Below are 54,865 nucleotides of genomic sequence, written 5' to 3' on the forward strand. Positions count from 1 at the left end.
CGCCGAGCAGCGCGCGCAGCGTGCCCTCCGGCACCGCGTGCCGCGTGCCCGATATGTCGTGCCAGGCCGTGTCGATGCCCGCCGCCTGCGCGAGTTCCGCCAGCAGCGCCGGATCGGCGGCGGCGCGCGGACGTGGCGCGGCGGGTTCCTCGCCGAACCATGCGACGCTGCGCGGGGCGAGGGCGTGCGTCGCCCCGGCATCGCCGGCGCGGGCGGGATCGGCGCTGTCGGCCAGCAGCCGCCAGCGATGGCCGGGCCGCGCCGGCGGCAGCGCCAGCGTCGCGGGCGCGTCGCCGCCCTGGATCGCGACCAGCCCGCGGCCGCCCGCCGCGTGCAGCAGCATCGCGAGGCCGCGCGCGGCGGGATCGGACCAGTCCTCGTGCCGCATCGGCGCGCCATCCAGCCGCAGCCAAGCGACGTCGGGCAGGCCGGTGGCGTCGGCGTCGCCGGTCAGCGGGGCCGCGGCGTGCAGCGCGGGATGCGCGCGGCGGGCCGCGACCAGCCGGGCGGTGAAATCCACCAGCGCCTCGTCCGCGCCCGCCCAGTCGAACCAGGATGTGGCGTTGTCCTGGCACCAGGCGTTGTTGTTGCCGCCCTGGCCGCGCCCGGCCTCGTCGCCCATCGACAGCATCGGCGTGCCGCGCGCGGCGAGCAGCGTCGCGAGCAGCGCGCGGACATCGGCGCGGCGGCGGGCGAGGATGGCGGGATCCTCCACAGCGCCTTCCACGCCGTGGTTCCAGGAGAGGTTGTTGTCGGTGCCGTCGCGGTTCTCCTCGCCATTCGCCGCGTTGTGCTTGCGCGCATGGGCGACGAGGTCGGCGAGGGTGAAGCCGTCATGCGCGGTGACGTAGTTCACGCTGTCCGTCGCCGGGCGCGCGGCGAAGACGTCGCGCGAGCCGGCCAGCCGCGTGGCGAATTCCCCGAGGCTGCCCGCATCGCCGCGCCAGAAGCGGCGGACGCCGTCGCGGAAGCGGTCGTTCCATTCCCCCCAGCCCGGCGGGAAGGCGCCGAGGCGATGCCCGCCAGGCCCGACATCCCAGGGCTCGGCGATGATCCAGCGGTCGCGCAGCAGCGGGTCCTGGCGCATCGCCTGTAGCAGCGGCGCGTCGGGGTCGAAGCCCTCCGCCCGCCGGCCGAGCGTGGTGGCGAGGTCGAGCCTGATGCCGGCGAGCCCCGCCTGCCCCGCCCAGTGCCGCAGCGCATCCATGGCAAGGCGCAGCGGCCAGGGCCGGTCGAGGGCGAGCGCGTTGCCGCACCCCGCGTCGTTCGCGTAGCGCCCCGGCGCGCCGGGCTGCGTGCGGTACCAGGCGGCATCGCCGAGGCCGCGCAGCGAGAGGGTCGGCCCTTCCTCCTCCCCTTCCCCCGAATGGTTCAGCACGACGTCGAGGATGGTGCCGATGCCCTCCGCCGCCAGTGCGGTTACGGCGGCGCGCACCTCCGCCATGCCGCCGGACGCAAGGCGCGGATCGGGCGCGAGCCAGCCAACCGGGTTGTAGCCCCAGTAGTTCGCCAGGCCGCGCGGGGCGAGCATGGGTTCATCCGCCCAGGCGGCGGCGGGCATGAGCTCCACATGCGTCACGCCGAGGCGCTTCAGATGCGCGATGGCGGCGGGATGCGCGAGTCCGGCGAAGGTGCCGCGGATCGCCTCCGGGATCGCCGGATGGGTCCGTGTGAAGCCGCGCACATGCAGTTCGTAGACGATGCGCGCCCCGCCGATGGCGGGCGGCGGCAGGTCCGGCAGCGGGCGCGTCAGCACCGCTTTCGGTATTCGCGCTGCGGTGTCCGCACCGAAGGCGCGGAGCGATTCATGCGGCGCGAAGGGCCGGTCGACCTGCCGCGCCCAGGGGTCGAGCAGCAGCTTCGCCGGATCGAAGCGCAGGCCGCGTTCCGGCGAGAAGGGGCCGTGCGCGCGCAGCCCGTAGCGCGCGCCCTCGGCCAGGCCCGGCACGAAGCCGTGGAACACGTCGCCGGTGCGGCCGGGCAGGCGCAGCCGCGCGGTCTCGCGGTCCTCGGCGTCGAACAGGCAGAGGTCGATCGCCTCCGCACCCGGTGCGGGTATGGCGATGTTCACCCCGCCGGGCGCGAGGTGGACGCCGAGCGGCTCGGCCGCGCCCTCATCCATGCCGGGCGGCCAGCCCCTTGAGCAGCGCCGCGTAGCGCGCGGCGGAGGGCCCCCAGGAGACGTCCGTCGCCATGCCGCGCGCCTGCATCCCGCGCCAGGTCGCTGTGTCGTGGAACAGCGCGAGGGCGCGGCGCAGCCCGGCCGCGAGCGCATCCGCGCTGCCCGGCGCGACCTGCACGCCCGTCGCGCAGTCCGCGGCGAGTGCCATGGGGCTCGCATCGATGACCGTGTCGGCGAGCCCGCCGGTGCGCGCGACGACCGGCACCGCGCCGTATCGCAGCGCGGCCAGCTGCGCGAGGCCGCAGGGTTCGAAGCGGGACGGCACGACGAGCGCGTCCGCCCCGCCATAGACAAGGCGGGCCAGCCCCTCGTCGAAGCCGATGAAGGCGCCGGCGCGTCCCGGGTTGGCGGCGGCGAAGGCGCGGCAGGCATGTTCGAGTCCGCCTTCGCCCGAGCCGATGATGGCGAGCTGCGCGCCGCCCGCCATCAGCGCATGCGCCGCTTCCAGCAGCAGGTCCGCGCCCTTCTGCCAGGCGAGCCGGCCGATGAAGGCGAACAGGGGCGCGTCCGGATCGGGCGCGAGGCCAAGCCGCTTCTGCAGGGCCGCGCGGTTTGCCGCGCGCGGCGCGACATCCTCGGCGGTGAAGCGCGCGGCGAGATGCGCGTCCGTCGCCGGATTCCAATCCTCGACATCGAGGCCGTTGAGGATGCCGTGCAGGTCGCCCGCGCGGCCGCGCAACAGCCCGTCCAGCCCCATGCCGCCGGATGGCGTCAGGATCTCCTCGGCATAGGAGGGCGAGACGGTGTTGATCGCATCGGCGTACCAGAGCCCCGCCTTAAGGAATCCGACGGCCCCGTAGTACTCCAGGCCATCCCGCCGGAACGCCTCGGGCGGAAGGCCGAGCGCCGGGAAGACGGCGGCCGGGAACTTTCCCTGGTAGGCGAGGTTGTGGATGGTGAAGAGCGAGGGGATGCGGCGCGGCGCGAAGCGCAGATAGGCCGGCGCGAGCCCCGCCTGCCAGTCATGCGCATGCACCGCCGCGAAGCCCTGGGTCTGCGCGATCGTCGCCGCCGCGCGGCCGAGGGCGGCGAAGCGCGCGGCATTGTCGCCCCATTCGGCGGAATCCGGCGCGGTGTAGGGCCCGCCCGGCCGGTCGAACAGATGCGGCGCGTCGAGCACGATCAGGTCGAGCCCCGCGGCGCGCGCCTCCAGCACCCGCGCCACGCCGCCGAACAGGCCGGGCATCTCCAGCACCTTGCGCGGCTGCTCGAGCCGCGCGAGCACCTGGCGGTAGCCGGGGAGCAGCGTGCGCACCGCGACGCCGTGCGGGGCGAGCGCCGCGGGCAGCGCGCCGGCGGCATCGGCCAGCCCGCCGGTCTTGACCAGCGGGTAGAGTTCGGACGCGACGGCGAGGACGGGCAGGGCCACGGCGTCAGTCCAGCCGGTCGATCATCGCCTGGGTGATCAGGCAGATGCCGCCCTCCGTGCGACGGAACCGCTCCGCGTCCAGGTCCGGATCCTCGCCGACCACGAGCCCGTCCGGGATGCGCACGCCGCGATCGACCACGACATTGGTCAGCCGCGCGCCGCGCCCGACATCGACATTGGGCAGCACCACGGCGCCATCCAGCGCGGCGTAGGAATGCAGGTGTGTGCCGGTCGAGAGCAATGAGCGCCGCACCCGCGCGCCGGAGACGATGCACCCGCCGGAGACGAGGGAGGAGATCGCCTCCCCCCGCCGCCCTTCCACGTCGTGCACGAACTTCGCCGGCGGCGTGACTTCCGCATGCGTCCAGATCGGCCAGGCGCGGTCATACAGGTCGAGGTCCGGCACGATGTCGGTGAGGTCGACATTGGCGTGCCAATAGGCATCGACCGTGCCGACGTCGCGCCAGTAGGGCGCGGCCTCGGCGCCCGAGCGCACGCAGGAGCGTTCGAAGCGATGCGCCACCGCGCGCCCCTTGGCGACGATGTGCGGGATCAGGTCCTTGCCGAAATCATGCGTCGAATGCGCGTCGGCCGCGTCGCGGCGCAGTTCCGCGGCCAGGACGCGCGTGTCGAAGACATAGATGCCCATCGAGGCGAGCGCCTTGTCGGGTTCCCCCGGGATGGCGGGCGGGTCGGCGGGCTTTTCCACGAAGGCGGTGATGCGGTCCGCCGCGTCCACATGCATCACGCCGAAGCCGGTCGCTTCCATCCGCGGGACGGTGATGCAGCCCACCGTCACCTCGGCGCCGCTTTCGACGTGCTGGGCGAGCATCTGCTCGTAGTCCATCTTGTAGATGTGGTCGCCGGCGAGGATGACCATGAAGCGCGGCGCGTAGTCCTCGATGATGTCGAGGTTCTGGAACACCGCATCCGCCGTGCCGAGGTACCAGGAGCGTTCGTCGACGCGCTGGCTGGCGGGCAGGATGTCGAAGGTCTCGTTGCGCTCGGGGCGGAGGAAGTTCCAGCCGCGCTGCAGGTGGCGGATCAGGCTGTGCGCCTTGTACTGCGTCGCGACCGCGATGCGCCGGATGCCCGAGTTGAGCGCATTGGACAGGGCGAAGTCGATGATGCGCGACTTGCCGCCGAAATAGACCGCGGGCTTGGCGCGTCGGTCGGTCAGTTCCATCAGCCGCGACCCGCGCCCGCCGGCCAGCACATAGGCCATGGCATGCCGCGCATAGGGCGGGCCGATGGTGGGTCTGTCATCCGCCATGTCGTTGGTCTCCCGGTCGTCGCGGCATCATGCCCGTTCCGGCGGCGGCCAGGAAACCGGCTCGAGGAACAGCGCGCCCAGCGGCGGCAGGTCGAGCGTGGCGCTGGCCGGCAGGTCGCGGTAACCGGATGGTTCGGCCGTGACCTCCCCCGCGCTGCCGGCGCCGCTGCCGCCGAAGCGCGCGGCATCCGTGTTGAGCAGCACCCGCCAGGCGCCGGCGGCGGGCAGGCCGATGACATGGCCCGGCCGCGGCAGCGGGGTGAAGTTCGTCACCACCGCGACCGGCCGCCCGCCCGCCCCGTCGTAGCGCAGCCAGGAGAAGACCGAGCGATCGGCGTCGTCGGCCTCGATCCAGCGGAAGCCTTCGGGCTCGCAATCGCGCGCATGCAGCGCGGGATGGGTGCGGTGCAGGCGGTTCAACTCGCGCACCAGGTCCTGCACGCCGCGATGGGGCGCGTGCTGCAGCAGCCACCAGTCGCATTCGCGCGTCTCGGACCATTCCCGCCAGGGGGCGAATTCCTGGCCCATGAACAGCAGCTTCTTGCCCGGATGGCCCCACATATGCGCGTAGAGGCAGCGCAGCGTCGCGAAGCGCTGCCAGTCGTCGCCCGGCAGGCGGCCGAGCAGCGTGCCCTTGCCGTGCACCACCTCGTCATGGCTGAGCGGCAGGATGAAGGCCTCGTTCCAGGCATACATCAGGCCGAAGGTGACCAGGTCGTGGTGGTGCCGCCGATGCACCGGGTCCTTCGCCACGTAGCGCAGCGTGTCGTTCATCCAGCCCATGTTCCATTTGAGCCGGAAGCCGAGGCCGGTGCCGGCCGGTGGGGCCGTGATGCCCGCCCAGGCGGAGGCTTCCTCGGCGCAGGTGACCGCGCCCGGCGCCTCCCGCGCGATCAGCGCGTTGACCTGCTGGAGGAAGGCGACCGCGTCGCGGTTGACGTTGCTGCCATCCTCGTTCGGCGCCCAGGCATCCGGCGCGCGGTCGTAGTCGAGATAGAGCATGGAGGAGACGGCATCGACGCGCAGCCCGTCGGCGTGGAAGCGCTCGAGCCAGAACAGCGCGTTGGCGGCGAGGAAGGCCGCCACCTCCCGCCGGCCGAAATCGAACACCGCCGTGCCCCAGCCGGGCAGGAAGCCGCGCCGCGGGTCCGGATGCTCGTACAGCGGCCCGCCGTCGAAGCGAGCGAGCCCCGCGGCGTCGAGCGGGAAATGCGCCGGCACCCAGTCGAGGATGACGCCGAGCCCCGCCGCATGCGCGCGGTCGATCAGCCGCGCCAGCCCGTCCGGCGGCCCGTGCCGTGCGGTGGCCGCATGCAGCCCGATCGGCTGGTAGCCCCACGAGGCATCGAGCGGATGCTCGTTGACCGGCATGAATTCCAGATGCGTGAAGCCGAGATCGACCGCGTAGGGGATCAGCGCCTCGGCGATCTCGTCCCATGTGTAAAAGCGCCCATCGGGATGGCGGCGCCAGGACCCGGCATGGACCTCGTAGATCGCCATCGGCTCCCGCCGCGTGTCGCGCGCGGTGCGTGCGGCCATCCAGGCATCGTCGGTCCAGGCGAAGCCGTCGGTGCGCGCGACGATGGAAGCCGTGGCCGGGCGCAGTTCCGCCGCGAAGCCGTAGGGGTCCGCCTTCAGCGGGCAGAGCGCGCCGTCGCGGCCGAGGATCTCGAACTTGTAGCGCGCGCCCTCCGCCACGCCGGGCAGGAAGATCTCCCACAGCCCGGAATCGACGCGCTTGCGCATCGGGTGGCGCCGCCCGTCCCAGTCGTTGAAGTCGCCGACGACCGAGACGCGCAGGGCATTCGGCGCCCAGAGGGCGAAGCGCGTGCCGGCCACGCCCTCATGCACGCAGGGATGCGCGCCGAGGCGTTCGTACAGCCGCGCATGCGTGCCTTCGACCAGCAGGTGGTCGTCGAGCGGGCCGAGCGCCGGGCCGAAGGCGTAGGGGTCGTGGACGTCCCACGACTCGGTCCCGCGCGTCGCGCGCAGGCGGTAGGGCGGCGGGCGGGGCGCGCCGGGCGCGAAGCCTTCGAAGAACCCCGCCGGGTCGCGGCATTCCAGCGCCAGAGCGCCGCCGGGCAGCAGCGCGCGGACGGCCTCCGCGCCGGGGACGAAGGCGCGGACCGCGAGCCCGCCCGCAGCCTCATGCGGCCCGAGCAGCGCGAAGGGGTCGCCATGGCGCGCGGCGAGCAGGTCTGCGATCGCCTGCTCCTCGGCGCGCCAGGATGTCATGACGCTGTCGGCACGCCCCAGATGCCGGCGGCGTACTCGGCGATGGCCCGGTCGGCGGAGAACCAGCCCATGGCGGCCGTGTTCAGCACCGCGGCGCGGCGCCAGGCCTCCGGTTCGCGGTACAGCGCCGCGGCGCGCTGCTGGGCGGCGACGTAGGCGTCGAAATCGGCCGCCACCATGAACCAGTCATTGCCGCGCAGGCTGTCCACCAGTTCGCGGTACCGGCCGTGGTCGTCGGGGGAGAAGACGCCGCTGCCGATCGCCTCCAGCACCTCGGCCAGCGTGTCGGAGGCATCGACGGCCTGCGCGCCGTGCCAGCCGGCGGCGCGCTTCTCCTCCACCTCGCTCGCCGAAAGGCCGAAGAGGAACATATGCTCGGCGCCGATGCGGTCGGCCATCTCGACCGTCGCGCCGTCCAGCGTGCCGATGGTCAGCGCGCCGTTCAGCGCCAGCTTCATGTTGCCGGTGCCGGAGGCCTCCATGCCGGCGGTCGAGATCTGCTCGGACAGGTCGGCCGCGGGCACGATCGTCTCGGCGGCCGTCACGTTGTAGTTCGGCAGGAACACCACCTTCAGCAGCCCGCGAACGGCGGGGTCGCGGTTGACGGTGCGCGCCACGTCGCAGGCCAGCTTGATGATGAGTTTCGCCCGGTGGTAGCCCGGCGCCGCCTTGCCGGAAAAAATCTTCACGACCGGCGTCCAGTCCCGCATCGGCTGGGCGCGGATCGCCTCGTACAGCGCGACCGTCTGCAGCACGTTCAGCAATTGCCGCTTGTATTCGTGGATGCGCTTGATCTGCACGTCGAACAGCGCGGCGGGGTCGATGCGCACGCCGGTCTGTTCCTGCACCAGCACCGCCAGCGCTTCCTTGTTGGCGCGCTTGGCCGCGGCGTAGCGGCCGCGGAAGGCGGCATCGTCGGCGAAGGGACGCAGCGCCTCGAGCCGCATCGAATCGTCCAGCACCGTGGGCCCGAGCGCATCGGTCAGCAGCGAGGTCAGCCCCGGGTTGCACTGCATCAGCCAGCGGCGGAAGGAGATGCCGTTGGTGCGGTTGACGATGCGGTCCGGATGCAGCGCGTGCAGGTCGCGGAACACCGTCTCCCGCATCAGCCCGGTGTGCAGGGCGGAGACGCCGTTCACCTTGTGCGAGCCGACGAAGGCGAGCTGTCCCATGCGCACGCGGCGGCCATGGTCTTCCCCGATCAGCGAGACGGAGGCGAGCAGCGCGTCGTCGCCGGGATGGGCGGCGCGCACGGCGTCCAGGTGCTCCGCGTTGATCGCGTAGATGATCTGCATGTGCCGCGGCAGCAGCCGCTCCATCAGCGGCACGGGCCAGGATTCGAGCGCTTCCGGCAGCAGGGTGTGGTTGGTGTAGGAAATGGCGCCGCGCGTGATGCGCCACGCCTCGGCCCAGGGCAGGTCGTGCTCGTCGATCAGGATGCGCATCAGCTCGGCCACCGCGATGGCCGGATGCGTGTCGTTCAGCTGGATGGAGGCGCGGTCGGCGAGCGTCGTCACCGTGCCTGCCTGGCGCAGCTGCCGCCGCACCAGGTCCTGCAGCGCGGCGGAGGTGAAGAAATACTCCTGCCGCAGCCGCAATTCCTGCCCCGCCGGGCTGTCATCGGCCGGGTAGAGCACCTTGGAGATCGCCTCGGCGCGCACCTGTTCGCCCAGCGCGCCGACATGGTCGCCGCGGTTGAAGGCATCGAGCCGCAGCGGGTCCGGCGCGCGGGCGCGCCACAGCCGCAGCAGGTTCACATGCTTGCCGCGCCAGCCCACCACCGGCGTGTCGTAGGCGACGGCATCGACCCATTCGCCGGGCTGCCAGGTGAGCTTCTCGCTGCCGTCGGGCCTCGCCTCGGCCACCACCTCCCCGCCGAAGCCGATGCGGTGGCGGATCTCGGGGCGGGCGAATTCCCAGGGGTTGCCGAAGGACAGCCAGTCCTCGGGGAATTCCTGCTGCCAGCCATCGCGCAGGATCTGCCGGAACAGCCCGTGGTCGTAGCGGATGCCGTAGCCGAAGGCGGGGATCGAAAGGCTCGACATGCTCTCGAGGAAGCAGGCGGCGAGCCGCCCGAGCCCGCCATTGCCGAGCGCCGCGTCCGGTTCCGCGAGCCGCGCCTGGTCGGGCGTGACGCCGAGATCGGCGAGCGCGGCGCGCAGGTCCTCCGCCATGCCGAGGTTGTGGACGTTCTCCCGCAGCAGCCGCCCGATCAGGAATTCGAGGGAGAGGTAGTAGACATGCTTGCCCTCCCGCCCCCGCGTCTCCTGCATCTGCTTCAGGAACCGCTCGGTGATGTGGTCCCGCACGGCCATGGCGGTGGCGACGAACCAGTCGCGGTCGCGCGCTTCCGAGGGCAGCTTGCCCAGCGTGTAGGTCAGCTTGCGCAGGATCAGGTCGCGCAGCGCGGCGGCGCCGCTCGCGGCGGGAACGGGGGCGGCGTGCGTGTCCAGGGGCTTGTCTCCGGGCCGGGCAGCGGTTGCTGCGCCGCAAACTAACAGATGTGGGCCCGCCGCTGAAAGCGATGTGGCCTGGGGCCATGCGTTAACGGTTCCTGCATGTCAGCGCATCTATTGAAGGTGTGAGAATCATGGAGCCGACATGCGCGTCGCGAAGCTCAGCTGGTCTCCCCAGGCCGGCCTCTCATCGACGGGCGACGAGCCACAGGCGGACCTCGTGCTCTATTTCGGCGCGCGCCCCGTGCTTGCCGAAGGCGGCTGCCACCAGGCGCTGCGTGAGGCCTTCCCGGGCGCGGTCGTCGTCGGCTGCAGCACCGGCGGCCAGTCCCTCGGGCTCGAGGTGGAGGAGGACGGCGCCGTCGGCGCCGCGCTGCGCTTCGCCGGCACCCGGGTGCGGCTCGCGACCGAGAACGCGATCGAGCGCGGCGCCTCCCACGCCTGCGGACGCCGGCTGGGCGCCGCGCTGGCCGCGCCCGATCTCGCCGGGGTGCTCGTGCTCTCGGACGGGCTGCATGTGAACGGCAGCGCGCTCGCCGCCGGCATCACCGAGCGGCTCGGCCCGGGCGTGCCGGTCAGCGGCGGGCTCGCCGGGGATGGCGCCGCCTTCGCCGCGACGCTGGTCGGCGCCGGTGAGGCCGCGCCGGCCGAACGCCGCGTCGCCGCGATCGGCTTCTACGGGCCGTCGGTCCGTTTCGGCCATGGCAGCGCCGGCGGCTGGCGCCGCTTCGGCCCCGAGCGACGGATCACGCAGGCGGACGGCCCGGTCCTGCACGAACTGGATGGCGCACCCGCGCTCGATCTCTATGAGCGCTACCTGGGCGACGAGGCGCAGGGGCTGCCCGGCAGCGCGCTGCTGTTCCCGCTGCGCATCTGGAACCCGGCGCGCCCGGGGCATGAGCTGGTGCGCACCGTGCTCGGCGTGGACAAGGCGGCGCGCAGCATGACCTTCGCCGGCGACATGCCGGCCGGCTGGCGCGCGCAGCTCATGCGCGGGGGCGTCGACGGCCTCGTCTCCGGCGCGGCGGAAGCGGCGCGTGCCGCGGCCCAGCGCTGCGAGGGCGCCGCCGGGGACGGGCTCGCCCTGCTCGTCAGCTGCATCGGCCGGCGCCTGCTGATGGGCCAGCGCACGGCGGAGGAGATCGAGGCGGTGGCGGCGCAGTTCCCGCCGGGCCAGCCGATCCTCGGCTTCTACTCCTATGGCGAGCTGTCGCCCCTGGCCGCCAGCGGCCATTGCGAACTGCACAACCAGACCATGACGGTCACCCTGCTGCGCGAAGCCGCGTGATGGGCGACGTCGAGGCCAAGATGGAACGGCTCTTCGCGCGCCAGCTGGCGCGCGCGACCGGTCCGGATGGCGGCGTCGACATCAGGGCGCTCGCGCGCATGGTCCGTTCCTCCTACGAGGAAGCCGAGCGGGACCGGCTGCGCACGGACCGCGCCATGGACCTCATGGCGGAGGAGCTCGAAGGCGCGAATGTCGAGCTTGAGCGCCTGCTCCAGGATATCAGCGTGCAGAACCTGCGCTTCGAGGCGGCGCTCGGCAACATGCCGCACGGGCTCGCCATGCTCGACGCCGCCGAGCGCGTGCTCGTCGTGAATGCGCGGCTCGGCGAGATGCTCGGCCTGCCGGACGGCGCCGTCGTGCCGGGCACGACGCTCGCGGAAATGGTCGCCGCCGCCTGCGCGCACGGCTTCTGCCCCGGCCAGGAGGCGGAGGAAGCGACGCGCGACATCCGCCGCAGCCTGCTGTCCGGCAGCGCGGCGGAGATCGAGCGCATGGCGGGCAGGCGCATGCTGCTGCTCTCCTCCCGCCGGATGGAGGGATCCGGCTGCGTGCTGCTGGTGCAGGACATCACCGAGCGCCGGGCGCAGGAGGCCCGCATCGCCCATCTCGCGCAGCATGACGTGCTGACAGGCCTGCCCAACCGGGCGAGCTTCCTCGCCCGCATCGACCAGGCCCTGGCGCGGGCCCAGCGCGGCGAGGGCTTCGCGCTGCTGTGCCTCGATCTCGACCGCTTCAAGCAGGTGAACGACACGCTCGGCCATCCGATCGGCGACCTGCTGCTGACGGAGGTGACGGCACGGCTGCGCGCGACGCTGCGCGAGACCGACATGGTCGCGCGCCTGGGCGGCGACGAATTCGCGATCATCCAGGACCTGAGGCGCCAGCCACCCGACACCGTGGCGCTCGCGCGGCGGATCGTCGAAGTCGTCTCCGCGCCCTACCTCATCAACGGCCACCGCATCGTCGTCGGCACCAGCATCGGCATCGCGCTGGCGCCGGCGGACGGTGCCGCGGCCGACACGCTGCTCAAGGCCGCCGACCTCGCGCTCTATCGCGCCAAGGCCGACGGGCGCGGCGCCTGGCGCTTCTTCGAGCCGGCGATGGATGCGCGCATGCAGGAACGTCGCGCGACCGAGATCGCGCTGCGCGACGCGCTGGAACATCGGAACTTCACGCTGCTCTACCAGCCGCTGCTCGATGTCGGCACGCTGCGCGTCAGCGGCTTCGAGGCGCTGCTCCGCTGGCGCCAGCCCGACGGCACGCTGAGCCTGCCGGCCACCTTCATCCCGCTCGCCGAGGAGACCGGCCTCATCGTCCAGATCGGCGACTGGGTGCTGCGGGAGGCCTGCCGCGCGGCGCTGGCATGGCCCGGCCAGATGTCGGTCGCGGTCAACGTCTCCTCCGTCCAGTTCCGCCAGCCGCGCTTCGTCGACCAGGTGCGCGACGCTCTGGCCGAATCGGGGCTCGCGCCCTCCCGGCTCGAGCTGGAGGTTACCGAGACCATCATGCTCCAGGACAGCGCGGTCGTCGTCGCGCAGCTGAACCGGCTGCGGGCGCTCGGCGTGCGGATCGCCATGGACGATTTCGGCACGGGCTATTCCTCGCTCAGCTACCTGCGCAGCTTTCCCTTCGACACGATCAAGATCGACCGGTCCTTCGTGCGCGACCTGGATGCGCGCGGCGATGCGCGGGCGATCGTCGGCGCCATCGTCGGGCTCGGCCAGAGCCTGGGCATGCGCACCACCGCCGAGGGGGTGGAGACGGAGGCGGAACTCGCGGGCCTGCGCCGCGTCGGCTGCACCGACGCGCAGGGCTTCCTGTTCAGCCACCCGATCCCGCCCGAGGACGTGCCCGACTTCCTCGCCTCCACCGCGAGCGCCTTTCCCGCCGCGGCCGAATAGGCCCCGCCCGGAGACGAACTCCGCATGCCGGCCGCGGCACGGCGAGTGCTAGGCTGGCGCACATGCCGATCCCCGACCGCGCCCTGTCCGACGCGCTGCGGCTTGCCGAGGCGCTGTTCGCGCGCCTGCGGGAAGCGAGCCTCGACCCGCCGGGCGTCACCCGCGCCTCCTACGGCGAGGGCGAGGCCGCCGCGCATGCGATCATGGCCGATGCCGCGCGCGAACTGGGGCTTGAGGTCGCCTCCGACGCCATCGGCACCCTGCGCATGGTGCTGCCGGGGACCGATCGCGACCTGCCGGCGATCGCCATCGGCTCGCATCTCGACAGCGTGCCGCATGGCGGGAACTACGACGGCGCCGCGGGGGTGGTGCTCGGCCTCGCCACGGCCGCGGCGCTGATCGCCGCCGGGCGGCGCCCCCGGCGGGACCTGCTGGTCCTCGGCATCCGGGCGGAGGAGATGTGCTGGTTCCCAGCCCATTATCTGGGCAGCCGCGCCCTGTTCGGGCTGCTGCCGAGGCAGGCGCCGGACACGCTGCGCCGCGTCGACACGGGCCGGACGCTGGCCCAGCACATGGCCGAACAGGGCCTCGACCCCGCCCCGATCCGCGAAGGCCGCCCGCTGCTGGACGCCGGGCGCCTCGCCTGCTTCCTCGAACCGCATATCGAGCAGGGTCCGGTGCTGGTCGAGGAAGCGCTGCCGATCGGCATCGTCACCGGCATCCGCGGCAGCCTGCGCTACCCGCAGGCCAGCGCGCACGGCCAGCACGCCCATGCCGGGGCCGTGCCGCGCGCCTTCCGCCGCGACGCGGCGATGGCGGGCGTGGCGCTGATCGCGGCGCTCGACGCGCGCTGGGCGATGCTGGAGGCCGGAGGCGCGGACCTCGTCTGCACCACGGGCATCCTCGCGACCGACCCGGCGCACCATACCTCCACCAAGGTGCCCGGCCTGCTGCGCTTCAGCCTCGACATCCGCAGCATCGACGCCGACCTGCTCGGCGAGATCGACCATTGGCTGAAGACCGAGGCGCTGAGGATCGGCGCCGCGCGCGGCGTGGATTTCGACTTCGGCCCCCCCACCCATGCCGCCCCTGCGCGGATGGATGCCGGGCTGCGGGCGCTGCTGATGCGCGAGGCCGTGACGGCCGGCGTGCCGGCGAAGGAGATGGCCTCCGGCGCCGGGCACGACTGCGCCACCTTCGCCGGCGCCGGCGTGCCGTCCGCGATGCTGTTCCTGCGCAACCGCAACGGCAGCCACAACCCCGACGAGGCGCTCGACATGCCGGACGTGGCGGCGGGGCTCGCCGTGCTGGCGCGCGCGGTCGCCGCCCTGCTCGATCAGGCCTGATCGCCGGTCGAGAGATACCAGGCGGCGATCTCGTCGCCTTGCAGGAAGGCGATGCGCGGATCGGCGGCGAGGTCCTGGAACAGCGCCTCGAGCGCGCCGATGCGATGGGGCACGCCGGTGATGTAGGGGTGGATCGCCACGCACATCACCTTGCAGCCGGCATCCTCCTCCGCCTCCCGCAGCAGGCGGGCGGCCTGCAGCCGGGCGCGGCGGGGCAGTTCCTGCTCGTCATGGTGCTGGATCATCACCACGGGGATGTCGTTCAGCTCCACGCTGTAGGGCATGGCGAGCATGGTGCCGTGCGCCGTCGCGATGCGTGCGGGCAGGTCGTCCACCACGAAGTCGCCGGTCCAGGCTACGCCCGCTTCGGCCAGCAGGTCGGGCGTCTCGGGCGTCTCGGTCAGGCCCGGGCCGAGCCATCCGGTGCAGGGCCGGCCGGTGAAGTCCAGGATCGCCTGCGCCGTGCGCATGATCATGCCGCGCTGGTCCTCGACGCGATGCGTCGGCACCTGGAACCAGCCATGGCCCATGAATTCCCAGGCCGCGTCGCGCGCGGCTGCGGCGACGCGCGGATAGGCGTCGATGACGCTGCCGTTCACCGACAGCGTCGGGCGGATGCCCAGGCGCGAGAACAGCGCGTGGAAGCGCCAGAAGCCCACGCGCATCCCGTATTCGTGCCAGGCCCAGTTCGGCACGTCCGGCTGCAGCGCGGCACCGGTCGGCGCTACCAGCACCTGGCGCGGCATCGGGTTCTCGATCAGCCAGTTCTCGACATTCACCACCGGCCAGACGATCAGCCGCGCCCCGCCGGGCCCTTCGTGGCGCGGGCGGTCGGACGGCGCGGTGTAGCGGAGGCGCTCGACCGGGCGCATCAGCCGGCCTTCCGCGCGATGATCGCGACCGGCCCGCCGCCATCCGGGCCCTGGTGTTCCGCCCCGCCCGAGACGAAAAGATCCGTCCGCCCCACCGCGGCCGCGGCCACGCCGCCGACCAGCGCACGGGCGTGGCGCGTCGCGTTGATGTCGCTGTCGTCGTTCATGATGTGGCGGTTCCCCCGGATGCGTCCGCTCGTCGATGGCTCGGCCTTGCAGAGAAGGGCGACGAGCCGCCCGGCCTCGCTGTCTGCCAACTGCCCCGCGCCGGCATCGAGCCCCGCGCCGCGCAGCGCCGCCTGGATGGCGGGCAGGTCGATGCCGTCGCGCATCACCGCATGCGCGATGGTCAGGTCGCCGGCCCAGGACGCGGCGCGGCCCATCACCACCACCTCGTTGCGCGTCAGCTCGACGCCGGCGGAGCAGGAGGCGCGGCCCGAGAACAGCGACAGGTCCTGCCCGATCGCGCCATCGGACAGCGCCGCGCGCGGCACCTCATCCAGCGCCAGCGCGACGCCGAGCGCGGAGGCGCCGCGCGACAGTCCCATCGAGGCGTAGGTGTCGTGCGTCGCGACCGTGGCGCCGCGCCCCTCGGCCTCGGCGATGCGTTCGCTCGTCAGCAGCGGGCACTTCACCTGCACGTAGTGGACATCCGCCATGTCGGAGATGCCGGCTTCCGCCATGGCGGCGCGCACGGCTTCGGCGGTGGCCTCCACCTGCGCCATGCGCCCGATCTCCTCCGGCGCGAAGTCCCGCGTGAAGGCCGCGCCGAGCGCCAGCGCGCCGGTCGCGGGCGCGTCCGTGTCCTCCACCGCGAAGATCAGGAAATGCGGCGACAGCCCGCCTTCCGTGCCGCCCGACATCACCATGGCGACGCGCGCGGCGACGTCTTCCTCCGTCGTGCCCAGGCGCCGCGCCAGCAGCAGCGACAAGGCCTGCACCGCATAGGCGCGGGTGAAGTCGTTGACGCAGCCATTGCCCTCGGTCTTGCCCAGGATGGCGACGATCGACGCCGCGCGCAGCGTGCCGGCGTCGAGCAGCGCCGCGATTCCGGTCACATCCCCGGGATGGCGCATCGGCACCCGATGCACCGAAGCCATGCGTGCCATGGCGCGGTCAGGCCGCCTTGCGCGCGTGGTGGCTGTGCAGCCGGGCCGAGAGGTCCCGCCGCACCACGTTGAATTCGGGGGAGGCGACGTCGCGCGGCCGCGGCAGGTCGATCATGTGCTCGCTCGCGATGCGCCCGGGGCCGGGTTCCATCACCACCACCCGGTCGGCGAGGAAGATCGCCTCCTCGATCGAATGGGTCACGAACAGCACGGTCAGCTTCGTGCGCTGCCAGATGTCCAGCAGCTCGTCCTGCAGCCTTTCGCGCGTCATGGCGTCCAGCGCGCCGAAGGGCTCGTCCATCAGCACCATCTCGGCGTCGTTGGCCAGCACGCGGGCGATGGCGACGCGCTGCTTCATCCCGCCCGACAATTGGTGCGGATAGGCGTCCGCGAAGCGCGTCAGGCCCACCATGTTCACGAAGCGCTCGACCGTCTCGCGGACCTCGGCCTTGGGCAGGCCGCGGGAGGTCGGGCCGAAGCCGATGTTCTGGCGCACCGTCAGCCAGGGAAACAGGCCGTAGTCCTGGAACACCATGCCGCGGTCCGGCGCGGGGACGGCGACCGGCTTGTCCCACATCAGTGCCTGTCCCGTAGTCGGCGGCTCGAACCCCGCGACGATGCGCAGCAGGGTGGATTTCCCGCAGCCCGAGGCGCCGATCAGGCAGACGAATTCCCCCTTGCGGACGGTCAGGTTCGCGTCGCGCAGCGCCTCGATCTTCTGGCCGTTCAGCTCGTAGATCTTGCCCACGCCGCGGACATCGAGGATCGGCAGCTCAACCATGGTGGGACGGGCTCCAGCGCAGCAGGCGGTTCATCAGCATCACGACGATCCGGTCGGAGACGAAGCCGGCGATCCCGATCACGATCATGCCGCAGATCACGAGTTCCGTCCGGCTCAGCGTGCGCCCGTCCATGATGACGGCACCGAGGCCCTGCGGCACGCCCGTCATCTCCCCAACCACGATGACGAACCAGGCGAGGCCGAGCCCCAGCCGCAGCCCGGTGAAGATGGACGGCAGCGCGCCCGGCAGCACCACGCGCGTGAACTGGGCGGACCCGGTGCAGCCGAGCATGGAGGCGGCCTCGAACAGCCGCTTCTCCACGCTGCGCACGCCGAAGACGGTGTTGAGCAGGATCGGGTAGAAGGCGCCGAGGAAGACCAGGAAGAAGGCCGATTTCGGCCCGAGCCCGAACAGGATCATCGACAGGGGCAGCCAGGCCGTGACCGGGATCGGGCGCATCAGCTGCAGGAAGGGGTCGAGCAGCGCGCGCACCGTCTCGTTCCGCCCGATCAGGATGCCGAGCGGCACGGCGACCAGCGCCGCCAGCGCGAAGCCGCCATAGACGCGGCTCATCGACGCGAGCAGGTGGATGTGCAGCGTCGCCGAGAAGGCATCGTCCCAGATGCCCCCCACCGCGAAGTCCACCATGTATTCGGCGACCTCGGCGGGGGAGGGGATGAGCCGCGTCATCCCCGCCTTGACCGCGTAGTGCCAGAAGGCGAGCAGCAGCAGCGGGACGATGAGCGCGAGCAGCAGTCCGCGCGTGCGCCGCCAGAGCCCCGGGCCGGCACGCACCGGCACGGCCTCGGGGGAAGCGGCGACGGATGTGGTCACGCTCATCGCCGGCCTGCCGTCAGGACGTCGCGACTTCGTTGGAGAAGCGCGGGTTGAGGAACTTCGAGAAGTCGGGCAGCGCGCGGATCTGGCGCATCTCCAGCATCTGCTGGGCATAGAGCCGCGCCTGGGTCAGCACCGTCTCGTCCAGCCGCCAGGCGTACTGGATGTTGTCGTTGGCGAAGGCGTGGTCCACCGCGGCGCGCTGCGCGCCGAGGATGCGCACCGTCGCCTCCGCCACTTCCGGCAGGTTCGCCATCATGTATTCGGTGGCGCGGCGATGGACGCCGAGCATGGTGCGCACCAGCGCCGGGTCCTGCGCGATCAGCGCCTCGCTGGTCGCGAAGATCATGTTCAGCCCGCCCATCGGCGTGCCGTAGGGATATTCCACCAGCGTGCCGACGCCGGAGGTGATGGACAGGCCGGGCCCCGGCTCGGCGCCGACATAGGCGTCGATGTCGCCGCGGGAGAGCATCGCGTGCATCTCGCCGAAGGGCACGCGGACGGAGGTGATGTCGCGGATCGTCATCCCCGACTGGCGCAGCCGCTCGAGGATGAAGACCTCCTGCGTCGAGCCCGGCCAGATGCCGACGCGCTTGCCGCGTAGACCGGCGATGTTGGTGATGCCCGAGCCGGCCTTCGCGACCACGCCCATGCCGCGGTTGGAGAAGGCGCCGATGACGACGACGGGTTCCCCCGCCGCGGCGCCGAGCGTCCCGGCCGCGATGCCGAAGCCGCCGAAATCGACGCTGCGCGTGACGACGGCGTTCTTGCCGTCGGTCGGGCTGTCGAAGGTGGTGATCTCGATCGTCATGCCGGGCGGGGCGAAGCGCTGGTAGAAGTGCGGCGGCATGGAATGAATCAGGCGCAGCGAGCCCATCTTCACCGTGCGCGCGGCCTGCGCGTTGGCGATGTGTGGCGCCGCGATCGGCAGCGCGGCGGCGGCGAACAGGTGGCGGCGGCGGATCATCCGTCTTTCTCCTTGCGTGAAGCGTCAGGCGGGGGTGGGTGCGGCGGTCGCGGCGAGGAAGGCGCGCCAGCCGCCGAAGCGGGTGATGTCCTCGGCCCCTGCGAGCCCTTCGGGCTCCACCAGGAAGCCCTTGGGCGTGGTGCCGTCGTTCAGCAGCACGGTGCCGATGCACAGCGGGGCGGGGATGCCCGCGACGAAATGGCCGAAGCCCTCGGCCGGCAGCGTCCAGACCTCGGCGGCGATGGACGCGCCGTCGCGCGCCGCGACGCGCAGCAGGCCGGGCCGGCGCGGCGGCCCGCCGGCCAGCGCGAACAGCCGGTAGCAGGGGCGCGTGCCGACCGCGCGGGCGAAGACGCCGCCGCGGCCGAGCAGTTCATGGTTCAGCGCGAGCCCTGTAAGGTGCGCGCCGACGACGGCGATCTCGATCATGCGGCGTCCGCCTTTCCTGCCGCCGCGACACGCGCGGCAAACACCTTCCCGAGCGCGGCGAGCGCGGCATCGCTGCCGCGCGGGCCGATCAGCGTGATCCCCGCCGGCAGGCCGTCCGGCCGCGGCGGGCCCGGCACCGCCAGCGCGGCGAGGTCGAGCAGGTTGACGAAGTTCGTATAGGTGCCGAGCCGGGCATTCGGCCCAAAGGGATCCGCCGCCAGCGCCGCGAGCGTCGGGAAGCAGGGCACCGAGGGCACGGCGAGGACATCGAAGCGCGCGAAGAAATCCTCCGCGGCGCGGCGATGCTCGGCTAGGCGGTACATGCCGCGGAAGGCGTCGACGGCGGAAAACCGCGCCGCGCCGGCGACGATCGCCTGCGTCACCGGATGCAGCGCGCCCGGATGCGCGGCGGCGAAGTCGCCGAAGGCGGCGGCGCGTTCCGCGACCCAGGGGCCGTCATAGAGAAGCGCCGCGGTGTCCAGCAGCGCCGTGATGGACGCTTCCTCGGCACCCGGCAGCAGCCCGCGCGCGGCAACCCAGGCGGCGCGCGCCGGGGCTTCGTCCAGGTGCAGGTCGGGCGCGGCGGGGATGGCGATGCGCGCCGGCGCCGTGCCGGGTTCCGCCCAGGCGATCGGGCGGCTGAACGGGTCGGCCCGGTCCTCGCCCGCCAGGACGCGCAAGGCGGTCCAGGCATCCTCGACATCCGCGGCGAAGACCGACACGCAGTCGAGGCTACGGCAGGCCGGCACGACGCCGCGCGTCGAGACCGCGCCCAGCGACGGCTTCAGCCCGACGATCCCGTTCAGCGCCGCGGGCACGCGCCCCGACCCGGCGGTATCCGTGCCGAGCGCGATGGCGACGATCCCCCGCGCCACGGCGACGGCGGAACCGGAGGAGGACCCGCCCGGCACGCGGTCCGGCGCGAGGGCGTTGCGCGGCGCCGGGTATGGCGTGCGCACGCCGACGAGGCCGGTGGCGAACTGGTCCAGATTGGCCTTGCCGAGAACGAGGGCGCCGGCGGCGCGCAGCCTGGCGACGGCGGTGGCGTCCTCCGTCGGCACATGGGCGAAGGCGGGGCAGGCGGCGGTCATGGGCCGGCCGGCGACCGCGATGTTGTCCTTCACCGCGACGGGGATGCCCCAGAGCGGGAAGCGGGCCGGATCGAAGGACGGCAGGGCGGCGATGGCGGCGGCGAGATCGGCCTCGGGCGTCAGGTCGAGGAAGATCCCCGGATCCTCGGCGGCGGTGAGGCGCCGGCGCGCTTCCGCCAGCACGGCGGCGGGCGTCGCGCCGGCGGCATAGGCCGCGTGCAGCGCGGCGATCCGGAAAGGATGGTCGACGAGGTTCATCGCAGTGCGGGATCAGCAAGCGGCGTGCCGACCGGCGGGCCCCGCGCCGAGGCCGTGTGTATGCGCAACTGCATGCAATTTCGGCTGCGATGGGCGCCGGCTGCCGATGAAACGGGCGGCGGCGCAGGATCGCTCGCGCGTCGGGCGCGCGGGCCAGCGGTCGTCAGGCCGGCGCGTGGGTGTCGCCGTTGACCGCCCGGCGCCTCAGCCCATCCGGGCTGGAGGCTGCCCCGCCATCAGCCCCCAGGCGCCCTCGGTCGCCGCCAGGTGCGCCCGCACCGCGGCCGCCGCGGCCGTCGCGTCGCCGGCCAGGATCGCCGTCACGATCGCGCCGTGTTCCGCATGGGACGCCGCGAGCCGGTCCGGCCCGCCCAGCTGCGCCGCCCGGAAGGGGGCGAGCCGCCGCCGCGTCGTCTCGGCCAGTTCGGCGAGATAGCGGTTGCCCGCGCCGGCATAGAGCAATTCATGGAAGCCGACATTGGCGTCGCGATAGGCGTCCACCGCGCCATCCCGCGCCAGCCGGCCCATCGCGGCGTGGCGGGCATAGAGCGCCGCCTTCTCGGCCCGCCCCATGGCCGAGGCGCAAAGGCCGGCGCAGACCGCCTCCAGCTCCGCCATGGCCTGGAACATCTCGGCCAGCCGCGCCGGTTCCGGGCGCGCGACGACGGCGCCGCGCCGCGGGCGCTGCTCGATCAGCCCGGTCGCCGCCAGCAGCCGCAAGGCTTCGCGCACCGGGGTGCGGGAGACGCCGTGCAGCGCGGCGAGCCGTTCTTCCTCAAGCGCCATGCCGGGTGCGAGGCGGCCCTCGGTGATCGCGGAGGCGATCGCCTCGGCCAGCGTCTCGGCGCGGGTCGGGCGTCGCGCCGGCGCGTCGGGGGCCGGCCCGGTCGCGCCCGGGCTGTCGGGCCGTTCGTCCATGCTCCGCGTCCGCCTCCTGCCGGTCGCGCGACCCCGCAGAAGGGGCCGCCGCGCCTTCTCCTTCGAAGCACGCAACGTGCCGGGCGCGAAGTCCCTCCCCCTGGGGCTTGAAACGGGGCGGCGACAGCGCACTTGCGCTGGATCAAGAATGCCTGCCGGGGCTATAATCAACCTATGGATGTGATCGTCGACAACCGCGACGCCGCCCTGCGCGGCGCGCCGGACGCATCGGCCATGGAGGCGCATGCCACCGAGGCCGCGGCCATGCTGCGCCTGCTCGCCAGCGAGCGGCGCCTGATGGTGCTCTGCACGCTGATCGTGGAAGGGGAGGCGCCGGTCGGGCGCCTGGCCCGCCGCGCCGGCCTCTCCCAACCCGCCATGTCGCAGCACCTGGCGAAGCTGCGGGAGGACGGGCTGGTCGCCACGCGGCGCGAGGGCACGACGATCTACTACCGCATCTCCGACCCGCGCGTGGCGAAGATCCTGGGCACGCTGCACGAGATCTTCTGCCCGGCGGAGAATTGATGCCCGCGGCGCCCGCCGCTCCTGGCGCCAAGGGCATTGCGATAGGATAACGACCCGGATCATCCGGGGACGACCGCCATGGAGGCTGGGCAAGGCCTCGCCGCGCGACTCGCGGTGCTCGAGGCCGCCGCCGACTGGCCCGGCATCGTCGCCATCTTCGAAGCCGAGGCCGGGGCCGCGCCCGATGCGGGCGCCGTCCTCGCCTTCGTGAACGCCGCCCTCGCGCTGGGCGACCCGCAGCGGATCGCGGCGGCCACGCTCGCCGCCATCCGCGCCGAATTGCCGCGGCAGCGCCGCGTGCTCGCCGCCCGGCGCCTCGCCGGTGCCGGCCATGGGGCGGAAGCGCTGGCGACGCTCTTCGCCGATCCCGACATCCTGCGCGACGACGGCGTGCTGACCCCGATGGGCCCGACGCTGACGGTGGTCGCGCGCGCGCTCGACCATCCCGCGCTGAAGCTCGCCACCGAGACCGCCTGGCGCCGTTTCGCCAACCTCGCCGAGCCCGAGCCCCGCCCATCCCCCTTCGGCTTCGCCGCGGCGCCGCACCTGGCCGCGGGCGGCGCGCCCGGCGCCTCCTTCGCCGTGTTCCACGCCGGCGGGCGCATGGCGGCGGAGGCGGCGGAATTCGCGCGGCTCGATGCCCAGTTCCGCGCCACCCTGGCGCAGGACCGCGCGCCCTGGGTCCGCGTGTGGGAGGATGTCTTCGTCAACGACATGGGCCAGATCTGGCGGCCGGACCGGCGCCTGCTGCGCACCCATCGCTGGCCGCTGCTGCGCCGGTCCCGCGCCGCCATGGCGACCGCGCCGCGGCTGGCCGAGGCGGTCTTCGCCTTCAACGAGGCCTTCAACTTCTTCCACTGGTACGCCGAATGGCTGCCGGCGCTCGCCTGGCTGCCGGAGCAGCGCGATCCGCCGATCGCCCTGCTGGAACCGCCCCGCGCGCCGGGCTTCGTGCAGGAGAGCCTGGACCTCGCCTTCGCCCGCCCGCCGCCGCGCGTGACCGTGGGCGACGCGGTCTTCGTCGAGCGGCTCTACATGGTGCCTGCCGGCGCGCCCTGGCTTACGCGCCTGGGCGCCTATCGCCCGCTGCTCGACCGCATCGCGGCGGCGGCGGATGCGGACGCCGCGCGCGCGCCTGGGCCGCGGCGCATCTACCTGTCGCGCCGGGGCAGCGCCGCGCGGCCCATGGCGAACGAGGCGGAGGTGGAGGCGGCGCTCGCCGCGCGCGGCTACGCGACGGTGCGGCTGGAGGAGATGCCGCTGCTGCGCCAGGTCGCGCTGCTGCGCGGGGCGGAGGCGGTGGTGGCGCCGCATGGCGCGGGCCTCGCCCATCTGCTCACGGCGCGGCCGGGGCTCGCGGTGTTCGAGTTGATGCCCGTGACCCCCGCCTGGCACGCGCCGCGCTTCTGCATGGCGCGGCTGTCGCGCATCGTCGGGCATCGCCATGCGCTGTGGCTGGAGCCCGCCTTCGGGGCGGAGGAACGCTGGCGGGTGGAGATCCCGCCGATGCTCGAGGCGCTGGCGCGGTTCGAGGCCGGGGCGCGGGGCTGAGGGCACACCCGCCGCAGGTCACGCGTGGCAGCGCGGGCGGCCTCGCGGCGGCAGGGTGGCTTGACTGCGATGTCGCGCCGGCCGCACCGGGCGACGCCTATGTCGCCCGCGCCGTGCCCGAGGCCGCAACGCCCACCGTCGCGAGCGGCCGGTCGAGCCATTCGGCGACGAAGGCGGCTTCGGTCGCGTTGGCGGCCGCGAGCGCCGCGCGCGCCTCGGCGATGTCGGGCTGGCCGGCGGCGGGCTCGGCCGGGGGCTGGTCCTCCCCCGTGTTCAGCCGGGGCACGAAGGGCGGCCGGGGCAGGCCGGAATAGGCCGCGACGGCGTCGAGGAAATCCTCCAGCGCATCGACCCGGCCCAGCACGTAGCTGCGCGCCCGCAGCGCGTCGCGCACCTCGGCCATCGTCGTGCCGCCGAAGACGAAGCGCAGCTGAGCATTGGTCGTCACGTGGCGGAAGGGGACGCAGTCGCGCAGCGCCGTGGCGAGCGTCATGGACGACAGCGTCCTGTGAAGCGGGTGGTTCGGCGTCGCGCGCGCATAGTCGTAGAGCGACACGGCGCGCGATACGGGGTCGCGGAACACGGCGAGGAAGACGGTCGGGCGCGGGGAGGCGAGCGCGGCCGGGTTGCCGACCAGGATATGCCCGGTGACGAGCAGCCAGCGGTGGAAGAAGCCCGGATCCTCGCCCACCAGCCGCTCCAGCTCGCGCGGGTTGGTGTAGAGCACGAGGCTGCGGAACATCCGGTCGAAGGCACGGTTCAGGCTGGTGCCGCCGGTCTTGGGGATGTGCAGGAAGAAGTACAGCGGCAGCAGCCGCGGCTCCATCGCGAAGGGGTGGCGGATGGGCGGATGGCCGGCCGGCTCGGTCGCTTCCGGCGAAGGGCCGGGCGGCGCCACGGAAAAGCGCGGCCCCGCGGTGCGCTGGAATTCCGGGCTGCGCATGACGAACAGCATCAGGTCGACGGCCGTCATCTCCGCCGCGCGGAAGCGGGCGCCGAGCAGCGGGTCTTCCGGCGCGCGGCCGAGCAGCGCGCCGTAGACCGCGGCCACCTCCTCATCCGTCACGAGGTTCGCGCGCGGCGGGCGGGCGGGCGCCTGGGCCATGCGCCGGCGCTGGTACTCGGCCGAGGCCATGACCTCCGCCCGCAGCGCCGCGACCGTGTCGTGGCCGAGCCGCGCGGCCACGACGTCCTCGCTCTCGGGGTCCCGCCCGAGCAGGGTGCGGTAGGCGGCCAGGACATCGTCGCGGGTGATCGGCATCTGCGCCATTCTCATGTCGAAACGGTGCGCGGGGGGCAAGGGCGCCCCCCTCTGCACGGGCGGCGCCCGCGCCCTATGCTGGCCCCGGGACGAAGGGGGAAGGAAACGGATGCTGCCGCTTCAGGGTGTGCGCGTGATCGAGGTCGGCCAGGCGCTGGCCGGGCCGCTGGCCGGGGCCATCATGGCCGACATGGGCGCCGACGTGATCAAGGTGGAGAAGCCCGATGGCGGCGACGACGCGCGCGGCTGGGGCCCGCCCTTCGGGCCGGATGGCGTCACCTCGCTCTATTTCCACGGGCAGAACCGCAACAAGCGCGGCATCACGCTGGACCTGAAGAAGGCGGAGGATGTCGAGGCGCTGCACCGCCTGTGCGAGACCGCCGACATCCTGGTGCAGAACCTCCGCCCGGGCGTGGTGGAGGAGATCGGCATCGGCCCCGCCGCGATGCTCGCGCGGCATCCGCGCCTGATCTACTGCTCCATCTGGGCCTTCGGCGATCGCGGGCCGATGCGGATGAAGCCGGGGTTCGACCCGCTGCTGCAGGCCTATGGCGGCATGATGAGCGTGACCGGCCGGCCGGAGGATCCGCCGACCTTCTGCGGTGCGTCCATCAACGACAAGGCGACGGGGATGTTCACCGTCATCGGCGCGCTGGGGATGCTGCGGCGGCGCGACATCACGGGCCGCGGCGGGCTGGTCGACACGTCGCTGTTCGAGACCGCGGTGCATTGGGTGGAAGGCCAGGTGAACAACCACCTGCACACGGGTGACGTGCCGAAGCGCCACGGCACGGGCGGCGCCGTCATCGTGCCCTACCAGGTGTTCGACACGGCGGACCGGCCGCTGTGCCTGGCCGCCGGCAACGACCGGCTCTGGGCGCGCTGCGCGGCGGTGCTGGGCCATGCCGAATGGGCGGGCGACGAGCGCTTCGCCAAGGGCGCGGCGCGCGTGCGCAACAAGGCGGTGCTGCTGCCCTTGATCGCGGAAGTCCTGCGCACGCGCCCGCGCGACGAGTGGATCGCGGCACTCGAGGGCGCGGGCGTGCCCTGCGCGCCGGTGAACGACATCGGGGAGGTCGTGGCGAGCCCGCAATTCGACGCTGTGGGCATCGTGCAGCAACTGCCCGGCGGCGGGCCGCGGGTGGTGGGGCTGCCGATCAGCTTCGACGGGGAACGGCCGCGATCGCTGCGCGACGCGCCGCGGTTGGGCGAGCATGATGCGGAGGTGCTGGGGCGGGCTAGAGGATGAACCAGCCCGCCACCGGCGCCGTCGCGCTGTCCACCAGCAGCACGAGATCCGCCGCGCGGTCCCCGTTCACATCCGGCTCGATCCGCCAGCGCACCCCCGGCGTCACCGCTTCCGCGCGCAACTGCCCCTGAACCCCCGTGAAGGCGTTCGTGCCGATGAAGGTGAAGGCCTCGTCGCCCGCCGTCCCCGCGCGGGCATCGATGCGGGAGAGGCTGATGCGGTCGACCTCCCCCGCGCGAAAGGCGAAGTCGGCGATCAGGTCCGGCGCGGCGGGACCGGAATCCGCCGCCGCGTCGAAGCGGAACACGTCGCCCGCGGCACCGCCACGCAGCGTGTCAGCACCCTCGCCGCCGATCAGCACGTCGGCGCCGCCCTCCCCCGCGATCGAATCCGCCCCGCCCGCGCCGTTCAGGACGTTGCCGTTCGCATTGCCGACCATCGTGTTCGCGCCGGTGTTGCCGAGGCCGAAGACGATCGTGCCCGCCGTCATGCGCAGCGCCTCCACCTCCGCCGCCAGCGCATAGGAGGTGCCGGCGCCGATCGTCACCGTGTCGCGCCCGCCGCCCGCGCCTTCCGCGACGATGTCGCCCGGCGTCAGCACGTACCAGTCGTCGTCGCCGCCGCCGGACAGCCGGTCGATGCCGCCCCCGCCATCCAGCGTGTCGGCGCCCGCGCCGCCGGACAGCGTGTCCGCGCCGCCGCCGCCCGTCAGCCGGTTCGCAGCCGCATTGCCGTTGAAGCGATGCGGCGTGCCGTCGCCGGCCACCAGGTGTTCGAGTGTCGCGCCGAGCGTGTAGAGCGCGAGCGTGGTGCGCACCGTGTCCGTCCCGGCGCCCGCCGCCTCGACCACCCTGTCGCCGGCCTGGTCGACCACATAGAGGTCGTCGCCAGGCCCGCCCGCCAGCGTGTCCGCCCCCGCCAGCCCGTCGAGCGTGTCGTGGCCGCCAAGGCCGAAGATCGCGTTCGGGTTCGCCGTGCCGTCGAGCCGGTTCGCCGCGGCGGTGCCGTAGCGCTCGTAGTCGTTGACGACCGTCCAGGTCACGCTCTCCTGCAGCGCGGAGCGGTCGCCGCGCACCCAGTCGGTCGGGTCCTGCGCCAGCGCGGTCACGGTGAAGGTGCCGAAGCCGAAGCGGCGGTCGCGCAGGTCGAAGGTCTCGCCCGCGCCGGCGAAGGTGGTGCCGTTCACCGTCCAGTCCACGCGGATCACGGCGGGGTCGATGACGTCGACCGTCAGGCTCGTGCGGTTGGTCTGCGTGCCGGCATTCGGCGTGTGGCTGTCGATCGGGTCCACCAGCGCGTAGAAGCCGCGGATGAATTCCTCCCGCGCCACCACGTCGAAGGGGCGGTCGAGGCTGCGCATCTTGGAATCGAGCGAGGGCCGCCAGATGCCTGTCGCATTGTAGTAGCCGCCCTCATAGGCGCCGATGACGCCGAGGCCGGGCTGGTTGTAGCCGATCCACTCCGCCCATTTCGCCCCCGTCGGGTCGGTGGTGACGTTGCGCGCGAAGGGCTCCCCGCCCGTATAGGTGCCGGAAAACCAGTACTCGTCCGCAAGCTGCGCGAAGGAATGGCCGACCTCGTGCAGCGCCACCTCGCGGGCGAAGGAATTCCCGCCGGCATAGACCGCCCAATTGCCGCCGCCGCCGCCATAGGTCGCGCTGTTGACGGTGGCGAAGCGCATCTCCGCCGTGATGCCTGTGCCGGCGAAGGTCGCGGCCACGGCCGCGTTGGCCGCGGCGTCGCTGATGTAGAGCAGCCGGTCCGTCACCCCGTCCCAGCGATACGACGCGCCGAGCGCGGTGTTGCGATAGACGCCCGCGCCCGGGTCGTCCGCGCCGGATTCGGCCGAGACGACTTCCACCCGGTGGATGTTGAAGAAGTTGCGGTAGCGGCCGAAGGGCTCCGTGAGCAACGTCCCGTCGAAGATGTAGGTCAGCAGCGCCTGCACATGGGCGGCGTAGGTCGTGGCGATCTCGCCCGACGTGTAGCCGTCGCCCACGAAGACCATGTCGATGCGGTTGGCGGACGGTCCGCTGTCCTGGACCGTGGTGAAGCCGGCCATGGCATGCCGTCCCGGATGTTCGCGCCGATATCGTAACGAAATGGCGCGTCCCGGTTCAACGCCTGGGGCTCAATCCTCCTCGAGCCGGGCGATATCCTCGTCCGACAGGCCGAAATGGTGGCCGATCTCATGGATCAGCACGTTGCGGACCAGGCGGAACAAATCCTCCCCGGTCTCGATCCATTCCAGCAGGATGGGTTCCCGGTAGAGCAGGATGCGGTCGGGTTCCCGCGGCACGTCGCCGGTCGACTTCGCGATCAGCGGCACGCCCTGGTACAGGCCGGTCAGTTCCCAGGGGCTCTCGATCCCCATCTCGCGCAGGACGTCCTCATCGGGCATGTCCTCGACGAGGATGGCGGTGCCGCGCACCATGTCGCGCAGCGGTTCGGGGATTGCGGCGAGCGCGTGCTCGGCCATCTCAACCAGGTCATCGAGGCCGGGCGGGGTCGAGAAGCGCATGGCGTCTCATGCGTGGCCCGCCGGCCCGCCGTCAAGAACAGGGAGAGGCCGATGGTCGAGAAACTGGATGCGGCGGGCCGCGCCGCCCTGGCGCGGGACCTGCCGGACTGGCGGATGGTGGAGGGGCGGGACGCGATCGCGCGCGGCTTCCGCTTCGCCGACTTCAACGCCGCCTGGGGCTTCATGAGCCGCGTCGCCCTGCTGGCCGAGAAGCAGGACCACCACCCCGAATGGTCCAATGTCTGGAACCGGGTGGAGATCACGCTGTCCACCCACGATGCCGGCGGGCTGTCGGCGCGGGACGTCGCGCTGGCCAGGGCGATCGACGCGCTGGTCTGAAGCCTTGCAGGGCGTGTGACCCGGCGCGGTTGCGGCGGGCGCGCCCGGCGTGCTTCTGTCGCGTCAGGCCAGCCGCGCCGCAGGACCATCATGCCGTTCCCCGCCGCCCGAGTGCTCGACATGCATGTCTGCCCCATGTTCACGGGGCCAGTGCCGCATGTCGGCGGGCCGGTGCTGCCGCCCTGCTGCATCACGGTGCTGATCAACTACTTCCCGGCGGCGCGGCAGACCGACATGTGCCTCTGCGTCGGCCCGCCCGACACCATCATGATGGGCTACCCGACCGTCCTCGTCGGCAAGATGCCGCCGGCCTTCCTGGGATCGCTGACCTCGCATGGCGGGAGCATCGTCATGGGGTCCCCCAACGTCATTTATGGCGGGGCGGCGGGCGGCGGCGGCGGCGGGGGCGGCGGCGCGCAATCGGCGGCGGCGATCGCCGCCGCGGTGAACCCCCCCAACAGCGTCATCAACTGCGGCAACATCGTCGATGCGGTGATCGACCGCCTGGATGGCAGCAACCCCAACGCCACCGCCCCCGCCGGGCAGGACGGCACCTTCGACGAGATCGCCGCGCGCCACAACACGACCATGAGTTGGGGCCACAACCTGAACGATGCGTACAACCTGGCGCAGCAAGGCGGGGACGGCACGACGCTGATCGTCGGCATCACCTATCCGAACAATGGCGGTTCCCATGTGGTGGTCATGACCAACCAGGGCGGCACCGTCTCGATCGTCGAAGGCCAGAACTGGGGCCCCGGCCAGGGCGCCGGCGCCATCACCGACCCCGCCGTCGCGCAGGCGCGCTACGGTCCCGCCGATGTCGGCATCGCCATCGTGCCCGGCAATCACTGAAGGCCACATGCGCCGCGCCCTTCTGGCGGCGGCGCTGGCGGCCTGCGCCCCCCTGCGGGCGGAGGAGGAGAGGATGTCAGGTCAGTCGCCCCGCGCGCCCGGCCCCGTGCGCGACCGCGCCACGGCGATCGCCGTGGCGATGGAGGCTGTCGCCGCCGCCGACCCGACCACCGACTGGGTGCCGGTCGAGGAAGCGACGCGCGAACGCCCCTTCGGCTGGGTGGTCTTCTACACCACGCGCGCGCACCGGGAGACGGGGGAGCCGCGCTTCATGAAGCCCGGCAACGGCCCCGTCGCCGTGGAACGCGCGATGGGCCAGGTGACGATGCTGCCCTCCGCCGGGAACCCCGACTTCGTCATCGGCGTCTTCGAGGCCGCCTGGACCGAGCGCCAGCGCCGCTGAACGACCCCTACAGCGCCCGCCAGCCGATATCCCGACGGCAGAAGCCGCCCGGCCAGTCGATCGCATCGACCGCCGCATAGGCGGCCGCGCGCGCTTCCGCGAGCGTCGGCGCCGCGGCCGCGATGCCGAGCACGCGGCCGCCGCTCGCGACCAGCGCGCCATCCTCCCGCCGCGTCGTCCCGGCGTGGAACACCTGCACGCCCGGCACCTGCGCCGCGCGCTCCAGCCCGCGGATCTCGCTGCCCTTGGCATAGGCGCCGGGATAGCCCTGCGCGGCCATGACGACGACGAGGGAATGCAGCGCCTCCCACCGCAGGTCGAAGGCCGCGAGCTCCCCGTCGCAGGCGGCGAGCAGCGCGGGCAGCAGGTCCGACCGCAGCCGCACCATCAGCGCCTGGCATTCCGGGTCGCCGAAGCGGACGTTGAACTCGATCAGCCGCGGCCCGTCGGCGGTGATCATCAGCCCGGCGAACAGCACGCCGCGGAAGGGCGCGCCGCGCCGCGCCATCTCGGCCAGCACGGGCCGCACGATGCGCTCCATCGTCTGCCGCTGCTGCGCCTCGGTGAAGACGGGCGGGGGGGAATAGGCGCCCATGCCGCCGGTGTTCGGCCCGGTATCGCCATCCCCCACGCGCTTGTGGTCCTGCGCGGTGCCGAGCGGCAACGCCGTGGCGCCGTCGCACAGCGCGAAGAAGGACACTTCCTCCCCCACCAGGCATTCCTCGACCAGCACGGTCGCACCCGCCGCGCCGTGCACGCGGCTTTCCATGATGTCCGCGACGGCGGCCTCGGCTTCCGCGACCGTCGCGGCGACCACCACGCCCTTGCCCGCGGCGAGCCCATCCGCCTTCACCACGATCGGCGCGCCCTGTTCGCGGATATAGGCCTTGGCGGCGGCCGGCTCCTCGAACCGCTTCCAGCGCGCGCCGGGCGCGCCGGCGGCCTCGGCCACCTCCCGCGTGAAGGCCTTGCTGCCTTCCAGCCGCGCGGCGGCCTGGCTCGGCCCAAAGCAGCGCAGGCCGGCGGCGGCGCAGGCATCGGCGAGGCCCAGCGTCAGCGGCGCCTCCGGCCCGCAGACCACCAGGTCCACCGCCTGCTCCCGCGCGAAGGCCACCAGCGCCGCGATGTCCTCGGCGCCGATCGGCACGCATTCCGCAACCTCCGCGATGCCGGCATTGCCCGGCGCGCACCACAGCCGCGTCAGCAGCGGCGAGGCCGCGATCGCCCAGCACAGCGCATGTTCCCGCCCGCCGCCGCCGACCACCAGCACCTTCATGGAGCACCCCCGTTCCGCATCGGGGGCGCCTTAGCATAGGGTGGCGCCATGGACACCCCGACGGCCACCAACATCCCCGACTACAGCGTCTCGGACCTTGCCGGCGCGATCCGCCGCACGCTGGAAGGCGCCTTCGGCCGCGTGCGCGTGCGCGGCGAGATCACGGAGATGAAGCGCTACCCCTCCGGGCACACCTACCTCTCGCTCAAGGACGCCGACGCGAAGATCGAGGCGGTGATCTGGAAGACCGCGCTGCGCAACATCGGCACCATGCCCGAGAACGGCGTGGAGATGATCGCGACTGGCCGCATCTCCACCTACGCCGACCGGTCCAAGTACCAGCTGGTGATCGAGCGGCTGGAATATGCCGGCGAAGGCGCGCTGCTCGCGAAGATCGAGGCGCTCCGCAAGCGCCTGCTCGACGAGGGATTGTTCGACGAGGCGCGCAAGAAGCCCATCCCGCGCCTGCCCGCCGTGATCGGCGTCGTCACCTCCGAGAAGGGCGCCGTCATCCAGGACATCCGCACCACCATCGCGCGGCGCTTCCCGCGCCGCATCCTGCTCTGGCCCGTCATGGTGCAGGGGCAGGGCGCGGCCGAGCAGATCGCCGCGGCCATCCGCGGCTTCGATGCCATCCAGCCGGGCGGCCGCGTGCCGCGGCCGGACCTGGTGATCGTCGCGCGCGGCGGCGGATCGCTCGAGGACCTGATGGCCTTCAACGAGGAGATCGTGGTGCGCGCCGCCGCGGCCTGCTCCATCCCGCTGATCAGCGCGGTGGGGCACGAGACGGACACGACGCTGATCGACTTCGCCTCCGACCGCCGCGCGCCGACCCCCACGGCCGCCGCCGAACTCGCCGTGCCCGCGCGCGCGGAACTCGCCGCGTCCATCGCCCAGACCGGCGCGCGCCTGGCGCAGGCGGCGGCCAGCCTGCTCAACGGCGCGCGGCTGCGCCTGCTGCGCGCGGAGCGCGGCCTGCCGGACGTGCCCGCACGGCTCGCGCAGTCGCGCCAGCGCCTCGACGATGTGGGCGAGCGCCTGCCGCGCGCGCTTGCGGCGGCCCTCACGGCGCGGCGCCAGGCGCTGGCGGCGCTGCGCGTGCCGCATCCGCGCGAGGGGATCCTGGCGCGCCGCGCCTCCGTCCAGGCGCTGTCGCTGCGCCTGGCCGCCGCCTGGGGGCGCGGACGCGACGCGCGCGCGGCGGCGCCGGCCTTCGCGCGGCTGTCGCCGGCGCCGGTGCTCGCGCTGTTGCGGCAGAAGCGCGCGGTCCTGGAAGGGCTGTCCGCACGGCTCGACAGCGCATCCTACCAGTCGGTGCTGGCGCGCGGCTTCGCGCTGGTGCGCGACGCGGACGGGCACGCGGTGACGGCCGCCGCGCGCGTCGCACCCGGCGCGGCACTGCGGTTGACCTTCGCGGATGGGGATGTGCGCGCGACGGCGGAAGGCGCGCCGGCGCGACGGAAAGGGCCGGCGCCGGAACAGGGGTCGTTGCTGTGAGCGCTGGACGCGACCGGAGAGGGGCTTTGACCCTCCCAGGACCCCACCCCACCAAAGGCCGAAAGGCCTCTGGACACCGGGACTTGATTGGGGAAGGCGGTGAGGGGCATCGACGGTGCTTCCTGTCCGACGGTCACGCCATGCCCCTCCCCGCCATCCCCGATGAATCAAATGGTTTCCAAAGGCCCTTAGGCCTTTGGCGGGGTGGTCCGGAGGGGCAGAGCCCCTCCGCCACGCGCCGCGCGCTCCTGGCGACCCCCTTCCTCCTCCTCACCCGCCCCGCCGCCGCCGTCACCCTCCCCGACCGCGGCCTGGCCCAGGGCGGCTTCGTGCTTGGCCGTGCCGCGCCCGGCACGCGGCTCGCGCTCGATGGCCGCACCGTGCGCGTCGCGGCCGATGGCGCCTTTGCCTTCGGCTTCGGGCGCGATCATGCCGCGACGTCGTCGCTGGCCGTGGTGCATCCCGATGCGCGGCGGGAGGAGAAGCGCCTGTCCATCGCGCGTCGCCAGTGGCAGGAACAGCGCATCAACGGCCTGCCGCCCGCCCAGGTGACGCCGGACGAGGAGACGCTGCAGCGCATCCTGCGCGAACGCGAGAAGCTCGCCGCGGCGCGCGCGGCGGACAGCGCGCTGACCGGCTTCGCGGAAGGCTTCGTCGCGCCGGCAACGGGGCGGATTTCCGGCATCTTCGGCAGCCGTCGCATCCTGAACGGCCAGCCGCGCCAGCCGCATTACGGGCTCGACTTCGCGGTGCCGACGGGCACGCCGATGCTGGCCGCGGCGGCGGGGCGCGTGACGCTCGCGGACTCCTTCCATTTCTTCGGCGACCTCGTGGTGATCGACCACGGGCACGGCGTGAACACGCTCTATGCGCATCTGTCGCGCATCGACGTCCGGGAGGGTCAGATGGTGGCGAAGGGCGAACGAATCGCGGCCTCCGGCGCGACGGGGCGCGTCACCGGGCCGCACCTCCATTTCTCGCTGTCCTGGTACCAGGTCTGGCTCGACCCTCAGCCGGTGGTGCTGCCGGCATGAGCACCTCGCTGGCCTGGAACGAACGCTACGCCGGCGGCGACTTCCAGTTCGGGGAGGCGCCGAACCTGTTCCTGCTCTCCCAGGCGCATCGCCTGCGGCCGCACATGCGCGCGCTGGCGGTGGGCGACGGGGAAGGGCGCAACGGGACGTGGATGGCGGAGCGCGGCCTCGACACGACTTCGGTGGATTGGTCCGAGGTCGGGCTCGCCAAGGCGCGCGCGCTGGCGGACCGGCGCGGCGTCGCGCTGCCGACGGTCACCGCCGACCTGACGCGCTGGGACTGGCCGGCGGCCGCCTTCGACGTCATCGCCTGGGTCTTCGTGCACCTGCCGCCGGAGGACCGCGCCATCGCCTGCGCCGGGGCGATGCGCGCGCTGGCCCCCGGCGGGCTGCTGCTGCTCGAATGCTTTTCCCCCGCGCAGGAAGGCCGGCGCAGCGGCGGGCCGAAGGACCCCGCGCTGCTCTGGACGCGCGCGCTGGTGGAGCGCCACTTCGCGGGGCTCGAGGTGCTGGAACTGCTCGATGGCACCGTCGCGCTGGATGAAGGCCCGCGCCACCAGGGGCTGGCGGAAGTGGTGCGCGCCGTCCTCCGCCGCGCCTGATCAGCCCTTCTCCCCCGCCACGCGCTGGATCGCCCAGGAGACGATCGAGACGACGATCGCGCCGAACAGCGCCGAGCCGAACCCCGCCACGCTGAACCCCGGCAGCAGCCAGGCGACCAGACCGAGCATCGCCGCGTTCACCACCAGCAGGAACAGCCCGAAGGTCAGGATCGTCAGCGGCAGGGAGAGGATCACCGCCACCGGCCGCAGCAGCCCGTTCACCAGGCCGAGCAAGAGTGCCGCGAGGATCAGCGTTCCCGCATCCCGCGCCGCCAGCCCCGGCACGAGCGCAACCGCGACCCACAAGCCGGCGGCGGTGACGAGGGTGCGGATGACGAAACCGGCCATGACATGCCCTGAGATTGCTGCGGTTGGCGTGCGCTGATACTGGGCACGCCGCATGTCATCCGCCACCCTCGCCGGCTGCGGCGCGCTGATTCTCTGGGCGTTTCTCGCCCCGCTCGCGCGGCTCGCCGGCGCGCTGCCGCCCTTGCAGATCACGGCGCTGGCCTTCGCCGCCGGTGGGCTGATCGCGCTCGTCGTCGTCGCGGCGCAAGGCCGGCTGTCGCTGATGCGCCAGGGCGGGCTCGCCTGGGCGCATGGCGTAGGCGGGCTGTTCGGCTACCACGCGCTGTACTTCGCCGCGCTGGCGCTGGCGCCGGCGGTGGAGGCGAACCTGCTCAACTACCTCTGGCCGCTGCTGATCGTGCTGCTGTCGGGGCCGATCCTCGGCCTGCCGCTCGGCCCGCGGCGGCTGGCGGGCGTGGCACTCGGCTTCGCAGGCTGCGCGCTGCTGGTGGGCGCGGGCGCGTCCTTCCCGCCCTCCGCGATGCTCGGCTTCGCCTGCGCCGTCGGCTGCGCGGTGGTCTGGGCGGTCTATTCGGTGACGTCGAAGCGCATGTCGTCGGTGCCGACCGAGGCGCTGGCTGGCTTCTGCCTTGCCAGCGCGCTGCTCGCCGGCCTTGCGCACCTGCTGTTCGAGGTATCCGTCGCGCCGGATGCGACGCAATGGCTGGCGGTGCTGCTGCTCGGCGCCGGGCCGCTCGGCGCAGCGTTCTTCCTGTGGGATGCGGGCATGAAGCGGGGCGACCCGCGGTTGCTCGGCACGCTGGCCTATGCGGTGCCGGTGGCGTCCACGCTGCTGCTCGTGGCCACGGGCGAAGGCGCGCTGACCTGGCGCGTCGCGCTTGCGGCGCTGCTCGTCGCGGGTGGCGGGTTGCTGGCGGCGACGGTGCGGGACGACAGCGCGATCAGATCGCACTGAATCCATGTGATCCCTAGGACCGCTCGTCGCTGACGATCCGCCCATCGACCAGGTGCACGCGCCGCGTCGCGCGGTGCGCGAGGTCCGCGTCATGCGTCACCACGAGGATCGCCCGCCCTTCCTCCGCCGCCAGCCGGCCGAAGATGTCGAAGACGGCGGCGGCGTTCTTCGTGTCGAGGTTGCCCGTGGGCTCGTCCGCCAGCACCAGCACCGGGTCGTTCGCCAGGGCGCGGGCGATCGCGACGCGCTGGCGCATGCCGCCCGAAAGCTGCTCCGGCAGCTTCGCCGCGGCGTCCGCGAGGCCGAGTGCCGCAAGCAGGCCGCGCGCCCGCGCCTCCGCCGCATCGGGCTTCAGCGCGCCGCGCCGGCGGATCGGGATCAGCACGTTGTCGAGCGCGGTGAACTCCGGCAGCAGAAAATGGAACTGGAACACGAAGCCGAGGCGTGCGAGCCGCAGCGCAGCGAGGTCCGGCGGCGCGAGCAGCGCGGTGTCGCGCCCTTCCAGCAGCACGCGCCCGCTGGTCGGGCGGTCGAGCAGGCCGAGCAGGTAGAGCAGGGACGACTTCCCCGAGCCCGAAGGGCCGGTGATGGCGACGAACTCGCCGGGCTCGACGGAGAGGTTGATGTCGCTGACGAGGGTGACGCCTTCCGGCAGGCGCTTCGTCACGGACTCCGCGGCGAGCAAGGTCATCGAAGCGTGCGGGGGAGGGGAACCTCCCCCGCCCCCCCTCCCTTCTTTGTCTTCTGGCGCCGGCCGCGGCCGTCAGTCCCCAACAGACAAAAAAAGGAGGGGGCTCGGGGGAGTTCACTCCCCCGACCTTCCCTCACGCCGCCCCCCTGACGATCTGCACCGGATCGAGCCGCGCCGCGCGTCGCGCCGGAATGACCGCCGCGATCGCCGCCGAAGCCACCGCGAAGAAGGACGCCACCGCGAAGATCCGCCAGTCCTGCGCCAGCAGGAAGCGGTCGTTGCCCGCCGGCGTCTCGGTGCGGAATCGTACCTGGCCTAACCCCTCGATCATCAGCTGCCCGATCAGGCAGCCGAGCGCCGCGCCGAGCAACCCGGCGATGACGCCCTGCACCAGGAACAGCACCTGCACGTCGCGTTCGGTGAAGCCGAGCGACTTGAGGATGGCGATGTCGCGCGTCTTCTCGAACACCACGGTCGAGATGATGTTGTAGATGCCGAAGGCCGCGACCAGCAGGATCGCGCCCGTCACGCTGTACATGATGGCGTTCTGGATGACGAAGACGGTGAGGATGTTGCGGTTCTGCTCCTCCCAGCTCTCCGTGCGGTCGCCGAAGCGGTCCTCGATCTCGCGCGCCAGCGGTTCGGCACGCGTGACATCGGCCAGCCGCAGCAGGATCTGGTTCACGACGTTCGGCCGGTCCTGCAGGGTCTGGTTGACCTTGAGCAGCGTGTAGCCCGCCGATTGGTCGAGGCTGACCAGGCCGGTGTGGAAGATGCCGACGATCTTCATCTGCAGCGCGACGCCGCGCGGGGAGACGGCGATGACCGAATCCCCCATCTGCACGCCGAGCCTGACCGCGAGCGCATCGCCGATGATCAGCCCGTTGGCTGCCGAGCGAAGATCTTCGAGCCGGCCCTGCAGCATGTCCTTCTCGAGATTGGCGACGCGGCGGTAGCGCGCGGGCTCGATCCCCGTGACGTTGATCGACACGTCGCGCGAGCCGTAGCGCAGCAGCACGGGCCCGGTGAGGATGGGTGCGACCGCCGCGCCGGGTATGGCTTCCAGCACCGCGATCTTGTCGCCCGCGGCGCGGATGCCGCGCGGGCGGTCGCGCGGCTTGACGCCGTTGATCTGCACCGCGCCGTCGGCCAGCGCGAGCTCGGCCGCCTGGGGCAGTGGGCGGCGCGTCTCGTCCTTGATGACGATGTGCGGCTGAACGTCGATGACCTGCTGGATGAAGTAGGTCTGGAAGCCGCGCATCAGCGACGCGATGGCGATGAAGAAGGCGACGCCGAGTGCGACGCCGAGCACGCTGACCAGCGTCTGGCGCCTGCGGCGGGAGAGCATGCCGCGCGCGAGGTCGAGGATGAGCCTCATGGCCTGAGGCGCACCTGCTGCCCGTCGGCCAGGCCCGCCGGCGGGTTCAGCACCACGACCTCACCGCGCGCGAGGCCGCGCAGCACCTCGACGGCGCGGGGGCCCTGCACGCCGATGTCGATCGCCCGGCGTTCCACCGTTTCCTGCCGCACGACGAAGACGCCGCCGTCGCGCAGCGCGGCGGGCGGGACGAGCACGGCGGCGTCGGTTTCCCGCAGCACGATGTTCGCCTCGACCGTCATGCCGATCAGCAGCGGCGTGTCGTCGGGCAGGGCGAGGCGCACGCGGTAGGATTTGCGTGTCGAATCGCCCTTGGGCGTGATCTGCGCGACGGTCGCGGCGAGCACCTGGCCGGGGAAGGCGTCGGCGCGCAGCAGCACGCGCTGGCCCTCGCGGACCTGGGCGATGTCCTCCTCGTCCACTTCCGAGGTGACGCGCAGCGGCCGCGGCTCGCCGATCCAGAACAGGGCCGCGGGGGTGTCCACCACCTCCCCCACCTCGGCGTCGCGGCGGAGCACGATGCCGTCCGAGGGCGCGCGGACGATGTAGTCGTCGAGGCGGCGCTGCGCGGCCTCGGCCACCGCGCGCACGGCGCGGGCCTCGGATTCCGCCCGGTCGAGCGCGGCGCGGGAAGCGATGTCGCGGGAGACGAGGGTGCGGACGCGGGCGAGTTCTTCCTGCGCGTAGCGGGCGCGGGCCTCGGCTTCCTCGGCGCGGTGCTGGGCTTCCCGGCTGTCGAGGCGGGCCATGGGCTGGCCTTCGGTGACGCGCTGGCCTTCCGCGACCAGGACTTCGGTGATGCGGGCGCGGACGGCGGGACCGACCTTGGCCCAGTGCACCGGCTCGACGCTGCCGGTGGCGTAGACGGCGCGGATGGCCGGGCCGGTGGTGGCCATGGCGATGGCCACGGCGGGCGGCATGGTCCACCAGACCCAGCCGCCGGTGGCGGCGATGGCGAGGAGGGCGAGCAGGATCAGGCGACGGCGCATATCACGGCATGGAGTAGCACGGTGGCCGGGGCCGCGCGCGTTGACGAAACACATGGTTGCATGGCGGGCGCGCGGGGGGTAGAGAGCGCCGCCCGTGCCGCGCGACCGCGCGGCGTGTCGGGGCCGGCATAGCTCAGTGGTAGAGCAACTGATTCGTAATCAGTAGGTCCGCGGTTCAAATCCGCGTGCCGGCACCATTCCCCGGCCCCTGGCCAAGCCGCCCGCATCCCCCTATCCATCGCGGGCAAACGCATCCCAACGACGGCAACGCCCCCATGACCACCACCGGACCCGTCACCCTGCGCTGGCGCGGCAACGGCAGCGCGCCCGAGACCGAGACCTTCCCCGACCTCGACGCCGCGCTCGACGCGGTCGAGGCGCGGTGGGAGACGCTGCAGCACCAGGCGCCGCAGATCCTCGACGCGCGGAAGATCCTGCTCATCAGCACCGAGCAGTTGAAGGACGCGATGGTCGAGGACGACGAGACGCCCGACGGCACCTGAGCCGCCGCGCCTCATCGCAGTGGCATCCGCGCCACCCACGCCGCGAGCCCCGCCGTCAGCAGCGCCGCCCCGGCGAAGACCGCGCCGTAGCCCACCGCGTGCAGCACCGCGCCGAAGGCCAGCGCCCCCACGCTCTGCCCGAGGAACAGCGCCATCGCGAAGGCGGACACCGCGGTCGCCCGCGCCTCGGGCAGCGCCTCGGTCGCGCGGGCCTGCAGCACGCCGTGGAACATGTAGAAGGCCATGCCGCAGGGCAGCTGCATCAGCGCGACCACCCACCAGCTCGGCGCCACCGCCATGCCGAGCAGCGCGAGCACCAGCATCGCCCCACCCGCCGCGACCAGGCCGCGTTCGCCCAGCCGCGCGACCAGCCTCTTCGCCGATCGCGTATAGGCGAAGGCGCCGAGCCCGAAGCCCGCCACCACCAGCCCCGCCTGCGCGGGGGACAGCGCGAAGCGCTCGATCAGGTAGGCGCCGATGAAGGGGAAGGCGCCGCCGAACAGCGCCGCGCCATCCAGCGCCGCGGCCCCCATCAGCCGCCGCCCCGCCGGGGCGCGCAGCAGCACCCCGTATTGCGAAAGCCCCAGCCCCCGCACCTTCCCTGACGGCGCCTCCGCCGGCGCGCGCCGCACCAGCAGCAGCCCGACGCCGAGCGCGAGCGCGGCCAGCAGCAGGAAGGACGCCCGCCACCCCGCGAGCTCCGCGACGATCCCCGACAGCGGCCCGACCAGCAGCTGCGCCATGACCATGCCGGTCAGGAACCGCCCGATCGTCGCCTGACGTTCCGCATAGGGCACCGCGTCGCCGATCCAGGCGATGGCGAGCGGAATGACCGCGCCCGCGACCAGCCCCGTCGCCGTGCGCAGCAGCGCCATCGACCCCGCATCCCAGGCCAGCGCCGACACCGCGAGCCCCAACCCGTAGAGCACCAGCGCCAGCGAGGCGACGCGCACCTTGCCGAACCGGTCGCCGAGCGGCCCGGTCACAAGCTGCCCCGCCCCATAGGCCAGGCTGAACCCCGCCACCACCGGCGCGAGCGCCGCGACCCCCACGCCGAAATCCGCCGCCAGCAGCGGCAGCAGCGGGTCCATCAGCCGCATCCCTCCGCCGGCGGCGAAGCCGGCCGCGGCGAGCAGGGGAAGAAGGGCAAGGTCCGGGCGCAAGCGCCCCATACGTCGCCGCCCCCGCCGCCGCGTCAAGACGCCGCCCCCGCTTTCGGCATAGGCTGGCGATGGAGGTGCCGAGATGCCCGACACACAGGATGGCGCGGACGACCCGCTCGCCGCGATCCTCGCCGCGACCGAGGACACGCAGCGCGCCGCCGCACCTTTGGCCGCCGGCGCCGAGGCCGCGGCGCTCGCCAAGGTCGAGACCGCCATCGCGCTGCTGCAATCGGCGATCCGCAACCATCCGCGCTTCGTGGCGCTGGAGGCCGCCTGGCGGTCGCTGCACCGCCTCGCCACCGCGCCGCACGACGGGCCGCTGGTGGTGAAGCTGATGCCGCTGACGAAGCGGGAGGCCGTGCGCGACCAGCGCGCGGTCCAGGACCCTGAGGACAGCGACCTCTGCACCCTTCTCTGGCATGAGGGCCTGGGCGGCGGTGAACCCTTCGGCCTGCTGCTCGCCGATCTCGAATTCGGGGCGGAGCCCGACGACATCCTCGCGCTGCGCGGCCTGGCCGCCGCCGGCGCCGGCGCCTTCGTGCCCGTGGTCGCGCATGCCGCGCCCGCGCTGCTCGACCTGCCCGACTGGGGCGCGCTGCCGGCGGCCGGCGGCCTCGCCCGCATCCACGAAGGCCCGCGCCACATTCCCTGGCGGTCGCTGCGGGAGAGCGAGGAGGCACGCTTCCTCGCCCTGGTTGCCCCGCGCGTGCTCGCCCGCGGCGGGGAAGGCGCGCCGCGCTTCACCGGCGGCGGCTGGGTGGTCGCCGCGCGCATCGCCGCATCCTTCGCCCGCGAAGGCTGGGGCGCGGCGATCGAGGGGCGGGAGGACGGCACCGAGCCCGGCCTGCCGCCGATCGGCCGCGTGCCCACCGAATGCGACCCGGCGGATGGGCAGGAGGTGGCGCTCGCCACGCTCGGCCTCACGCTGCTGGTCCCGCGCGGGGCGGACAGCGCGGTGCTGCGCATGGCGCCCACGCTCCATCGCCCGCCGCGCTTCCAGGCGGCGGCGGCGAACCAGGATGCCGCACTCGCCGCGCGGCTGCCCTGGGTGCTGGCGGTCGGGCGAATCCTGCACGGCGCCGCGCTCCGCGCGCGGGACGAACTGCGCGCCGGGCGCGGCGTGCGCGCGGCGGAGGCGGCGCTGAACGCCTGGCTCGCGACGCTGGTCGGCCCCGAGGCGCCGCTCGCCGAGGCCCGCGCCGAACTTCCCGCGGCGCAGGGCCAGCCGGGGGTGCATCACCTGGCGATCCGGCTGCGGCCGCATCTGCCGCAGGGGACGCCATCCGTCGCGCACAAGCTGGTGATGGCGCTGCCCTGACCCCCGGGGCCGGGCCAGCCGGCGCGCAGCCCTACCGCGCCACCCGCGCGGCCAGCTCCATCCCCACCGCCGCCACCGTTTCCGCCAGCAGGCGCTGCGCATCGGCCAGCGCCGGCGGATCCATCCCGCCCAGCCCGTCCCGCAGCCGCGACAGCGTCGCGACCAGGTCCCCCGCGCCATCGGAAGGCGCCGCCGGTTCCTCCCCCCGGAAGGTCAGCACCACGCCGAGGTTCCGCGCCTCGGGGCTGCCGGCCACGTCCTCGATCACGCGGCGGCGCATTTCCGGCTTGTTCTCGATCCGGCCGAGGTGATGCCGGTAGCCATCCTCGTCCGGCCAGCGGTTCAGGATGACCGTGTAGAGGTTCACCACGAACTCATGGTCGCTGCCGCCCATCAGGTCGGCACCGTCGATCTCCCGCATGCGCCCCGCGCCTCCGCCCGTCGCGGACGGATCAATCACGATAACGGAACGAAAATCAACGCCGGGCACTGAAGAAATCCTTCAGCAGCGCGGCGCATTCGGCTTCCCGCACCCCGCCCACCACCTCCGGCACATGGTGGCAGGACGGGGCGGCGAAGATCCGCGCGCCATGGTCCACGCCCCCGCCCTTCGGGTCGTAGGCGCCGAAGACGACCCGCGCGACCCGGAAGAAGGACGCCGCCTGCGCGCACATCGGGCAGGGTTCCAGCGTGACGGTCAGGGTGCAGCCGACCAGCCGCGGCGAGCCCAGCCGCGCGGCGGCGTCGCGCAGCACCAGCATCTCCGCATGCGCGGCGGCGTCGCGGCGCGCCTCCACCTCGTTGCCCGCGCGGGCCAGCACGGTGCCGTCCGGGGCGGTGAGGACGGCACCCACCGGAACCTCCCCCCGCAAGGCGGCGGCGCGGGCTTCCTCGAGCGCGATCTCGATCGGGGTCATGGGCGTGGACGCATGGCAGGGGCGGGCACACGCGGCAAGGGTTCCGGGGGCGCCGCTCGCCGGGGAGGCGCGGCCTCGCGCGCGCTGCGTCCGGGGGCGCCGCCCCCGGGCCCCCGCCGGGGAGGCGCGGCCTCGCGCACGTTGCGTCCGGGGGCGCTGCCCCCGGCCCCCCGCCGGGGAGGCGCGGCCTCCCCGGACCCCTGCGATTCATCCGCCCACGCCATCAGCCGACCGGGACCAGGCAACGAGGGATGGGGCGGCGGCGGGTCGTGTTGCGCAACAGGCGGACCGCCAGGCCGGCGATCTCCTCCCACCGCGCGTCGCCGGGATGCCTCGACGCGTCCCGCAGCACCGCCACCAGCGTTTCGGACAAATCCGGATCGGGGAAGTACCAGGACGGGCCGGGCAGCGCCCGATGGATGCGCAGGCGCCGCGCGAGGATGACCGCGGCGAGGCCCAGCAACCGATGGCAGCGGCGGAACACTGCGGCGATCCAGGACTGCATGCGGCGGATGGCCCGCGCCGCCCGCCGGCGGGCGGATTCCCGAAGCAACCGCGACCAGACCCCCGCATGGGCCCAGCGGCGGAACAGGCGATGGATGGTGGAGGTAGGACCATGGTCCGTGGAAACCCGCGACCAGGGGATGTCCGTCGTGGCGATCCGGAAGATGGCATCGAGCTTCCCGCGCAGGTCCACCACCGGCCGGCCGGCACCCGTGTTCCGCACGAAAGGGAGGAGGGCGGCGTATTCCTCCTCGGTCAGGTTGGACCAGGGGCGGGGGCGGGGACGGTGGCGACGCATGAGAGGGGGGCTCCGGCGGCGGGGGAAAGGGGCGGAGCGTAGAGGATTATTTTCCTTTTTGTCAAGATGAGAAGGTTGCCCCGGGGGCGCCGCCCCCGGACCCCCGCCGGGGAAGCGCGGCCTCCCCGGGCCCCTGCGGTCGGTCAGGCACTCGCGAGAAGGCGGGCGACGAGGTCGTCGAGGCGGGTGGCGACGCCGCTCCCGGCAAGGGCGGCGCGGATCGCCTTGCGGTGGACGGTGAAGTGGGCGCCGGGTTCCAGCGGCACGGCGGCTGCGACACGCTCCGCCTCGGCCGCCAGCGCGGCGAGATCCTGATGCAGCGAATTCTTGGAGTCGTAGAGCGGGATGGGGAGTTCCCACATCAGGTTGTCGAAGTCCCGCGCCCCACCCTGGCCACGCGACTGCATCGGCGCGATGGCGGCGCGGAGATGCTCGCTGTTGAGGATGGCGGTGAGATAGCGCGCTTCCGCGAGCGAACGAGCGGGGGCCCAATAGGCTTTGTGCTCGACAATCGCAGAAGTGTCCGTGACGACGACTGCCGCCATCAGTGTGCCGGACGCAGCGTAGAGAACGCGCGTACGCGAAGCTGGAAACTGCGCCGTGAGCTTTCGCATGTGGTCGAGTGAAGCAGTGAGCGTCATGCGCGGCCGGCCATCGACCGCCTTGGCCGCATGCGTTGCCCACTTGTACTCGACGTCGCTTAGCCAAGCCGACAGATTGCGATAGCCAGCCGATCGTGCCGCCGCCGAGTCGAGAAGATGGCCCCCTTCAAGCGGAATGACCGTGAGTTGCGGCTGTAGCAGGCGGAACGGCGCAAGGCTCTCTCCGAGCAGCATGGGGCGAAGGAACTCCTTCTCCACAGGCCCGCGCGGCGGCTCGATGTCCTTCCACGGTTTCTTGTCCTGCGGCCCGACCTTGCCTTCCACAGTCGGCGCCGCCGCCGAGGCGAGACGTCCCGCCGCGACACGATGCACGGCGAAGAAGCGGCGCGGAACGATGGTCGCGCCCTGCTTGAACCGCGCGCGATAGGGGCTTGCCGCGAGCAGCGTCGGCCCTGGCGGCCATTGCTCCTCCCCGATTGCCAGCGCCTTCGCCGCTTCCGCCGCCGTCGCATCCCGCCTTGGCAGGCTGCCGCTGAAGCGCAGCACCGTCGCGGGCGGCGGCACCTGCGGCGCGCGTTCGCCGAACAGCACACTCGCCGGTACCGGGAACAGCGGCTGGACCGTCTCGTCCAGGCTCCAGGCGGCGGTGATGCGCCCCTGCGCGTCCCGCCAATCCCCCGCGCGCAGCCCGGCATAGGCGGGACGGTTCAGGGCGGCATAGGGCATCACCACCGCGAAGCGCCCACCCTGGCGAAGGTAAAGCCGCACGGCGCGCGCGAGGAACAGGGCGCACAGATCCTGCTGCGTGCTCAGCACCCCGCCGACCCAGAGCCGCATGCGCTGGCTCGCGGATTTCAGCCGCGCCTGCATCTCGGCCGACAGGTGCCGATAGGCGACCCAGGGCGGGTTGCCGAGCAGCACATCGGCCCGCTGCTCGGGGCGGGAGAGCCAGAGCGGACGGACGAGGTTGCGGAACACATAGGGCCAGATGCCGTCGCGTCCCGCGCGATAGAGCGTCTGCAACTGGGCGAAGGTTTCCGCCATCGCCCGCGCATCCTGGTCGCGGACTCCAGGCAGGCGGGACAGGTCGCGCTCGATGCGCGCCGGCGTCGCCTCCTGCGCCAGCCCTTCCTGGATGGCGAGCAGCGCGGGTTCGAACAGCGACTGGTCCTCGGCGAGGCCGGCCGGAACGTGCAGCGGCGGCGAGTCCGGCACCGGCACCACCACGTCCCGCGTGTCGGCGACCTCGCGCAGGTTCCATTGCATGGCGTCGCCGAGGAAGACCGGCACGTGCAGCGTCGCCGGCCGCTGCGTGATGGACTTGCCCAGCGCCAGCAGCCAGGTGACGCGCGCGATGATGACCGCGACCGGGTGGACATCGACGCCGCGCACCTTCTCGGCGCAGAGCGCGACAGCGTCCGCCGGTGCCATGCGCTTCTTCCGGGCCTCGGCCAGCAGCCGGCGGATGGCGTGGAACAGGAAGGTGCCGGACCCGCAGGCGGGGTCGAGCACGCGCTGGCGCAGCGGGTCCGTCACCGCTTCCCGCACCACCTTCGCCGCGAGCCAGTCGGGGGTGTAGTATTCGCCCAGGTCGTGGCGCTGGTCTGGGTCGATCAGGCTTTCGTACAGCGCCTTGAGCAGGTCCACCTGCGCGTCGCGCAGCCGGAAGCGCCCGGCCTGCCGCGCGATGCGGGTGACGAGGTCCGCACCGCGGGAATCCTGCAGCACCCAGTCGAAGAAGTCGCTTTCGACGGCGCCGATGATGCCGTTCTGGACGAGCGCGGCGCCGCTGAGCAGCGCGTGCGGCGATTCCTCCTCCACATGCAGCACGCGCGCCGCGAGCGTCTTGGCGAGGATGGTCAGGTAGGTGTGCTGGAGGAACAGCGCGTCGTCCCCGACCGCCGCGCCATAGACTTCCCGCAGCAGGCCGTTCCAGAGGTCGCGCTTCAGCTTCACCTCGGGATGGTCGGCGAGCGCCGACCACAGGGTTTCCAGCGTGCCGAGTGCGCGGCGGTAGGTCAGGCTGTCCCGGCCGAGTTCGCGCGCGACGGTGACCGGCTCCGGCGGAAGGTCGTCGCGGTCCGCCACGGCGGGCGCGAGCCAGGCGAGCAGGGCGTCGGGTGCCGCCGGGTTGGTCCGGTGTTCCAGCAGCATCTTCATGCCGTCGTCGCGGAGCTCGTGCGCCTGGAAGGTCGCGCCGTCCGTCGCGATGCCGAGGAAGCGTCGCCCCGTGCGGCTTTCCCGTTCGCGCAGGTAGTCTGGCAGGCGGCGGATCACGTCCTGTTGTTCGCGCCGCAGGTCCGACTTGAATTCGAAGACGGTCGAGCCGAACAGCGCGTCGGCGCGGCCCGCAACTTCCGGAAGCCGCGTTTCATGCGTGACCGCGGCATAGGAGCAGCCGAGGCCCTGGGTGAGGATTTCGGTAAGCGCCACGCGGATCGGCTCGTGACCCGGCCTTTGGGCAAGGTGGGCGACGAGTTCCGGCAGGCGTTCCCGGCGCCAAAGTTCCGACATCGCAACAACATGTCGGGAGGCGTGTCGCTCGCGCAACGGCGTCTGGCGGCGACTCGGATCACAAGTCTAGGAATGCGGCATGGACGCGCGTGCCCAGGATCGCCAGCCAGACCTCTTCGCCGTCGCTGACGCGGCGGAGGTCGCGACGTTGCCCGCTGACCCGGACGACCGCGACCTGCTGGACCTTGCCCGGCGCGACCTCGATGCGATGCTTGCCTTGGCGCGTGGCGCCGCGCGCCTGCCCTGGGCGGACTACACCCAGGCCGCCGTCGCGGAACTGCGTTTCGACGGCCTGGCCGGCCACTTGCCCGAGGCCGAGGGCGCCGCGCTGCGCGCCGCCTTCGCCGCCGAGCTGGACCGCCTCTACGCCCTGGAGACCGAGCCCGAGTGATGGGTTCCGAGGGCCTTTCGGCCCTCGGCGGGCGGTCCGGAGGGCAGAGCCCTCCGGTTGCGCGGCCCTAACGGCCCCCGCCCTGGACGCGGCGCGCGCCGCAAGGCTAGGTCAACCCATGCGTGCGCGACCCATCATCGGCGTGACCCTGGATTCGGAGCCTGCCGGCGGCTGGTCGAAGCTGCCCTGGTACGCGCTGCGCCAGAACTACTTCTCCGCCGTCGTGGCGGCCGGCGGGCTGCCGGTGGCGCTGCCGCACGAACCGGCGCTGGCCGCGGCCTACATGGCGGAACTCGACGGGCTGCTGGTGACCGGCGGCGCCTTCGATGTCGATCCCGCGCTGTGGGGCGGCGGCGCGCCGCATCCCAAGGTCACGCTCAAGCCCGGCCGGACGGATTTCGAGATGGCGGCGGTGCGCGCGGCGCTGGCCGCCGACAAGCCCGTGCTCGGCATCTGCGGCGGGCAGCAGCTGCTCGCGGTCGCCTTCGGCGGCACGCTGATCCAGCACATCCCGGACGCTGTCGCGGGCGCCCTGGCGCACGAGCAGCCCAACCCGCGGACCGAGCCGGGGCATGAGGTGGCGATCGCGCCGGGCACGCTGCTGGCGCGCATCGTCGGGACGGCGCCGATGCGCGTGAATTCCGCGCATCACCAGGCGGTGGCGACGGCGGGCGATGGCGCGCTGGTGAATGCCGTCGCACCCGATGGCGTGGTGGAAGGCGTGGAGCATCCGGGCCATCGCTTCGCGCTCGGCGTGCAGTGGCATCCGGAATACGCGGTCGATCCGCGCGACCCGGCGATCTTTTCCGCCTTCGTGGAGGCCTGCCGGTGACCGAGGATTCGGACGACACCAGGCGCGGCGAGCGCATCGCGAAGTGGCTGGCGCGCGCCGGCGTCGCATCCCGCCGCGATGCCGAGAAGATGATCGCCGAGGGCCGCGTGAAGCTCGGCGGCAAGGTGGTGGAGACGCCGGCCACCTTCATCACGCCCGGCGACCATGTGACGGTGGACGACAAGCCCGTCGCGGCGGCGGAGCGCACGCGGCTGTTCCGCTACCACAAGCCCGCGGGGCTGGTGACGACGCATCGCGACCCGGAAGGCCGGCCGACGGTGTTCGAGAAGCTGCCGCCCGGCCTGCCGCGGCTGGTCAGCGTCGGGCGGCTCGACCTGACGAGCGAGGGGTTGCTGCTGCTGACGAATGACGGCGCGCTCGCGCGCAAGCTGGAACTGCCGTCCAACGGCTGGCTGCGCCGCTACCGCGTGCGCGTGCATGGGCGGGTGGAGGAGGCGGCGCTGGCGCGGCTCGCGCAGGGTGTCGCGATCGAGGGCGTGCAGTACGGCCCGATCGAGGCCGGGCTCGATGCGCGGCAGGGGACGAATGCCTGGCTGACCGTCTCGATCCGGGAGGGCAAGAACCGCGAGATCCGCCGCGTCATGGCGCATCTGGGGCTTGAGGTGACGCGGCTGATCCGCACCGCCTATGGCCCGTTCCAGCTGGGCGTGCTGCCGCGCGGCGCGGTGGAGGAAGTGAACGCGAAGGTGCTGCGGGACCAGCTGGGCCTCGATGCGCCGAAGCGGCTGCGGGAGGTGGCGCAGGCGCCGATGGTCGAGCCGCCGCCCGAAGGCCCGCGCCGCCCGCCGCGCGCGCGCAACGCCGGCAGCGGCCCGCGCCGCGCGGTGCGCGGCCGCGAGCGCCGCGGCCGCGACGAGTGATGCGCGGCGCCCGGCACAAGGAGCACCGGCCCACGGATCGAGGCGATGCCTCGATCCGCGAGCGCGAAGCGCGACCGCGCCCAGCCCGCCATCGTGCGTCGGCGCAACAGCGCACGGCGCGAAGCCAAGCCGCGCGGATGCGCGGCGCCCGGCGTCTGAGGGCATAGGCCATGCGCATCATCGCCGGGCGACATCGCGGCCGGAAGCTGATCGCACCGGCCGGCGACGCCACGCGCCCGACCGCCGACCGCGTGCGCCAGGCGCTGTTCGACATGCTGTGGCACGCGCCCTGGGGCGGGCGGATGGCGATCCAGGACCAGCTGGTGCTGGACGGCTTCGCCGGCACCGGCGCGCTGGGGCTGGAGGCGCTGTCGCGCGGCGCCGACCACGTGACCTTCGTGGAGAAGGACGCCGCCGCGCTCGCCGCGCTGCGCGCCAACATCGCCGCGTGCCGGGAGGATTCGCACAGCGCGGTGCTGGCGATGGACATCGCGCGCGTGCCGCGGGCGATGGTGCCGTGCGGGCTGGTGTTCCTCGACCCGCCCTACGGGCAGGGGCTGGTGCCGCGCGCCGTCGCGGCGCTGGAGGCCGCGGGCTGGATCGCGCCCGCCGCGCTCATCGTCGCCGAGACGGGGGCGGGGGAGGCGCTGGCGATGCCGGGCTACGAGGAACTCGCCGAACGCAGCCATGGCGCCGCGACCCTGCGCGTGCTGCGCGCGCCGGGGGTGGTGTGCTGAGGCACGCCTGCGGAGCCGCGCGTTCAGGCCAAGCGAAACGGATCGAGGCGGCGCCTCGATCCGCGAGGGCGAAGCCCGACCGCGCCCAACCTGCCCGCGGCGCCCCGCGCACCAGCGCACGGCGCACAAGCCAAGCGGCCGGACGGCCGCGCCGGCGCCTGAGGTCGACGAAGACTCCCCTCACGCACGACACGATCGGATCGAGGCGCAGCGTCGATCCGCGAGGGCGAAGCCCGACCGCGCCCAGCCTGCCCGCGTCGCCCCGCGCACCAGCGCACGGCGCGCAAGCCAAGCGGCCGGACGGCCGCGCCGGCGCATGAGGCAAGGAAATCTCCGCGCCGGCGCCTGAGGCAAACGAAGCCTTCCCCCTCACCTCCGCCCGAACATCCGCTCCAGCGCCGCCGCGTCCAGGCGCAGCACCGTCGGCCGGCCATGGCTGCAGGTCGCCGCGCGCGGCGTCGCTTCCATCTGGCGCAGCAGCGCGTCCATCTCCTCCGGCCGCAGCCGCCGTCCGGCGCGGATGCTGCCGTGGCAGGCGATCCGCGCGACGGCGGCATCCAGCCGGTCGCGCAGCGCCGCGGCGTCGTCGGTCTCGGCGAGCTGTTCCGCCAGATCCTTCAGCAGCGGCGCGGGGTCGGGCGCGCCCAGCAACGCGGGCAGCGCGCGCACCAGCACCGCGCCGGCGCCGAAGCCCTCGATCTCGAGCCCGAGCCGCGCGAGCAGGTCCGCCGCGCCGACCAGCCGTTCCGCATCGCCGGCCGGAAGGTCGACGACGGCGGGCAGCAGCAATGGCTGGGCGCGCACGCCGCCTTCGACCAGCTGCGCGGACAGGGCCTCATGCGTCAGGCGTTCATGCGCGGCGTGCTGGTCCACCAGCAGCAGCGCGCCGTCGGCGGCTTCGGCGACGATATAGGTGTCGAGGATCTGCGCCACGGCGCGGCCGAGCGGATGGGCCTCCGGCGCGCGCTCCGCCACCACTTCCCGCGCCGCTGGCTGCCCCGGGGTCGCGCGTTCCTCGAACATCGCGCGCGGCGCGGGCGGCGGCGCCGCGAGGCCGAGCGCGCGCTGCACCATCGGCGCGCCCGGCGGCGGGGCAAGCGACAGCGACGCCTCGGCGAAGCCCGTCGCGCGCATCGCCGGCGGCAGGGAGGGCACCGCCACGGCCGCGCCGGCGCCGACCGACAGCGCGCGGCGCAGCGCGGAGATCAGCGCGGACTTCACCTGCTCCCCGTCGCGGAAGCGCAGCTCGGTCTTCATCGGGTGGACGTTCACGTCCACGCTCTCGGGCGGGATGTCGAGGAACAGCGCGGCGGCGGGATGGCGCCCGGCCTCGATCACGTCGCGATACGCGACGCGCAGCGCCACGCGCAGCAGCGGGTCGCGCACGGGGCGGCTGTTCACCACCAGGTGCTGCGCCGCGCCGGTCGCGCGCGTGTGGGACGGCAGGGCGGCGAGGCCACGCAGGTCGAGCACCGTCGTCACCGCCTCGACCGGCACCGCGGCGGCGGCGAAGTCGGGGCCGAGGATCTGGCGGATCCGCGTCTCCCAATCCGCGGCGGGCAGGTTCAGCGCCTCGCGGCCATCCGTCTCGACGCGGAAGGCGACGCCGGGCCAGGCGAGGGCGAGGCGGCGCACCGCGTCGATCGCGTGCTCGGCCTCGGCGCGCGGATGGCGCAGGAATTTCCGCCGCGCGGGGGTGGCGAAGAACAGGTCGCGGACCTCGACGCGCGTGCCCGGCGCGCCGGAGGCGGGTGCCACGTCGGAGACGCGGCCGCCTTCCACCGCGATGCGGTGCGCGTCGCCGCCGGCGGGGCGGGAGGTGATGGAAAGGCGCGCGACGGCGCCGATCGAGGGCAGCGCCTCCCCCCGGAAGCCGAGGGTGGCGATGCGGAACAGCGTCGCTTCCTCGGGCAGCTTGGATGTCGCGTGGCGCTCGACGGCCAGGGCGAGATCCTCGGGGCCCATGCCGCTTCCGTCGTCCTCGACCAGGATGCGGTCCATGCCGCCGCCTTCGAGCGTGACGGCGATGCGGCGCGCGCCGGCATCGAGCGCGTTCTCCACCATCTCCTTCACCGCGGCGGCCGGCCGCTCCACCACCTCGCCGGCGGCGATGCGGTTGGCGGTGGTCTCGGGCAGGCGGCGGATGCGCGGGGGCGGCCCGGCCGGGGGCAGCGAATCCATGGGGCGAGATTAGCATGACGGGGGGCGAAGGGCTTCCTTCCGGCGGGGCGCGGGACGCGGCATGCTGCGCCGATGACGGACGACACCCATCGCCGCCCGATCGCGGCGCGCAACCTCGGCGTGACGCAGCGCATCGCGGCGGTGCTGATCGCGCGCGGGCCCTCGCCGAACGGGATTTCCCTGATCGGCATGGGGGCGGGGCTGGCGGCCGGGCTCGCCTTCGCGGCGACGGCCTGGTTGCCCGGCGCGGCCTGGCTGTTCTGGCTGATTGGCGCGGCGGGGGTGCAGGCGCGGCTGCTGGCGAACCTGTTCGACGGCATGGTCGCGGTGGGGCGCGGCGTCGCATCGCCGGTCGGGGAATTGTTCAACGAGGTGCCGGACCGGGTTTCCGACACCGCGGTGCTGGTCGGGCTCGGCGTCGCGGCGGGCGACGTGGCGCTCGGGCTGGTCGCCGCGCTGGCGGCGATGCTGACGGCTTATGTGCGCACCACGGCCCGGTCGGCCGGTGCGCCTTCGGATTTTTCCGGGCCCATGGCGAAGCAGCAGCGCATGGCGCTGGCGACGGCGGTGGCGGTGTGGTGCGCGGTGCTGCCGGCGGGCTGGTCCGGCGGCGCCTGGGCGCCCTGGGCGGTGCTGCTGGTGATCGCGCTGGGATCGGTCTTCACCGCCTGGCGGCGCCTCGCGCGCGCCGCGGCGGCGCTGGAGGCGGCGCGATGATCCGCCAGGGCGTCTTCGACCACCCGGTCACCATCGGCATCGTCGCCGCGACGGTGGCCGTGCTGCTGGTCGCCGCGGGCGTGATCGGCGCGATGACGGCGATGGGCAGGGGCACGCCGGAGCTGCGGCGGGAATTGTGGCTGCGGCTGGGATCCTGGTGCCTGCTGCTGCCGCTGATGATGGGGCCGGTGCTGCTGGGCCGCGAATGGGTGATCGGCGCGGTGACGCTGCTCGGCCTCGCCTGCCTGCGCGAATTCGACCGGGCGACGGGGCTTTTCCGCGAACCGCTGGTCGCCGCGCTGGTGGTGCTCGGCATCGTCGCGGTGAACTTCGCGGCACTCGATCATTGGTACGGGTTCTTCGTGGCACTTTGGCCGCTGACCGTCGGCGTGATCTGCATCGGGACGATCCCGCGCGACCGGCCTTCGGGATACGTGCAGCGCACCGCGCTCGGCATCCTCGCCTACATGCTGTTCGGCGCGGGGCTCGCGCACCTGTCCTTCATGGCGAACGATCCCGCCTATCGGCCGGTGCTGCTGATGCTGCTGACGACCGTCGCGCTGTCCGACGTCGCGGCCTTCACCTTCGGCAAGCTGATCGGCGGGCCGAAGCTGCTGCCGGCGACGAGCCCGAACAAGTCGATCTCCGGCGCGCTCGGCGCGCTTTGCGTGACCACGCTGCTGGTGGCGGGCCTTGCCTGGGCGATCTTTGCCGGCACGCCGATGGCGCAGCCGCATTGGCTGCTGCTGTTCGGGCTGATCGTGGGCATCGGCGCGCAGGCGGGGGACCTGATGCTGTCGTCCATCAAGCGCGACATCGGCATCAAGGACATGGGGACGATCCTGCCCGGGCATGGCGGGGTGCTGGACCGCTTCAACTCGCTGCTGCTGGTCGCCCCCGCCGCCTTCCACTTCATCCGCTTCTTCGTCGGCGTGGCGGAACAGCAGCCGGCGCGTCTGATCACGGGGGGCTGATGGATTTCCGCCTGCGCCCGGCCCGCGACCATGGGATGGAAGCCGCCGACCGGCTGCGCAGCCTGTCGCGGGAGAGGGGGCTGGGCAGCATCCTGCTGGGCGGGGCGTGGCGGCGCGTGCTGCGAGGTTATCTCGCCCTGTTCCATCGGCTGCGCGTGGAGGGGCGGGAGAACCTGCCGCCGCCGCCCTTCGTGCTGGTCGCCAACCATGCGAGCCACCTGGATGCGCTGGTGCTGTCCGCCGTGCTGCGGGGGGAGGCGGCGCGGCGCGGCCATGCCCTGGCGGCGGGCGACACCTTCTTCGGCTCGACGCTGTCCTCGGCCTTCGCCGCCTACGCCGTGAACGCGCTGCCGGTCTGGCGCAAGCGCACGCGGGCGAGCGAGATCGCGACGCTGCGGGAGCGGCTGGTGGAGGATGGGCTGGTCTACATCCTGTTCCCCGAGGGCACGCGCGCGCGGGATGGCGTGATGGCGGCCTTCCAGCCCGGCATCGGCGCGCTGGTGGCGGGAACGGAGGTGCCTGTGGTGCCGTGCTTCCTGGATGGCGCCTTCGCCGCCTGGCCGCCGCAGGCGCGCTTCCCCAAGCCCGGGCGCCTGCGGCTTTGGATCGGCGCGCCGCTGCGTTTCGCGGATGTCCCGGCGGGGCGCGCGGGGTGGGAGGCGGTGGCGGTGCGCTGCGAGGCGGCGGTGCGGGCGCTGGCGCGTTGACGTGGCCATTCACGTAGCACGCGGATCGCAGATTTTTGTTTTGATAAAGAATCAATAAAATAACGAAACTCCAAGAGGATCGTGGAGAGATTTGATGCTTTCCGAAGCAGAAGCCTTCGCGGAGCGGCTTCGCCGGATCTGCGACACCCATGATCGCGCGGAACTTCGCTCGTACGGACGGCAAGCTCTCATTGCGCGTGAGTTAGATGTTAGCGAGGAGACAAGTAGAAAATGGTTCAGTGGAGTTATGCGTCCGCGACCTGGCAAAATGAAAAGACTAGCGGAATTTCTTGGGGTTGATGAGGTTTGGCTTACGTTAGGCCGTGATCCAGACGTGAGTGCGCGAGAGCAGAGAATTTTAGCAAAAAATGCGAGTGGAGCTGCGTATTTTATTCGTGGATTTCTTGAAATGAGCGGAGCCTCAACATCTGTTCGAAGTCAAAGAGACAACAGAGAATATATTGATTTTTTTGCAACAATCAATGGAGATCAGGTAGGTATCTTTGCGGCTTTCGGCCGAGAATTAAATAATAAGTATATTGTTCAATTTCCTGCAGAGCATCACGAACTAAGAATTCTTGCTGTGCTTGCGGATAGATCAGAGTTTTGTATATTAGATATGTCATCGGAATTTTTGGATCGATTTTCATCACGAAAAGCGGGGGACAGGGCTGTCGATATTGAACGTTCTACCCAAGGAGAATTTGTCACAGGCGGCTATATATGGCCGAGATTGAGGCCGGGAAAGCTTCCAAAGCCATAGTCTGCTGCCTGAAGTTGACGGCGGTGTTGACGAGACAACTACAGTAGCGGTGTCCGAGAGTCTGGGTTCCGAGGGCCTTTCGGCCCTCGGCGGGGGAGTGCGAGGGGGCGGCGCC

General features: G+C 72.8%; 50 protein-coding genes and 1 tRNA gene (1 of these 51 running past the window's edge). 24 read left to right on the forward strand and 27 right to left on the reverse strand.

Going from position 1 to position 54,865, the window contains the following annotated elements:
- The 5 genes in view from glgX to J5Y09_RS00480 are tightly spaced (at most 27 nt apart) and all read right to left on the reverse strand, a layout consistent with a single transcriptional unit that may run on beyond the window.
- On the reverse strand, positions 1–2,122 hold the 5' portion of the coding sequence (glgX, locus tag J5Y09_RS00460; RefSeq protein WP_209349747.1) for a glycogen debranching protein GlgX. The gene continues 1,652 nt to the left of window position 1, outside the view; 2,122 of the gene's 3,774 nt are visible here — the first part of the coding sequence; it begins with the start codon at positions 2,120–2,122; its stop codon lies beyond the left edge, outside the window.
- Complete coding sequence (glgA, locus tag J5Y09_RS00465) at positions 2,115–3,545, reverse strand: glycogen synthase GlgA (protein ID WP_209350130.1); 1,431 nt, start codon at positions 3,543–3,545, stop codon at positions 2,115–2,117. Before glgA ends, glgX begins: the two co-directional genes overlap by 8 nt.
- 10 nt (positions 3,546–3,555) lie before the next feature.
- The gene (gene glgC, locus J5Y09_RS00470; RefSeq protein WP_245216717.1) at positions 3,556–4,824 is read right to left on the reverse strand and encodes a glucose-1-phosphate adenylyltransferase; all 1,269 of its coding nucleotides are present in this window, start codon (positions 4,822–4,824) and stop codon (positions 3,556–3,558) included.
- A gap of 27 nt (positions 4,825–4,851) precedes the next feature.
- A complete protein-coding gene (gene glgB, locus J5Y09_RS00475) occupies positions 4,852–7,059 on the reverse strand; it encodes a 1,4-alpha-glucan branching protein GlgB (protein WP_209349748.1) in 2,208 nt (735 codons plus the stop codon).
- Positions 7,056–9,560, reverse strand: coding sequence for a glycogen/starch/alpha-glucan phosphorylase (locus J5Y09_RS00480; RefSeq protein WP_342451382.1), 2,505 nt, complete (start codon positions 9,558–9,560; stop codon positions 7,056–7,058). The genes glgB and J5Y09_RS00480 overlap by 4 nt, the downstream gene beginning before the upstream one ends.
- 100 nt (positions 9,561–9,660) lie before the next feature.
- Between J5Y09_RS00480 and J5Y09_RS00485 the strand changes: the two genes are divergently transcribed.
- The 3 genes from J5Y09_RS00485 (at position 9,661) to J5Y09_RS00495 (ending at position 14,050) form a co-directional block, all read left to right on the forward strand.
- On the forward strand, positions 9,661–10,803 hold the full coding sequence (locus J5Y09_RS00485; RefSeq protein ID WP_209349749.1) for an FIST signal transduction protein: 1,143 nt from the start codon (positions 9,661–9,663) through the stop codon (positions 10,801–10,803).
- Entirely contained in the window at positions 10,803–12,704 is a 1,902-nt protein-coding gene (locus J5Y09_RS00490; RefSeq protein ID WP_209349750.1) for a putative bifunctional diguanylate cyclase/phosphodiesterase, read from the forward strand. The genes J5Y09_RS00485 and J5Y09_RS00490 overlap by 1 nt, the downstream gene beginning before the upstream one ends.
- A 62-nt stretch (positions 12,705–12,766) precedes the next feature.
- Positions 12,767–14,050: a hydantoinase/carbamoylase family amidase gene (locus tag J5Y09_RS00495; protein WP_209349751.1), complete on the forward strand. Its 1,284-nt coding sequence runs from the start codon at positions 12,767–12,769 to the stop codon at positions 14,048–14,050.
- Here J5Y09_RS00495 and J5Y09_RS00500 read toward each other — a convergent pair.
- The 8 genes from J5Y09_RS00500 to J5Y09_RS00530 all read right to left on the reverse strand — a co-directional run bounded on the left by J5Y09_RS00500 (position 14,041) and on the right by J5Y09_RS00530 (position 21,313).
- The gene (locus J5Y09_RS00500; RefSeq protein ID WP_209349752.1) at positions 14,041–14,922 is read right to left on the reverse strand and encodes a polysaccharide deacetylase family protein; all 882 of its coding nucleotides are present in this window, start codon (positions 14,920–14,922) and stop codon (positions 14,041–14,043) included. The two genes, J5Y09_RS00495 and J5Y09_RS00500, sit on opposite strands and share 10 nt — an antisense overlap.
- A complete protein-coding gene (gene atzD, locus J5Y09_RS00505; protein ID WP_209349753.1) occupies positions 14,922–16,031 on the reverse strand; it encodes a cyanuric acid amidohydrolase in 1,110 nt (369 codons plus the stop codon). Before atzD ends, J5Y09_RS00500 begins: the two co-directional genes overlap by 1 nt.
- 7 nt (positions 16,032–16,038) lie before the next feature.
- Positions 16,039–16,812 (reverse strand): ABC transporter ATP-binding protein, encoded by a 774-nt coding sequence (locus tag J5Y09_RS00510; RefSeq protein WP_209349754.1) that lies wholly within the window; start codon positions 16,810–16,812, stop codon positions 16,039–16,041.
- Positions 16,805–17,653 carry an ABC transporter permease gene (locus tag J5Y09_RS00515; RefSeq protein WP_209349755.1) on the reverse strand — a complete coding sequence of 283 codons (849 nt, stop codon included), beginning with the start codon at positions 17,651–17,653 and terminating at the stop codon, positions 16,805–16,807. The genes J5Y09_RS00510 and J5Y09_RS00515 overlap by 8 nt, the downstream gene beginning before the upstream one ends.
- Before the next feature lie 13 nt (positions 17,654–17,666).
- Positions 17,667–18,617: an ABC transporter substrate-binding protein gene (locus J5Y09_RS00520; protein ID WP_209349756.1), complete on the reverse strand. Its 951-nt coding sequence runs from the start codon at positions 18,615–18,617 to the stop codon at positions 17,667–17,669.
- 24 nt (positions 18,618–18,641) lie between these two features.
- Positions 18,642–19,046 (reverse strand): allophanate hydrolase-related protein, encoded by a 405-nt coding sequence (locus J5Y09_RS24155; protein ID WP_245216718.1) that lies wholly within the window; start codon positions 19,044–19,046, stop codon positions 18,642–18,644.
- Complete coding sequence (gene atzF / locus J5Y09_RS00525) at positions 19,043–20,395, reverse strand: allophanate hydrolase (RefSeq protein ID WP_245216719.1); 1,353 nt, start codon at positions 20,393–20,395, stop codon at positions 19,043–19,045. The genes J5Y09_RS24155 and atzF overlap by 4 nt, the downstream gene beginning before the upstream one ends.
- A gap of 204 nt (positions 20,396–20,599) precedes the next feature.
- Positions 20,600–21,313, reverse strand: a complete 714-nt coding sequence (locus J5Y09_RS00530) for a GntR family transcriptional regulator (protein WP_209349757.1) — start codon at positions 21,311–21,313, stop codon at positions 20,600–20,602.
- A 174-nt stretch (positions 21,314–21,487) separates the two neighbouring features.
- On the opposite strand from J5Y09_RS00530, the gene J5Y09_RS00535 reads away from it, so the two are divergent.
- Complete coding sequence (locus tag J5Y09_RS00535) at positions 21,488–21,838, forward strand: metalloregulator ArsR/SmtB family transcription factor (RefSeq protein WP_209349758.1); 351 nt, start codon at positions 21,488–21,490, stop codon at positions 21,836–21,838.
- A gap of 78 nt (positions 21,839–21,916) precedes the next feature.
- Positions 21,917–23,389 carry a glycosyltransferase family 61 protein gene (locus J5Y09_RS00540; protein WP_209349759.1) on the forward strand — a complete coding sequence of 491 codons (1,473 nt, stop codon included), beginning with the start codon at positions 21,917–21,919 and terminating at the stop codon, positions 23,387–23,389.
- Between the two features lie 97 nt (positions 23,390–23,486).
- Here the strand turns inward: J5Y09_RS00540 and J5Y09_RS00545 are convergent, their stop codons facing one another.
- Positions 23,487–24,650, reverse strand: coding sequence for a sulfotransferase family 2 domain-containing protein (locus tag J5Y09_RS00545; protein WP_209349760.1), 1,164 nt, complete (start codon positions 24,648–24,650; stop codon positions 23,487–23,489).
- A gap of 109 nt (positions 24,651–24,759) precedes the next feature.
- Here J5Y09_RS00545 and J5Y09_RS00550 point away from each other — a divergent pair, with 109 nt between their 5' ends.
- Positions 24,760–25,899, forward strand: coding sequence for a CaiB/BaiF CoA transferase family protein (locus J5Y09_RS00550; protein ID WP_209349761.1), 1,140 nt, complete (start codon positions 24,760–24,762; stop codon positions 25,897–25,899).
- On the opposite strand, the gene J5Y09_RS00555 is transcribed toward J5Y09_RS00550, so the two are convergent.
- Entirely contained in the window at positions 25,889–27,961 is a 2,073-nt protein-coding gene (locus J5Y09_RS00555) for a M64 family metallopeptidase (RefSeq protein ID WP_209349762.1), read from the reverse strand. The two genes, J5Y09_RS00550 and J5Y09_RS00555, sit on opposite strands and share 11 nt — an antisense overlap.
- Positions 27,962–28,030: 69 nt before the next feature.
- Positions 28,031–28,420, reverse strand: a complete 390-nt coding sequence (locus J5Y09_RS00560) for a metallopeptidase family protein (protein WP_209349763.1) — start codon at positions 28,418–28,420, stop codon at positions 28,031–28,033.
- A gap of 51 nt (positions 28,421–28,471) precedes the next feature.
- On the opposite strand from J5Y09_RS00560, the gene J5Y09_RS00565 reads away from it, so the two are divergent.
- The 3 genes from J5Y09_RS00565 (at position 28,472) to J5Y09_RS00575 (ending at position 30,017) form a co-directional block, all read left to right on the forward strand.
- Entirely contained in the window at positions 28,472–28,759 is a 288-nt protein-coding gene (locus J5Y09_RS00565; RefSeq protein ID WP_209349764.1) for a 4a-hydroxytetrahydrobiopterin dehydratase, read from the forward strand.
- 90 nt (positions 28,760–28,849) lie between these two features.
- Positions 28,850–29,614 carry a PAAR domain-containing protein gene (locus J5Y09_RS00570; protein ID WP_209349765.1) on the forward strand — a complete coding sequence of 255 codons (765 nt, stop codon included), beginning with the start codon at positions 28,850–28,852 and terminating at the stop codon, positions 29,612–29,614.
- A gap of 7 nt (positions 29,615–29,621) precedes the next feature.
- On the forward strand, positions 29,622–30,017 hold the full coding sequence (locus J5Y09_RS00575) for a YrhB domain-containing protein (RefSeq protein WP_209349766.1): 396 nt from the start codon (positions 29,622–29,624) through the stop codon (positions 30,015–30,017).
- Positions 30,018–30,024: 7 nt separating this feature from the next.
- Here J5Y09_RS00575 and purD read toward each other — a convergent pair whose 3' ends face one another.
- A complete protein-coding gene (purD, locus tag J5Y09_RS00580; protein ID WP_209349767.1) occupies positions 30,025–31,293 on the reverse strand; it encodes a phosphoribosylamine--glycine ligase in 1,269 nt (422 codons plus the stop codon).
- 48 nt (positions 31,294–31,341) lie between these two features.
- On the opposite strand from purD, the gene xseA reads away from it, so the two are divergent.
- From xseA to J5Y09_RS00595, 3 genes are all read left to right on the forward strand, one after another.
- Positions 31,342–32,790 carry an exodeoxyribonuclease VII large subunit gene (gene xseA / locus J5Y09_RS00585; RefSeq protein ID WP_209349768.1) on the forward strand — a complete coding sequence of 483 codons (1,449 nt, stop codon included), beginning with the start codon at positions 31,342–31,344 and terminating at the stop codon, positions 32,788–32,790.
- A 329-nt stretch (positions 32,791–33,119) separates the two neighbouring features.
- On the forward strand, positions 33,120–33,824 hold the full coding sequence (locus J5Y09_RS00590) for a M23 family metallopeptidase (protein ID WP_342451368.1): 705 nt from the start codon (positions 33,120–33,122) through the stop codon (positions 33,822–33,824).
- Positions 33,821–34,426 (forward strand): class I SAM-dependent methyltransferase, encoded by a 606-nt coding sequence (locus tag J5Y09_RS00595; protein WP_209349770.1) that lies wholly within the window; start codon positions 33,821–33,823, stop codon positions 34,424–34,426. Before J5Y09_RS00590 ends, J5Y09_RS00595 begins: the two co-directional genes overlap by 4 nt.
- On the opposite strand, the gene J5Y09_RS00600 is transcribed toward J5Y09_RS00595, so the two are convergent.
- The gene (locus J5Y09_RS00600; RefSeq protein ID WP_209349771.1) at positions 34,427–34,774 is read right to left on the reverse strand and encodes a phage holin family protein; all 348 of its coding nucleotides are present in this window, start codon (positions 34,772–34,774) and stop codon (positions 34,427–34,429) included.
- A 52-nt stretch (positions 34,775–34,826) separates the two neighbouring features.
- On the opposite strand from J5Y09_RS00600, the gene yddG reads away from it, so the two are divergent.
- Positions 34,827–35,690 carry an aromatic amino acid exporter YddG gene (yddG, locus tag J5Y09_RS00605; protein WP_209349772.1) on the forward strand — a complete coding sequence of 288 codons (864 nt, stop codon included), beginning with the start codon at positions 34,827–34,829 and terminating at the stop codon, positions 35,688–35,690.
- A 13-nt stretch (positions 35,691–35,703) separates the two neighbouring features.
- Here yddG and J5Y09_RS00610 read toward each other — a convergent pair whose 3' ends face one another.
- From J5Y09_RS00610 to J5Y09_RS00620, 3 genes are all read right to left on the reverse strand, one after another.
- Positions 35,704–36,381 carry an ABC transporter ATP-binding protein gene (locus tag J5Y09_RS00610; RefSeq protein ID WP_209349773.1) on the reverse strand — a complete coding sequence of 226 codons (678 nt, stop codon included), beginning with the start codon at positions 36,379–36,381 and terminating at the stop codon, positions 35,704–35,706.
- A gap of 133 nt (positions 36,382–36,514) precedes the next feature.
- Positions 36,515–37,759 (reverse strand): ABC transporter permease, encoded by a 1,245-nt coding sequence (locus J5Y09_RS00615; RefSeq protein ID WP_209349774.1) that lies wholly within the window; start codon positions 37,757–37,759, stop codon positions 36,515–36,517.
- Complete coding sequence (locus J5Y09_RS00620; RefSeq protein ID WP_209349775.1) at positions 37,756–38,748, reverse strand: efflux RND transporter periplasmic adaptor subunit; 993 nt, start codon at positions 38,746–38,748, stop codon at positions 37,756–37,758. The genes J5Y09_RS00615 and J5Y09_RS00620 overlap by 4 nt, the downstream gene beginning before the upstream one ends.
- A gap of 122 nt (positions 38,749–38,870) precedes the next feature.
- Between J5Y09_RS00620 and J5Y09_RS00625 the strand changes: the two genes are divergently transcribed.
- Positions 38,871–38,945 (forward strand) — tRNA-Thr (locus tag J5Y09_RS00625).
- Between the two features lie 78 nt (positions 38,946–39,023).
- The gene (locus J5Y09_RS00630) at positions 39,024–39,251 is read left to right on the forward strand and encodes a hypothetical protein (RefSeq protein WP_209349776.1); all 228 of its coding nucleotides are present in this window, start codon (positions 39,024–39,026) and stop codon (positions 39,249–39,251) included.
- An 11-nt stretch (positions 39,252–39,262) separates the two neighbouring features.
- Here the strand turns inward: J5Y09_RS00630 and J5Y09_RS00635 are convergent, their stop codons facing one another.
- The gene (locus J5Y09_RS00635) at positions 39,263–40,423 is read right to left on the reverse strand and encodes an MFS transporter (RefSeq protein ID WP_209349777.1); all 1,161 of its coding nucleotides are present in this window, start codon (positions 40,421–40,423) and stop codon (positions 39,263–39,265) included.
- A gap of 73 nt (positions 40,424–40,496) precedes the next feature.
- Here J5Y09_RS00635 and J5Y09_RS00640 point away from each other — a divergent pair, with 73 nt between their 5' ends.
- A complete protein-coding gene (locus J5Y09_RS00640) occupies positions 40,497–41,732 on the forward strand; it encodes a type VI secretion system contractile sheath domain-containing protein (RefSeq protein ID WP_209349778.1) in 1,236 nt (411 codons plus the stop codon).
- 31 nt (positions 41,733–41,763) lie between these two features.
- On the opposite strand, the gene J5Y09_RS00645 is transcribed toward J5Y09_RS00640, so the two are convergent.
- From J5Y09_RS00645 to J5Y09_RS00660, 4 genes are all read right to left on the reverse strand, one after another.
- Positions 41,764–42,153, reverse strand: coding sequence for a DUF4214 domain-containing protein (locus J5Y09_RS00645; protein ID WP_209349779.1), 390 nt, complete (start codon positions 42,151–42,153; stop codon positions 41,764–41,766).
- A gap of 55 nt (positions 42,154–42,208) precedes the next feature.
- Entirely contained in the window at positions 42,209–42,649 is a 441-nt protein-coding gene (locus J5Y09_RS00650) for a nucleoside deaminase (protein WP_209349780.1), read from the reverse strand.
- A gap of 223 nt (positions 42,650–42,872) precedes the next feature.
- The gene (locus J5Y09_RS00655) at positions 42,873–43,451 is read right to left on the reverse strand and encodes a transposase (RefSeq protein WP_209349781.1); all 579 of its coding nucleotides are present in this window, start codon (positions 43,449–43,451) and stop codon (positions 42,873–42,875) included.
- A gap of 143 nt (positions 43,452–43,594) precedes the next feature.
- Entirely contained in the window at positions 43,595–46,486 is a 2,892-nt protein-coding gene (locus J5Y09_RS00660; protein WP_209349782.1) for an N-6 DNA methylase, read from the reverse strand.
- A 160-nt stretch (positions 46,487–46,646) separates the two neighbouring features.
- On the opposite strand from J5Y09_RS00660, the gene J5Y09_RS00665 reads away from it, so the two are divergent.
- The 4 genes from J5Y09_RS00665 (at position 46,647) to rsmD (ending at position 49,408) form a co-directional block, all read left to right on the forward strand.
- Positions 46,647–46,958, forward strand: a complete 312-nt coding sequence (locus J5Y09_RS00665; protein WP_209349783.1) for a hypothetical protein — start codon at positions 46,647–46,649, stop codon at positions 46,956–46,958.
- A 118-nt stretch (positions 46,959–47,076) separates the two neighbouring features.
- Complete coding sequence (locus tag J5Y09_RS00670) at positions 47,077–47,790, forward strand: gamma-glutamyl-gamma-aminobutyrate hydrolase family protein (protein ID WP_209349784.1); 714 nt, start codon at positions 47,077–47,079, stop codon at positions 47,788–47,790.
- Positions 47,787–48,671, forward strand: a complete 885-nt coding sequence (locus tag J5Y09_RS00675) for a pseudouridine synthase (protein WP_209349785.1) — start codon at positions 47,787–47,789, stop codon at positions 48,669–48,671. Before J5Y09_RS00670 ends, J5Y09_RS00675 begins: the two co-directional genes overlap by 4 nt.
- Positions 48,672–48,841: 170 nt before the next feature.
- Positions 48,842–49,408 (forward strand): 16S rRNA (guanine(966)-N(2))-methyltransferase RsmD, encoded by a 567-nt coding sequence (rsmD, locus tag J5Y09_RS00680; protein ID WP_209349786.1) that lies wholly within the window; start codon positions 48,842–48,844, stop codon positions 49,406–49,408.
- A 369-nt stretch (positions 49,409–49,777) separates the two neighbouring features.
- On the opposite strand, the gene mutL is transcribed toward rsmD, so the two are convergent.
- The gene (gene mutL, locus J5Y09_RS00685; RefSeq protein ID WP_209349787.1) at positions 49,778–51,589 is read right to left on the reverse strand and encodes a DNA mismatch repair endonuclease MutL; all 1,812 of its coding nucleotides are present in this window, start codon (positions 51,587–51,589) and stop codon (positions 49,778–49,780) included.
- Between the two features lie 72 nt (positions 51,590–51,661).
- Between mutL and J5Y09_RS00690 the strand changes: the two genes are divergently transcribed.
- The 4 genes from J5Y09_RS00690 to J5Y09_RS00705 all read left to right on the forward strand — a co-directional run bounded on the left by J5Y09_RS00690 (position 51,662) and on the right by J5Y09_RS00705 (position 54,750).
- The gene (locus J5Y09_RS00690; RefSeq protein ID WP_209349788.1) at positions 51,662–52,306 is read left to right on the forward strand and encodes a CDP-alcohol phosphatidyltransferase family protein; all 645 of its coding nucleotides are present in this window, start codon (positions 51,662–51,664) and stop codon (positions 52,304–52,306) included.
- The gene (locus J5Y09_RS00695; RefSeq protein WP_209349789.1) at positions 52,303–53,280 is read left to right on the forward strand and encodes a phosphatidate cytidylyltransferase; all 978 of its coding nucleotides are present in this window, start codon (positions 52,303–52,305) and stop codon (positions 53,278–53,280) included. The genes J5Y09_RS00690 and J5Y09_RS00695 overlap by 4 nt, the downstream gene beginning before the upstream one ends.
- Entirely contained in the window at positions 53,280–53,987 is a 708-nt protein-coding gene (locus tag J5Y09_RS00700) for a lysophospholipid acyltransferase family protein (protein WP_209349790.1), read from the forward strand. The genes J5Y09_RS00695 and J5Y09_RS00700 overlap by 1 nt, the downstream gene beginning before the upstream one ends.
- Positions 53,988–54,081: 94 nt before the next feature.
- Positions 54,082–54,750, forward strand: coding sequence for a helix-turn-helix domain-containing protein (locus J5Y09_RS00705; protein WP_209349791.1), 669 nt, complete (start codon positions 54,082–54,084; stop codon positions 54,748–54,750).
- The last annotated feature ends 115 nt before the right edge of the window (positions 54,751–54,865 follow it).

The sequence above is a fragment of the Roseomonas nitratireducens genome (assembly GCF_017813355.1).
GTDB lineage: Bacteria > Pseudomonadota > Alphaproteobacteria > Acetobacterales > Acetobacteraceae > Neoroseomonas > Neoroseomonas nitratireducens.

Coding starts and splice junctions, on each gene's coding strand:
- atzF (WP_245216719.1), bottom strand. CDS start 20,395: ATGAACCTCGTCGACCATCCTTTCCGGATCGCCGCGCTGCACGCGGCC.
- J5Y09_RS00485 (WP_209349749.1), top strand. CDS start 9,661: ATGCGCGTCGCGAAGCTCAGCTGGTCTCCCCAGGCCGGCCTCTCATCG.
- J5Y09_RS00610 (WP_209349773.1), bottom strand. CDS start 36,381: ATGACCTTGCTCGCCGCGGAGTCCGTGACGAAGCGCCTGCCGGAAGGC.
- J5Y09_RS00640 (WP_209349778.1), top strand. CDS start 40,497: ATGCCCGACACACAGGATGGCGCGGACGACCCGCTCGCCGCGATCCTC.
- J5Y09_RS00650 (WP_209349780.1), bottom strand. CDS start 42,649: ATGACCCCGATCGAGATCGCGCTCGAGGAAGCCCGCGCCGCCGCCTTG.
- J5Y09_RS00615 (WP_209349774.1), bottom strand. CDS start 37,759: ATGAGGCTCATCCTCGACCTCGCGCGCGGCATGCTCTCCCGCCGCAGG.
- J5Y09_RS00520 (WP_209349756.1), bottom strand. CDS start 18,617: ATGATCCGCCGCCGCCACCTGTTCGCCGCCGCCGCGCTGCCGATCGCG.
- J5Y09_RS00515 (WP_209349755.1), bottom strand. CDS start 17,653: ATGAGCGTGACCACATCCGTCGCCGCTTCCCCCGAGGCCGTGCCGGTG.
- J5Y09_RS00570 (WP_209349765.1), top strand. CDS start 28,850: ATGCCGTTCCCCGCCGCCCGAGTGCTCGACATGCATGTCTGCCCCATG.
- J5Y09_RS00665 (WP_209349783.1), top strand. CDS start 46,647: ATGGACGCGCGTGCCCAGGATCGCCAGCCAGACCTCTTCGCCGTCGCT.
- J5Y09_RS00595 (WP_209349770.1), top strand. CDS start 33,821: ATGAGCACCTCGCTGGCCTGGAACGAACGCTACGCCGGCGGCGACTTC.
- J5Y09_RS00575 (WP_209349766.1), top strand. CDS start 29,622: ATGCGCCGCGCCCTTCTGGCGGCGGCGCTGGCGGCCTGCGCCCCCCTG.
- mutL (WP_209349787.1), bottom strand. CDS start 51,589: ATGGATTCGCTGCCCCCGGCCGGGCCGCCCCCGCGCATCCGCCGCCTG.
- J5Y09_RS00695 (WP_209349789.1), top strand. CDS start 52,303: ATGATCCGCCAGGGCGTCTTCGACCACCCGGTCACCATCGGCATCGTC.
- yddG (WP_209349772.1), top strand. CDS start 34,827: ATGTCATCCGCCACCCTCGCCGGCTGCGGCGCGCTGATTCTCTGGGCG.
- atzD (WP_209349753.1), bottom strand. CDS start 16,031: ATGGCACGCATGGCTTCGGTGCATCGGGTGCCGATGCGCCATCCCGGG.
- J5Y09_RS00530 (WP_209349757.1), bottom strand. CDS start 21,313: ATGGACGAACGGCCCGACAGCCCGGGCGCGACCGGGCCGGCCCCCGAC.
- J5Y09_RS00500 (WP_209349752.1), bottom strand. CDS start 14,922: ATGCGCCCGGTCGAGCGCCTCCGCTACACCGCGCCGTCCGACCGCCCG.
- J5Y09_RS00535 (WP_209349758.1), top strand. CDS start 21,488: ATGGATGTGATCGTCGACAACCGCGACGCCGCCCTGCGCGGCGCGCCG.
- glgB (WP_209349748.1), bottom strand. CDS start 7,059: ATGACATCCTGGCGCGCCGAGGAGCAGGCGATCGCAGACCTGCTCGCC.
- J5Y09_RS00700 (WP_209349790.1), top strand. CDS start 53,280: ATGGATTTCCGCCTGCGCCCGGCCCGCGACCATGGGATGGAAGCCGCC.
- J5Y09_RS00670 (WP_209349784.1), top strand. CDS start 47,077: ATGCGTGCGCGACCCATCATCGGCGTGACCCTGGATTCGGAGCCTGCC.
- J5Y09_RS00495 (WP_209349751.1), top strand. CDS start 12,767: ATGCCGATCCCCGACCGCGCCCTGTCCGACGCGCTGCGGCTTGCCGAG.
- J5Y09_RS00555 (WP_209349762.1), bottom strand. CDS start 27,961: ATGGCCGGCTTCACCACGGTCCAGGACAGCGGACCGTCCGCCAACCGC.
- J5Y09_RS00630 (WP_209349776.1), top strand. CDS start 39,024: ATGACCACCACCGGACCCGTCACCCTGCGCTGGCGCGGCAACGGCAGC.
- J5Y09_RS00690 (WP_209349788.1), top strand. CDS start 51,662: ATGACGGACGACACCCATCGCCGCCCGATCGCGGCGCGCAACCTCGGC.
- J5Y09_RS00645 (WP_209349779.1), bottom strand. CDS start 42,153: ATGCGGGAGATCGACGGTGCCGACCTGATGGGCGGCAGCGACCATGAG.
- J5Y09_RS24155 (WP_245216718.1), bottom strand. CDS start 19,046: ATGATCGAGATCGCCGTCGTCGGCGCGCACCTTACAGGGCTCGCGCTG.
- purD (WP_209349767.1), bottom strand. CDS start 31,293: ATGAAGGTGCTGGTGGTCGGCGGCGGCGGGCGGGAACATGCGCTGTGC.
- J5Y09_RS00545 (WP_209349760.1), bottom strand. CDS start 24,650: ATGCCGATCACCCGCGACGATGTCCTGGCCGCCTACCGCACCCTGCTC.
- xseA (WP_209349768.1), top strand. CDS start 31,342: ATGGACACCCCGACGGCCACCAACATCCCCGACTACAGCGTCTCGGAC.
- J5Y09_RS00635 (WP_209349777.1), bottom strand. CDS start 40,423: ATGGGGCGCTTGCGCCCGGACCTTGCCCTTCTTCCCCTGCTCGCCGCG.
- J5Y09_RS00490 (WP_209349750.1), top strand. CDS start 10,803: ATGGGCGACGTCGAGGCCAAGATGGAACGGCTCTTCGCGCGCCAGCTG.
- J5Y09_RS00655 (WP_209349781.1), bottom strand. CDS start 43,451: ATGCGTCGCCACCGTCCCCGCCCCCGCCCCTGGTCCAACCTGACCGAG.
- J5Y09_RS00565 (WP_209349764.1), top strand. CDS start 28,472: ATGGTCGAGAAACTGGATGCGGCGGGCCGCGCCGCCCTGGCGCGGGAC.
- J5Y09_RS00540 (WP_209349759.1), top strand. CDS start 21,917: ATGGAGGCTGGGCAAGGCCTCGCCGCGCGACTCGCGGTGCTCGAGGCC.
- glgC (WP_245216717.1), bottom strand. CDS start 4,824: ATGGCGGATGACAGACCCACCATCGGCCCGCCCTATGCGCGGCATGCC.
- J5Y09_RS00705 (WP_209349791.1), top strand. CDS start 54,082: ATGCTTTCCGAAGCAGAAGCCTTCGCGGAGCGGCTTCGCCGGATCTGC.
- J5Y09_RS00600 (WP_209349771.1), bottom strand. CDS start 34,774: ATGGCCGGTTTCGTCATCCGCACCCTCGTCACCGCCGCCGGCTTGTGG.
- J5Y09_RS00620 (WP_209349775.1), bottom strand. CDS start 38,748: ATGCGCCGTCGCCTGATCCTGCTCGCCCTCCTCGCCATCGCCGCCACC.
- J5Y09_RS00550 (WP_209349761.1), top strand. CDS start 24,760: ATGCTGCCGCTTCAGGGTGTGCGCGTGATCGAGGTCGGCCAGGCGCTG.
- J5Y09_RS00560 (WP_209349763.1), bottom strand. CDS start 28,420: ATGCGCTTCTCGACCCCGCCCGGCCTCGATGACCTGGTTGAGATGGCC.
- rsmD (WP_209349786.1), top strand. CDS start 48,842: ATGCGCATCATCGCCGGGCGACATCGCGGCCGGAAGCTGATCGCACCG.
- J5Y09_RS00510 (WP_209349754.1), bottom strand. CDS start 16,812: ATGGTTGAGCTGCCGATCCTCGATGTCCGCGGCGTGGGCAAGATCTAC.